This window comes from Kitasatospora sp. NPDC056076, assembly GCF_042266305.1.
In the GTDB taxonomy this organism is placed as follows: domain Bacteria; phylum Actinomycetota; class Actinomycetes; order Streptomycetales; family Streptomycetaceae; genus Kitasatospora.
This window is the reverse complement of sequence record NZ_JBHJWG010000031.1, coordinates 1-57,058: the sequence shown is the minus strand read 5'-3', so window position 1 is coordinate 57,058 and position 57,058 is coordinate 1. Positions and strand designations below refer to the sequence as shown.

At 72.9% G+C, this 57,058-nt stretch carries 49 protein-coding genes and 4 tRNA genes; 15 read left to right on the top strand and 38 right to left on the bottom strand.

The features are described from left to right. Window positions 1-79: 79 nt before the first annotated feature. From ACFC1T_RS24430 to ACFC1T_RS24405, 6 genes are all read right to left on the bottom strand, one after another. Complete coding sequence (locus ACFC1T_RS24430; RefSeq protein WP_375891764.1) at window positions 80-622, bottom strand: GNAT family N-acetyltransferase; 543 nt, start codon at window positions 620-622, stop codon at window positions 80-82. Window positions 623-758: 136 nt separating this feature from the next. Further along, entirely contained in the window at window positions 759-2,327 is a 1,569-nt protein-coding gene (gene ffh, locus ACFC1T_RS24425) for a signal recognition particle protein (RefSeq protein ID WP_375891826.1), read from the bottom strand. Between the two features lie 145 nt (window positions 2,328-2,472). After that, on the bottom strand, window positions 2,473-4,908 hold the full coding sequence (locus tag ACFC1T_RS24420) for a [protein-PII] uridylyltransferase (protein ID WP_375891762.1): 2,436 nt from the start codon (window positions 4,906-4,908) through the stop codon (window positions 2,473-2,475). A gap of 175 nt (window positions 4,909-5,083) precedes the next feature. Then, window positions 5,084-5,422, bottom strand: coding sequence for a P-II family nitrogen regulator (locus ACFC1T_RS24415; RefSeq protein ID WP_350508264.1), 339 nt, complete (start codon window positions 5,420-5,422; stop codon window positions 5,084-5,086). After that, on the bottom strand, window positions 5,422-6,819 hold the full coding sequence (locus ACFC1T_RS24410; protein ID WP_375891760.1) for an ammonium transporter: 1,398 nt from the start codon (window positions 6,817-6,819) through the stop codon (window positions 5,422-5,424). The genes ACFC1T_RS24415 and ACFC1T_RS24410 overlap by 1 nt, the downstream gene beginning before the upstream one ends. A 313-nt stretch (window positions 6,820-7,132) precedes the next feature. Further along, on the bottom strand, window positions 7,133-8,629 hold the full coding sequence (locus ACFC1T_RS24405) for a hypothetical protein (protein WP_375891824.1): 1,497 nt from the start codon (window positions 8,627-8,629) through the stop codon (window positions 7,133-7,135). A 595-nt stretch (window positions 8,630-9,224) separates the two neighbouring features. Here ACFC1T_RS24405 and ACFC1T_RS24400 point away from each other — a divergent pair. After that, window positions 9,225-9,902 (top strand): bifunctional DNA primase/polymerase, encoded by a 678-nt coding sequence (locus ACFC1T_RS24400; protein ID WP_375891758.1) that lies wholly within the window; start codon window positions 9,225-9,227, stop codon window positions 9,900-9,902. Window positions 9,903-10,028: 126 nt separating this feature from the next. Here ACFC1T_RS24400 and ftsY read toward each other — a convergent pair whose 3' ends face one another. The 5 genes from ftsY to ACFC1T_RS24375 all read right to left on the bottom strand — a co-directional run bounded on the left by ftsY (window position 10,029) and on the right by ACFC1T_RS24375 (window position 17,451). Then, a complete protein-coding gene (gene ftsY / locus ACFC1T_RS24395) occupies window positions 10,029-11,249 on the bottom strand; it encodes a signal recognition particle-docking protein FtsY (RefSeq protein WP_375891757.1) in 1,221 nt (406 codons plus the stop codon). A 47-nt stretch (window positions 11,250-11,296) separates the two neighbouring features. After that, the gene (smc, locus tag ACFC1T_RS24390; protein ID WP_375891755.1) at window positions 11,297-14,896 is read right to left on the bottom strand and encodes a chromosome segregation protein SMC; all 3,600 of its coding nucleotides are present in this window, start codon (window positions 14,894-14,896) and stop codon (window positions 11,297-11,299) included. A gap of 157 nt (window positions 14,897-15,053) precedes the next feature. Next, entirely contained in the window at window positions 15,054-15,257 is a 204-nt protein-coding gene (locus ACFC1T_RS24385; RefSeq protein WP_030243474.1) for a hypothetical protein, read from the bottom strand. Window positions 15,258-15,668: 411 nt separating this feature from the next. Then, window positions 15,669-15,968: an acylphosphatase gene (locus ACFC1T_RS24380; protein WP_375891753.1), complete on the bottom strand. Its 300-nt coding sequence runs from the start codon at window positions 15,966-15,968 to the stop codon at window positions 15,669-15,671. Between the two features lie 124 nt (window positions 15,969-16,092). Further along, window positions 16,093-17,451, bottom strand: coding sequence for a transmembrane domain-containing protein (locus ACFC1T_RS24375; RefSeq protein WP_375891751.1), 1,359 nt, complete (start codon window positions 17,449-17,451; stop codon window positions 16,093-16,095). Window positions 17,452-17,769: 318 nt separating this feature from the next. On the opposite strand from ACFC1T_RS24375, the gene ACFC1T_RS24370 reads away from it, so the two are divergent. Next, complete coding sequence (locus ACFC1T_RS24370; protein ID WP_375891749.1) at window positions 17,770-18,690, top strand: hypothetical protein; 921 nt, start codon at window positions 17,770-17,772, stop codon at window positions 18,688-18,690. A 36-nt stretch (window positions 18,691-18,726) separates the two neighbouring features. Here the strand turns inward: ACFC1T_RS24370 and mutM are convergent, their stop codons facing one another. From mutM to ACFC1T_RS24320, 10 genes are all read right to left on the bottom strand, one after another. Beyond that, entirely contained in the window at window positions 18,727-19,602 is an 876-nt protein-coding gene (gene mutM, locus ACFC1T_RS24365) for a bifunctional DNA-formamidopyrimidine glycosylase/DNA-(apurinic or apyrimidinic site) lyase (RefSeq protein ID WP_375891747.1), read from the bottom strand. Window positions 19,603-19,656: 54 nt separating this feature from the next. Then, a complete protein-coding gene (rnc, locus tag ACFC1T_RS24360; RefSeq protein ID WP_350508254.1) occupies window positions 19,657-20,445 on the bottom strand; it encodes a ribonuclease III in 789 nt (262 codons plus the stop codon). Window positions 20,446-20,465: 20 nt separating this feature from the next. Beyond that, window positions 20,466-20,639, bottom strand: coding sequence for a 50S ribosomal protein L32 (rpmF, locus tag ACFC1T_RS24355; protein WP_030056747.1), 174 nt, complete (start codon window positions 20,637-20,639; stop codon window positions 20,466-20,468). Window positions 20,640-20,641: 2 nt separating this feature from the next. Further along, window positions 20,642-21,286, bottom strand: a complete 645-nt coding sequence (locus ACFC1T_RS24350) for a DUF177 domain-containing protein (RefSeq protein WP_375891745.1) — start codon at window positions 21,284-21,286, stop codon at window positions 20,642-20,644. A 162-nt stretch (window positions 21,287-21,448) separates the two neighbouring features. Beyond that, window positions 21,449-22,699 carry an ATP synthase F0 subunit B gene (locus ACFC1T_RS24345; RefSeq protein ID WP_375891743.1) on the bottom strand — a complete coding sequence of 417 codons (1,251 nt, stop codon included), beginning with the start codon at window positions 22,697-22,699 and terminating at the stop codon, window positions 21,449-21,451. 195 nt (window positions 22,700-22,894) lie between these two features. Beyond that, window positions 22,895-23,386, bottom strand: coding sequence for a pantetheine-phosphate adenylyltransferase (gene coaD, locus ACFC1T_RS24340; protein ID WP_375891741.1), 492 nt, complete (start codon window positions 23,384-23,386; stop codon window positions 22,895-22,897). 49 nt (window positions 23,387-23,435) lie between these two features. Further along, a complete protein-coding gene (gene rsmD, locus ACFC1T_RS24335) occupies window positions 23,436-24,020 on the bottom strand; it encodes a 16S rRNA (guanine(966)-N(2))-methyltransferase RsmD (protein WP_375891739.1) in 585 nt (194 codons plus the stop codon). A 132-nt stretch (window positions 24,021-24,152) separates the two neighbouring features. Continuing rightward, entirely contained in the window at window positions 24,153-24,686 is a 534-nt protein-coding gene (locus ACFC1T_RS24330) for a hypothetical protein (protein WP_350508249.1), read from the bottom strand. A gap of 104 nt (window positions 24,687-24,790) precedes the next feature. Continuing rightward, window positions 24,791-27,022, bottom strand: coding sequence for an ATP-dependent DNA helicase RecG (gene recG / locus ACFC1T_RS24325; RefSeq protein WP_375891738.1), 2,232 nt, complete (start codon window positions 27,020-27,022; stop codon window positions 24,791-24,793). A gap of 49 nt (window positions 27,023-27,071) precedes the next feature. After that, entirely contained in the window at window positions 27,072-28,703 is a 1,632-nt protein-coding gene (locus ACFC1T_RS24320) for a DAK2 domain-containing protein (protein WP_375891736.1), read from the bottom strand. 281 nt (window positions 28,704-28,984) lie between these two features. Here ACFC1T_RS24320 and rpmB point away from each other — a divergent pair, with 281 nt between their 5' ends. Continuing rightward, a complete protein-coding gene (rpmB, locus tag ACFC1T_RS24315) occupies window positions 28,985-29,170 on the top strand; it encodes a 50S ribosomal protein L28 (RefSeq protein WP_014138233.1) in 186 nt (61 codons plus the stop codon). Between the two features lie 157 nt (window positions 29,171-29,327). Here rpmB and thiD read toward each other — a convergent pair whose 3' ends face one another. The 3 genes from thiD to ACFC1T_RS24300 form a co-directional block, all read right to left on the bottom strand. After that, window positions 29,328-30,125, bottom strand: a complete 798-nt coding sequence (thiD, locus tag ACFC1T_RS24310; protein WP_375891735.1) for a bifunctional hydroxymethylpyrimidine kinase/phosphomethylpyrimidine kinase — start codon at window positions 30,123-30,125, stop codon at window positions 29,328-29,330. Between the two features lie 38 nt (window positions 30,126-30,163). Continuing rightward, window positions 30,164-31,189: an ATP-dependent 6-phosphofructokinase gene (locus tag ACFC1T_RS24305; RefSeq protein ID WP_375891734.1), complete on the bottom strand. Its 1,026-nt coding sequence runs from the start codon at window positions 31,187-31,189 to the stop codon at window positions 30,164-30,166. Window positions 31,190-31,356: 167 nt separating this feature from the next. Then, window positions 31,357-32,322 (bottom strand): thiamine-phosphate kinase, encoded by a 966-nt coding sequence (locus tag ACFC1T_RS24300; protein WP_375891732.1) that lies wholly within the window; start codon window positions 32,320-32,322, stop codon window positions 31,357-31,359. Window positions 32,323-32,550: 228 nt separating this feature from the next. Between ACFC1T_RS24300 and ACFC1T_RS24295 the strand changes: the two genes are divergently transcribed. Then, window positions 32,551-32,784 carry an Lrp/AsnC family transcriptional regulator gene (locus tag ACFC1T_RS24295; RefSeq protein WP_375891731.1) on the top strand — a complete coding sequence of 78 codons (234 nt, stop codon included), beginning with the start codon at window positions 32,551-32,553 and terminating at the stop codon, window positions 32,782-32,784. 19 nt (window positions 32,785-32,803) lie between these two features. Next, window positions 32,804-33,325 carry a DUF3515 domain-containing protein gene (locus ACFC1T_RS24290; RefSeq protein WP_375891729.1) on the top strand — a complete coding sequence of 174 codons (522 nt, stop codon included), beginning with the start codon at window positions 32,804-32,806 and terminating at the stop codon, window positions 33,323-33,325. Window positions 33,326-33,397: 72 nt separating this feature from the next. Here the strand turns inward: ACFC1T_RS24290 and ACFC1T_RS24285 are convergent, their stop codons facing one another. The 3 genes from ACFC1T_RS24285 to ACFC1T_RS24275 all read right to left on the bottom strand — a co-directional run bounded on the left by ACFC1T_RS24285 (window position 33,398) and on the right by ACFC1T_RS24275 (window position 36,474). After that, the gene (locus tag ACFC1T_RS24285) at window positions 33,398-34,543 is read right to left on the bottom strand and encodes a D-alanine--D-alanine ligase family protein (protein WP_375891727.1); all 1,146 of its coding nucleotides are present in this window, start codon (window positions 34,541-34,543) and stop codon (window positions 33,398-33,400) included. A 99-nt stretch (window positions 34,544-34,642) separates the two neighbouring features. Then, window positions 34,643-35,626, bottom strand: coding sequence for an NAD(P)H-dependent glycerol-3-phosphate dehydrogenase (locus tag ACFC1T_RS24280; protein ID WP_375891822.1), 984 nt, complete (start codon window positions 35,624-35,626; stop codon window positions 34,643-34,645). Window positions 35,627-35,640: 14 nt separating this feature from the next. Next, the gene (locus ACFC1T_RS24275) at window positions 35,641-36,474 is read right to left on the bottom strand and encodes a lysophospholipid acyltransferase family protein (RefSeq protein WP_375891726.1); all 834 of its coding nucleotides are present in this window, start codon (window positions 36,472-36,474) and stop codon (window positions 35,641-35,643) included. Between the two features lie 230 nt (window positions 36,475-36,704). Between ACFC1T_RS24275 and cofC the strand changes: the two genes are divergently transcribed. Together cofC and ACFC1T_RS24265 are read left to right on the top strand one after the other, a co-directional pair. Continuing rightward, window positions 36,705-37,388, top strand: a complete 684-nt coding sequence (gene cofC, locus ACFC1T_RS24270; RefSeq protein ID WP_375891724.1) for a 2-phospho-L-lactate guanylyltransferase — start codon at window positions 36,705-36,707, stop codon at window positions 37,386-37,388. A gap of 38 nt (window positions 37,389-37,426) precedes the next feature. Continuing rightward, the gene (locus ACFC1T_RS24265; protein WP_375891722.1) at window positions 37,427-37,651 is read left to right on the top strand and encodes a hypothetical protein; all 225 of its coding nucleotides are present in this window, start codon (window positions 37,427-37,429) and stop codon (window positions 37,649-37,651) included. A gap of 242 nt (window positions 37,652-37,893) precedes the next feature. Here the strand turns inward: ACFC1T_RS24265 and ACFC1T_RS24260 are convergent, their stop codons facing one another. The 4 genes from ACFC1T_RS24260 to leuC all read right to left on the bottom strand — a co-directional run bounded on the left by ACFC1T_RS24260 (window position 37,894) and on the right by leuC (window position 41,334). Then, complete coding sequence (locus ACFC1T_RS24260) at window positions 37,894-38,637, bottom strand: HU family DNA-binding protein (RefSeq protein WP_375891720.1); 744 nt, start codon at window positions 38,635-38,637, stop codon at window positions 37,894-37,896. A gap of 133 nt (window positions 38,638-38,770) precedes the next feature. Next, complete coding sequence (locus ACFC1T_RS24255) at window positions 38,771-39,121, bottom strand: hypothetical protein (protein ID WP_375891718.1); 351 nt, start codon at window positions 39,119-39,121, stop codon at window positions 38,771-38,773. A 182-nt stretch (window positions 39,122-39,303) separates the two neighbouring features. Beyond that, complete coding sequence (gene leuD, locus ACFC1T_RS24250; protein ID WP_375891717.1) at window positions 39,304-39,900, bottom strand: 3-isopropylmalate dehydratase small subunit; 597 nt, start codon at window positions 39,898-39,900, stop codon at window positions 39,304-39,306. Window positions 39,901-39,903: 3 nt separating this feature from the next. Continuing rightward, on the bottom strand, window positions 39,904-41,334 hold the full coding sequence (gene leuC, locus ACFC1T_RS24245; protein WP_375891715.1) for a 3-isopropylmalate dehydratase large subunit: 1,431 nt from the start codon (window positions 41,332-41,334) through the stop codon (window positions 39,904-39,906). A gap of 230 nt (window positions 41,335-41,564) precedes the next feature. On the opposite strand from leuC, the gene ACFC1T_RS24240 reads away from it, so the two are divergent. Next, window positions 41,565-42,278: an IclR family transcriptional regulator gene (locus ACFC1T_RS24240; protein ID WP_030306825.1), complete on the top strand. Its 714-nt coding sequence runs from the start codon at window positions 41,565-41,567 to the stop codon at window positions 42,276-42,278. Between the two features lie 160 nt (window positions 42,279-42,438). Here ACFC1T_RS24240 and ACFC1T_RS24235 read toward each other — a convergent pair. The 7 genes from ACFC1T_RS24235 to ACFC1T_RS24205 form a co-directional block, all read right to left on the bottom strand. Further along, window positions 42,439-42,513: transfer RNA gene (locus ACFC1T_RS24235), tRNA-Gln, on the bottom strand. Window positions 42,514-42,579: 66 nt separating this feature from the next. Then, window positions 42,580-42,652: transfer RNA gene (locus tag ACFC1T_RS24230), tRNA-Glu, on the bottom strand. Between the two features lie 26 nt (window positions 42,653-42,678). After that, window positions 42,679-42,751: transfer RNA gene (locus ACFC1T_RS24225), tRNA-Glu, on the bottom strand. A gap of 48 nt (window positions 42,752-42,799) precedes the next feature. Then, window positions 42,800-42,871: transfer RNA gene (locus ACFC1T_RS24220), tRNA-Gln, on the bottom strand. A 251-nt stretch (window positions 42,872-43,122) separates the two neighbouring features. Then, window positions 43,123-44,622, bottom strand: a complete 1,500-nt coding sequence (gene gltX, locus ACFC1T_RS24215) for a glutamate--tRNA ligase (protein WP_375891712.1) — start codon at window positions 44,620-44,622, stop codon at window positions 43,123-43,125. Further along, window positions 44,615-45,415 carry a fumarylacetoacetate hydrolase family protein gene (locus ACFC1T_RS24210; RefSeq protein WP_375891711.1) on the bottom strand — a complete coding sequence of 267 codons (801 nt, stop codon included), beginning with the start codon at window positions 45,413-45,415 and terminating at the stop codon, window positions 44,615-44,617. Before ACFC1T_RS24210 ends, gltX begins: the two co-directional genes overlap by 8 nt. Window positions 45,416-45,651: 236 nt before the next feature. Next, entirely contained in the window at window positions 45,652-45,870 is a 219-nt protein-coding gene (locus ACFC1T_RS24205; RefSeq protein WP_375891710.1) for a hypothetical protein, read from the bottom strand. A 639-nt stretch (window positions 45,871-46,509) separates the two neighbouring features. On the opposite strand from ACFC1T_RS24205, the gene ACFC1T_RS24200 reads away from it, so the two are divergent. From ACFC1T_RS24200 to ACFC1T_RS24170, 7 genes are all read left to right on the top strand, one after another. Then, window positions 46,510-50,400, top strand: a complete 3,891-nt coding sequence (locus ACFC1T_RS24200; RefSeq protein ID WP_375891709.1) for a nitrate- and nitrite sensing domain-containing protein — start codon at window positions 46,510-46,512, stop codon at window positions 50,398-50,400. 10 nt (window positions 50,401-50,410) lie between these two features. After that, the gene (locus tag ACFC1T_RS24195) at window positions 50,411-50,824 is read left to right on the top strand and encodes a roadblock/LC7 domain-containing protein (protein WP_030248297.1); all 414 of its coding nucleotides are present in this window, start codon (window positions 50,411-50,413) and stop codon (window positions 50,822-50,824) included. A gap of 161 nt (window positions 50,825-50,985) precedes the next feature. Then, on the top strand, window positions 50,986-51,411 hold the full coding sequence (locus ACFC1T_RS24190) for a DUF742 domain-containing protein (protein WP_375891707.1): 426 nt from the start codon (window positions 50,986-50,988) through the stop codon (window positions 51,409-51,411). Further along, window positions 51,392-51,976: an ATP/GTP-binding protein gene (locus ACFC1T_RS24185; protein ID WP_375891705.1), complete on the top strand. Its 585-nt coding sequence runs from the start codon at window positions 51,392-51,394 to the stop codon at window positions 51,974-51,976. The genes ACFC1T_RS24190 and ACFC1T_RS24185 overlap by 20 nt, the downstream gene beginning before the upstream one ends. A gap of 436 nt (window positions 51,977-52,412) precedes the next feature. Next, window positions 52,413-55,766: a nitrate- and nitrite sensing domain-containing protein gene (locus ACFC1T_RS24180; RefSeq protein WP_375891703.1), complete on the top strand. Its 3,354-nt coding sequence runs from the start codon at window positions 52,413-52,415 to the stop codon at window positions 55,764-55,766. A gap of 10 nt (window positions 55,767-55,776) precedes the next feature. Further along, on the top strand, window positions 55,777-56,190 hold the full coding sequence (locus ACFC1T_RS24175; RefSeq protein WP_097236138.1) for a roadblock/LC7 domain-containing protein: 414 nt from the start codon (window positions 55,777-55,779) through the stop codon (window positions 56,188-56,190). 161 nt (window positions 56,191-56,351) lie between these two features. Next, window positions 56,352-57,008, top strand: coding sequence for a DUF742 domain-containing protein (locus ACFC1T_RS24170; protein ID WP_375891702.1), 657 nt, complete (start codon window positions 56,352-56,354; stop codon window positions 57,006-57,008). Window positions 57,009-57,058: the final 50 nt, after the last annotated feature.

Below are 57,058 nucleotides of genomic sequence, written 5' to 3'. Positions count from 1 at the left end.
CAACCGCAACGCCGCGCCGGACCGCCCGTACGGCCGCACCGACGCCTCCGACCAGCGGATATGACCTCCCGTCGGCGGGCTAGGCCGCGCCGCCCGGCCACTCCTCCGCGGTCAGCGCGAACCGCTCGTGGTCGCGCCAGTCCCCCTGGAGGAACAGCATCCGCGGGGTGTAGCCCTCGTGCCGGAAGCCCAGCCGCTTGGCCAGCGCGATCGAGCGCTCGTTCTCCGGCTGCACGTTGATCTCCAGCCGGTGCAGGCCCAGCCCGTCGGCCGACTGCGGGGCGAAGCAGCGGTCCAGGATCAGCCGCAGGCCCTCGGTCATCCGCCCGGTGCCGGCGTACGGCAGGTACGAGTCGTAGCCCAGCGAGGCGTTGCAGAACCGGCCCATCACGATGTTGGCGACGTTCACCTTGCCGACCAGCCCGCCGCTCTCCCGGTCGAGGATCAGGAACGTGCGCAGGCCGGCGCCCTGGCGTCCCAGCAGCTCGGGCAGCCCGTCCGGCTCGACCGGGTTCCACCGTCCGATGTGCTCGGCGGACCGTCGGACCGCCTCCGCGTACACAACCTCGTCCTCGGCCCTCGGGGCCCTGATCATCACTCGCACGGCGACATCATCTGACATGCCGACATCATCCGGCACCGCGAAGCCCGTGGGACACGACGGCACCCACCGCCCCACCGGCGTCGCCCCGGACACGCGTGCGGCCCGCCGCCCGGAGGATTCCGGACGACGGGCCGCAACAGCGGGAAACCGAGGACTACAGCAGGTCCTTGAACTCCTTGGGCAGTTCGAAGTCGGCCGGGCCCTTGCCCGCGCCGAGACCGAACGCGCCGCCGCCGTCGGCCGGGCCCTGCTCGGCGCCCGGGCCGAGCGCGCGGCGCTCGGCGGCCGCGGCCTCCTCCTGCGCCCGCTTCAACGGGTTGCCGCTCTTGCGCTTGCCCTTGGCCTGCGGGGCCTTCTTGCCGGACTTCTTGGCGCCGCCGCCCATGCCCGGGATCCCCGGCATGCCGGGCATGCCCTTGCCGGAGGCCATCGCGGACATCATCTTGCGGGCGTCGAAGAACCGCTCGACCAGGTTCTTGACCTCGCCGACCTGGACGCCCGCGCCCTTGGCGATGCGGGCCCGGCGGGAGCCGTTGATCAGCTCCGGCTCGGCGCGCTCGGTCGGGGTCATCGACTTGATGATCGCGCCGACCCGGTTGACGTCCTTGTCGTCGATGTTGTTGATCTGCTCGCGGATCTGGCCCATGCCGGGCAGCATGCCGAGCAGCTTGGAGATCGAGCCCATCTTCTGGACCTGCTCCAGCTGGGACAGGAAGTCGTCCAGCGTGAAGGCCTTCGGGCCGCCGCGCAGCTTGGCGGCGATCTTCTCGGCCTCGGCCTGCGAGAAGGTCTGCTCGGCCTTCTCGATCAGCGAGAGGACGTCGCCCATGCCCAGGATGCGCGAGGCCATCCGGTCCGGGTGGAAGGCGTCGAAGTCGTCGACCTTCTCGCCGTTGGAGGCGAACATGATCTGGCGGCCGGTGACGTGCGCGACCGACAGGGCGGCGCCACCGCGGGCGTCGCCGTCGAGCTTGGAGAGCACGACACCGGTGAAGTCGACGCCTTCGAGGAAGGCCTGCGCGGTGGTGACCGCGTCCTGGCCGATCATCGCGTCGACGACGAACAGGACCTCGTCCGGGTTCACCGCGGCGCGGATGTCGGCGGCCTGCTGCATCAGCTCGGCGTCGATGCCCAGGCGGCCGGCGGTGTCGACGACGACGACGTCGTACTGCTTCTGCTTGGCGTACTCGATCGAGTCCCGGGCGACCTGCACCGGGTCACCGACGCCGTTGCCCGGCTGCGGACCGTAGAAGGCCACGCCGGCGCGGTCGGCGACCACCTGGAGCTGGTTGACCGCGTTGGGGCGCTGGAGGTCGCAGGCGACCAGCAGCGGGGTGTGCTTCTGCTGCTTCAGCCAGTGGCCGAGCTTGCCCGCCAGGGTGGTCTTACCGGCACCCTGCAGACCGGCGAGCATGATGACCGTCGGGCCGTTCTTGGCGAACCGCACCCGGCGGGTCTCGCCACCGAGGATGGCGATGAGCTCCTCGTTGACGATCTTGATGATCTGCTGCGCCGGGTTCAGCGCACCGGAGACCTCGACGCCGGCCGCACGCTCCTTGACCTGCTTGATGAAGGCCCGGACGACCGGCAGCGCGACGTCCGCCTCCAGCAGCGCGATGCGGATCTCGCGGGCGGTGGCGTCGATGTCCGCCTCGCTCAGGCGGCCCTTGCCCCGGAGGTTCTTGAACGTCGCTGCGAGGCGATCGGAAAGGGTGTCGAACACGTCGTCGCGGGTCCTCTGCGGCATCGGTATCGGTACGGTCGTCGTCCCCAGGGTATCCGGCCGCCCCGGGTACGGTCTCCACCCCCGTGCGAGCGGCCCTCCACCTCCCGTGCGAGCAGCCCTCGGCCACCCGTGCGGGAGGCCCTCAGCCCAGCGCCGACCGGACCGCCGCCGCCACCTCCCGGGCCCGCTCGGCGGCCAGCGGCAGGCCGGCCGGATCGGTCAGGTAGAAGGAGTCGACGGCCTCCGCCCCCAGCGTGGAGACGTGCGCGGTGCGCACCCGTACCCCCGCCCCGTCCAGCGCCCGGCCGATCCGGTGCAGCAGCCCGGGGGCGTCGTGCGCCCGGACCTCCAGCACGGTCGCGGTCGCCGAGGCCACCGCGGGCGCCACCGTGACCAGCGGCGGCGGGGTCGGGATGCCCTTGCGGCGCGGGGCGGCGGCGTCCCGCTCGGCGAGCCGGCGGGAGACGTCCAGCGAGCCGTCCAGCGCCCGGCGCAGGTCCGCGCGCAGCCGGGCCGCCTCCGGCAGCTCGCCGAACTCGGCCGCCACCCGCCAGGACAGCAGCAGCACCGGACCGGCGCCGATCGGGTCCAGCTCGCGCAGGCCCGCCGAGCGGACGGTCAGCCGGTGCAGCGCCAGCACCCCGGCGACCGTGCCGAGCAGCCCGGGCCGGTCCGGGACGGCCAGGTTCAGCTCGACGCCCATCGGCTCGGTGCCCGGGTCCGCCCCCTCGGCCTGGGCCAGCAGCGACAGCGCGGGGGCGCCGGTGCGGGCGGCCTCGACCGCCAGCCGCTCCTGCTCCGCGCCGGGCTCCGCCTCCACCGGGGCGGCCCCGCCGCCGGCCAGCTGCGCGGCGACCCGGGTCACCAGGCCGTCCACCAGGGAGGCCCGCCAACTGCTCCACGCGGCCGGGCCGGTGGCCAGCGCGTCGGCCTCGGTGAGGGCGTGCAGCAGTTCCAGCTCCGGCAGGGTGCCGACCGCCTTGGTGATCGTCTCGACGGTGGCCGGGTCGTCCGGGTCGCGCCGGGTGGCGGTGTCCACCAGCGTCAGGTGGTGGCGGACCAGCACCGCCAGGGTCTCGGTGTCCTCGGCGGGGAAGCCCATCCGCACGGCCAGGTCGCGGACGATCACCTCGCCGGCCTCGCTGTGGTCGCCGGGCCAGCCCTTGCCGAGGTCGTGCAGCAGGGCGGCCACCAGCAGCAGGTCCGGCCGGGCCACCCGGCGGGTCATCGCGGCGGCCCGGACCGCCGTCTCGACCAGGTGCCGGTCCACCGTCCAGCGGTGCACCGCGTTGCGCTGCGGACGGCAGCGGACCCGCTCCCAGTCCGGCAGCAGCCTGGTCACCAGCCCCTCCGCCTCCAGCGCCTCCCACACCGGGACGGCCGCCTCCCCCGCCCCCAGCAGGGTCACCAGCTGCTCGCGCGCCTCGTCCGGCCAGGGCACCGGCAGCGGGCGGCACTCGGCGGCCAGCCGGCGCACCGTCGCGTACGAGACGGTCAGCCCGTTCTGCGCGGCGGCGGCCGCGGCGCGCAGCGGCAGCACCGGGTCGGCGGCCGGGCGGGCGGCCTGGGCGAGCACCGCCTCGCCGTCCTGCTCGACCACGCCCTCGGCGAGCGGGCGGCGGTCGACGGCGCCCCGGGCCACCGCGCCGGCGCCCCGCCCGGCGCCGGTGAACGGGAAGCCCAGCCGGACCGCCCGGCGGCCGCGGCCGGACCGGGCGGCGAGCACCCGGTCCACCGCCCGCCAGGTGACGTCGCTCGCGTAGGCGATGGTCCGGGCGGCCTCGTAGACCTGGCGCAGCAGGGTGTCGGCGTCCAGCACGCCGAGCCGCTCGGCGACCTGGTCCTGGTCCTGGAGGCCGAGCCGCTCGGTGGCCCGGCCGGTGGCCAGGTGCAGCGCGTCGCGGACGTCGGCGAGGCGCAGGGCGGCGGTGTCCAGGCCGTCCCGGGGCGCGTCGGCCAGCCAGGTGGCGGCGACGGCGTCCAGCGCGACCAGGTCGCGCAGACCGCCCCGGGCCTCCTTGAGGTCGGGCTCCAGCAGGAAGGACAGTTCGCCGTGCCGCTCGGCCCGCTCCCGGCCCAGCTCGCGCAGTTCGGGCAGCCGCACGGGGGCGCTCGCGCGCCAGTCGGTGAACACCGCGGACCGCAGCGCGGCGGTGAGTTCCCGGTCCCCGGCGAGGTGCCGGGCGTCCAGCAGGCCGAGCTGGGCCTTGAGGTCGGAAGCGGCCACCGCCCGGGCCTCGGCGACGGTGCGCACCGAGTGGTCGAGCTTGGCGCCCGTGTCCCAGACCGGGTACCAGATCCGCTCCGGCAGCTCGCGCGGGACGGGGCCGGAGTGCAGCAGCAGGACGTCCAGGTCGCTGCGCGGGGACAGCTCGCCCCGGCCGTAGCCGCCGACGGCGACCAGCGCGACGCCGGACGCCGGGGCCCCGGCGTCGGCGAGCAGCGCGGCCAGCCAGTCGTCGGTGAGCCGGGCGAGCGCGGCCCGGCGCGGGCGGCCGGTCAGCCCGGGCCGCTCCAGCAGCGCGGTCCTGGCCGCCGCGTGGCCGAGGGGGTCGGAGGGGCTGGTCTCGGTGGTCATGCGCGTGGGTCCCGTCCGTGGTGCGGATGAGCCGTCGTGGGGGCCGGCCGGTGGGGCTGGGCCGTCGCGGGGCCGGGCGTCGCGGGGCCGAGCCGTCGTACGGCTGAGCGGGGATGCGCCGACGGGCGGACCCGCGCCCCGGGCAGGGGGCGGATCCGCCGGATCGGTCAGTGCCTCACAGGGCGTCCGGGCCGCGTTCGCCGGTGCGGACCCGGACGGCGGTGTCGACCGGGACGCTCCACACCTTCCCGTCGCCGATCTTGCCGGTGCGGGCGGCCTTCACCAGGACGTCGATCAGGTCGTCGGCGTCCTCGTCCTCGACCAGGACCTCGATCCTGACCTTCGGTACCAGGTCGACGGTGTACTCGGCGCCCCGGTAGACCTCGGTGTGGCCGCGCTGGCGGCCGTAGCCGCTGGCCTCGGTGACGGTCAGGCCGTGGACCCCGAAGGCCTGCAGCGCGGCCTTCACCTCGTCCAGGCGGTAGGGCTTGATCACGGCGGTGATGAGCTTCATCAGGCGTCGACCTCGGTCTTCTCAACGGACGTCCCGACGGACGTGTCGGCGGACTTTCCGGCGGGCGGGTCGGCGGGCTTCCCGGCGGGCTTCCCACCGGACGCGGCACCGGCGCCCACGGTCGGGAGCGCCCGGGCCAGCCCCGCGCCGACGGCGCTGAAATCGTAGGCGGACTCGGCGTGTTCGGCCTGGTCGATGCCGGCCACCTCGACCTCCTCGGGGACCCGGAAGCCGACCAGCTTGTCGACCGCCTTGGCCAGCAGCCAGGACAGCACGAAGGAGTACGCGGCGACCACCGCCACGCCCATCGCCTGCTTGCCGAGCTGGCCGAGCCCGCCGCCGTAGAACAGGCCCTTGGCGGTCTGGCCGACCCCGCCGGTGGCGAACAGGCCGATCAGCAGCGAGCCGATCGCCCCGCCCACCGCGTGCACGCCGACCACGTCGAGCGAGTCGTCGAAGCCCCAGCGGTACTTGAGCGAGACGGCGGCGGCGCAGACGGCGCCCGCGACCAGGCCGATCGCCACCGCGCCGAGCGGGCTGACCGAGCCGCAGGCCGGGGTGATCGCGACCAGCCCGGCCACCGCGCCGGAGGCGGCGCCCAGCGTGGTGAACGCGCCGTGCTTGAGCTTCTCGAAGACCAGCCAGCCGACCAGCGCCGCACCGGTGGCGACCTGGGTGTTCACCATCGCCATCGCGGCCACGCCGTTGGCGGCCAGCGCCGAGCCCGCGTTGAAGCCGAACCAGCCGAACCAGAGCAGCCCGGAGCCGAGCATCACCAGCGGCAGGCTGTGCGGGCGCATCGGGTCCTTCTTGAAGCCGACCCGCTTGCCCAGCACCAGGCAGAGCGCGAGGCCCGCGACACCGGCGTTGATGTGCACGGCCGTGCCGCCGGCGAAGTCGATCACGCCGTTGCGGTCGCCCAGCCAGCCGCCGTTGCCGTTGTCGAAGAAGAACACCCAGTGCGCGACCGGGAAGTAGACCACCGTCACCCAGAGCGCGATGAACAGGCCCCAGGCGGAGAACTTGGCCCGGTCCGCGATCGCACCGCTGATCAGCGCCGGGGTGATGATCGCGAACATCAGCTGGAAGACCGCGAACGCCGTGACCGGGATCGATCCGGTGAGTTCGTTCAGCCCGATGTTGCGCATCCCGAGGAAGTCCAGGTTGCCGATCAGACCGGCGAAGGAGTCGGGCCCGAAGCTGAGCGAGTAGCCGTAGAGCACCCAGAGCACGCTGACGATGCCGAGCGAGAGGAAGCTCATCGCCAGCATGTTCAGTGTGCTCTTGGCCCTGACCATGCCCCCGTAGAAGAAGGCCAGGCCCGGGGTCATCACCATGACCAGGGCCGCACTGATGAGTACGAAGGCGGTGTCGCCCGCGCTGAAGCCGTCCGGCATCGGCGTCTCCTCTGCGTGAGTGCCGCTCCACCCCCGGGTACCTGTCCCGTGCCACCCGGGGTGGCGGCGATGAAGAGGAGAGTGCCGAAGGCTGGTTTCGGCCAGTGCGACCGGTTGTTTCGCGGCCGTGACGCGTGCGTCGCGCGGGTTACGGGCACGTGAACCGCGGCCCGGACGCGGGGCCGGATGGGTTACCGTGCCGCCTCACCGCACCGTCCGGTACCGCCTCATCGCACCGCCCGGGCCGCCCCGGACGTGCCACCGACCGTGACGGCGGCGGCCGTCACGGTCGGTGGAGCCCCGCCGGAGTCGCTCAGACCACCGAGACGAACTCCGGGATGTCCTGGACCACCCGCTCCTTGAGCCGGCTCACCGCGTCCACGCCCTGGAACCGGGCCGCCGCGGCCTCCGTGGTCTTGCGCACCCGGGAGTTCAGCCGCTCCGAGCGCACCTTGGTCGCGATGTCGACCGCCTGCTCGGCGTACCTCGCCGCCTCCTCGGCCTCCCGCTGCAGCAGGTGCACGCTGGCCATGCCGATCAGGTTGAAGGCGTACGACCGCACGTGGTCGTCGTCCTGCCGGAACAGGTCGACCGCGCGCTCCATCACCGGCGCCGACAGCGAGGCGTACAGCTGGGCGTTGTCCGAGTGGTACGCGAGGTCCCGGTAGGAGTGGGCGTTCTCGGCGTTCAGCTCGGCCGGCGAGAAGAACTTCAGCCAGTCCGGGTCGCCGTCACCGTCACGGATGTCGGTGAAGGTGTCCTCGGACAGCCGGATCGCCCGGGCGCAGCGGTTGATCTCGCCGATGGTGGCGTAGGCGCGCGCCTCCATCGCGTACAGCAGGGACTGCTGGCGCGGGGTGGCGGTGTCCCGGCTGCCGTACTGCGCCAGGTGGATCAGCTCCAGGGCGTCCTCGCCCCGGTTGAGGTGGATCATCTGGCGGCTCATGTCGGTGAGGATCAGCGCGCCGAAGGGGCGGTCGCCGGCCTCCTTGGCCGCGTGCAGCGCCAGCACGTAGTACTTCTGCGCGCTCGGGTGCATCCCGACGTCGTACGACATCCACCCGGCCAGGTGGGCGAGTTCGGCGGTGAGCCGGAACAGCCGCTTGGTGGTGTCCTCGCTGTACGTCTCCTGCAGCAGGTCGGTGACCTCGTGGAGCTGGCCGACCACGGCCTTGCGGCGCAGCCCGCCGCCGTTCTGGGCGTCCCACTGACGGAACATGACCGTGGTCTGCTCCAGCAGTTCCAGCTCCGGCTCGGAGAGCCGGCCGGTGAACGCCTCGCCGCCGTTGGCCGCGGTGAGGATCGGGGTGGGGACGCCGGTCGGGCCGGGCGTGAGCCAGCGCTGCATCGGCTCGATCAGCGCGGCGCCGGCGGTCAGCGCGAGGGAGGTGCCGAGGAAGCCCCGGCGGTTGAGCATCAGGTCGCTGCGGGAGTAGTCGCTGATCAGCTGGACGGTCTGCGGGGCGCTCCACGGCAGGTCGACGCCGCCGCCGACGGTGGAGACCGGGACGGCGGCGCGCAGGCCGAGGTCCTCGACCGAGACCACCGAGCCGAAGCGCTCCGAGAACAGCTCGGACATGATCTTGGGGATCGGCTCGCGCGGCTGTTCCCCGTCGAGCCAGCGGCGCACCCGGGAGGTGTCGGTGGACACGTGGTGGGCGCCGATCTGCCGGGCCCGGCGGTTGACCTGGCGGGCCAACTCACCCTTGGACCAGCCGCTGCGGGCGAACCACGTGGTCAGCTTCTCGTTGGGTTGCTTCTCTGCCATGGGAACGTCCCCATCCCGCCCGGCCCCTGCGGGGCCCCCGATCGTGACCGCCCGACGGTTGCGGGCTCTTGCCAGACGTGCCGTGCCTGAGGTGTCGCGGTGCCGCCCGTCCTGCCCTCGCGGTACCGCTCGTCGTACTGGTGTGCCATCGTCCCGGACGGTCCGTCAGGTCCCCAACTCCCGTTCCCCGACGGCTCGGAGCAGGCGCTTCGACGACGTCCGTGTGCTGAACGTAGTGCCCCGTGAGGCACCCGTGGGAGCGCCCCTGGCGAAACGCCACCTTTCGCCACCCCCAGGAGTGAACCGAACCCCGGGGGCACACGCTTGACTGGGTAGTCGCGACGGTCCGGCATATGCGGGCCGCCAAGTCCCCCGGCCAACCCCGGCAGACCCGGCAGACCCCGCAATCCATCGCAGTCCCAGGCGAGTTCGGCGCCCACTCGGGACGGCAACCGTCCCGCGCACACGACGATCCGGCATCGGCGCCGCCCCCACAAGGCGGCGCCCGAGGCACACCGCCACAACAGGCGCACGCCAAGCGCTGCGCGCCGCCACCGCACCACGCACCACACACCGGACAATCAACACACAGTCACCGTCCCGTAACCATCGGCAACGAGAACCTGTTGGGGGAGGCATGGACAACCTGTTCGGCGAACTTCGACTGGGGCACCTGCGGCTGGCACCGCTGGGCGCGCGCCGCCGCACCAAGGTCACCGCGTCCCGGGCCGCCGCGGAGTACACCGGCCGCTGGGGCTGGACCGTCGCCACCGGCGAACCGGCCGCCGGCGCCACCGCCCCGACCCGCTGTCCCTGCGGCTCCCGCCGCTGCGCCGCCCCCGGCCTGCACCCCGTGCCCGGCACCACCGGGCCGGCCGACGCCGCCGACGCCGAGGGCTCGGTGCTGTTCCCCACCGGCCGCGCCTTCGACGTGCTGGACGTCCCCGAGCCGGCCGGCCTCCAGGCCCTGGTCCGGCTGGAGCGGATGGGCACCCAGGTCGGCCCGGTACTGGCCCCGCCCACCGGCCGACTGCAGTTCCTGGTCTCCGCCGGCACCGCCCGCCGACTGCCCGACCTGCTGTACCGGATGGGCTGGGACGACGCCGCGCTCGACCTCACCTGCCACGGCGAGGGCAGCTACGTCGCCGCCCCGCCCACCGTGCTCGGCGAGCTCGGCCCGGTCCGCTGGCTGCGCCGCCCCACCCGCGACAACGCCGGCTGCCCGCCCGAGGCCCGGCTGCTGCTCGGCACCCTCGCGTACGCCTGCCACCGCAGCCGCGAGCGCACCGCCGAGCCCGCCTGGATCGCCTCGTAGGACTCCTCCCGGACGCCGAACGTCGAACGTCGGACACCGGCACCCGCCCCCCGGCCTCCCCGGACCCCGGACAGGCGAAAGGGCCCGCCCCCGAAGGAGCGGACCCCGACCGACGGGAAGTCCCGGTCAGTCCCCGATCAGCGCGTCCACGAACGCACCCGGCTCGAACGGCGCCAGATCGTCCGCGCCCTCGCCAAGACCGATCAGCTTGACCGGCACGCCCAGCTCGCGCTGGACCGCGACCACGATGCCGCCCTTGGCGGTGCCGTCCAGCTTGGTCAGCACGATGCCGGTGATGTCCACCACCTCGGCGAACACCCGGGCCTGGATCAGGCCGTTCTGACCGGTGGTGGCGTCCAGCACCAGCAGCACCTCGTCCACCGGGCCGTGCTTCTCGACGACCCGCTTGACCTTGCCCAGCTCGTCCATCAGGCCGGTCTTGGTGTGCAGCCGGCCGGCGGTGTCGATCAGCACGGTGTCGACGCCCTCGGCGATGCCCTCCTTGACCGCGTCGAACGCGATGGAGGCCGGGTCGCCGCCCTCCGGGCCGCGCACGGTGCGCGCACCGACCCGCTCGCCCCAGGTCTGCAGCTGGTCCGCGGCGGCGGCGCGGAAGGTGTCGGCCGCGCCGAGCACCACGGTGCGGCCGTCGGCGACCAGCACGCGCGCCAGCTTGCCGGTGGTGGTGGTCTTGCCGACGCCGTTGACGCCGACGACCAGGACCACGGCCGGGCCCTCCTCGTGCTTGGTGGAGCGGACGGTGCGGTCGGCGTCCTTGCCGACCAGCTCGACCAGCTCCTCGCGCAGCAGGGCGCGCAGCTCGTCGGGGGTACGGGTGCCGAGCACCTTCACCCGGGTGCGCAGCCGCTCGACCAGCTCCTGGGTCGGGGCGACGCCGACGTCCGCGGTGAGCAGGGTCTCCTCGATCTCCTCCCAGGTGTCCTCGTCCAGGTGCTCGCGGGAGAGCAGCGAGAGCAGGCCCTTGCCCAGCGAGTTCTGCGAGCGGGAGAGCCGGGAGCGCAGCCGGACCAGCCGGCCGGCGGTGGGCTCGGGGACCTCGACCGCGGGCGCCGCCTCGGCCTCGGCCGGGGCCTCGACCACCACCTCCTCGGCGGGCTCGACGGCCTCGGGGAGCGGCACCTCCTCGACGGTACGGCGGGGCTCCTCGGTCGGCGGCGCGGCCTCCTCGCCGACCTGGGGCTCCTGCGGGGTGGTCTTCGGCGCCGTGATGACCGGCGCCTGCGACTTCGGGGGCAGCTGCTGGCGTCGTCTGCCGGAAACGACGAGGCCCGCGATCGCGCCGACGGCGACCACGGCGATGACTACGGCAAGGATCACGTATTCCATAACCCGACCAGTATCCGTGACCGGAGCCGTTCCGGACCGCAGCGCGGCTAGACCGTCACCGTACGGAGGCCTGCCGGCCGCCGCTCCCGGTGCTCCCGGTGCTCCTCGCGCAGTCGCTGGCTGATCACCTGGGAGATCCCGTCGCCCTTCATGGTCACGCCGTACAGGGCGTCGGCGGACTCCATGGTCAGCTTCTGGTGGGTGATCACGATCAGCTGGGAGCTCTCCCGGAGCTCCTCCATGATCCCGACCAGCCGGCGCAGGTTGGTCTCGTCCAGCGCCGCCTCCACCTCGTCCATCACGTAGAACGGGCTGGGCCGGGCCTTGAAGATCGCCACCAGCAGGGCCACCGCGGTCAGCGAGCGCTCGCCCCCGGACAGCAGCGACAGCCGCTTGACCTTCTTGCCGGGCGGACGGGCCTCCACCTCGACCCCGGTGGTGAGCATGTCGTCCGGGTCGGTCAGCACCAGCCGCCCCTCGCCGCCGGGGAAGAGCCGGGCGAAGACGCCCTCGAACTGGGCGGCGGTGTCGTGGTAGGCGGCGCTGAACAGCTGCTCGACCCGCTGGTCCACGTCCCGGACGATGTCCAGCAGGTCGCGCCGACCGCGCTTGAGGTCGTCCAGCTGCTCGCCGAGGAAGGTGTGGCGCTCCTCCAGCGCGGCGAACTCCTCCAGCGCCAGCGGGTTGACCTTGCCCAGCTGCTGGTACGCCTTCTCGGCGGCCCGCAGCCGCTTCTCCTGCTCGGCCCGGACGTACGGGTACGGCTCCCCCGGCTCCTGCCCGTCCTCCGCCGCCGAGGGCGGGACGGGCCGGTCCGGCCCGTACGAGGCCAGCAGCTCGCCGCCGTCGATGCCGAACTCCTCCAGCGCGCGGGCCTCCAACTGCTCGATCCGCAGCCGCTTCTCGGCCCGCAGCACCTCGTCCCGGTGCCCGGCGTCGACCAGCTTGTCCAGCTCCTCCTTGAGTCCGCGCCCGTGTTCGCGGTGCTCCCGGAGCTCGCGCTCCCGCTCGGTGAGCGCCTGTTCGACGGCCGCCCGCCCGGCGTCCGCGCGGGCCAGCGAGACCTCCAGGCAGGCGAGCAGCTGCCGGGCGCCCGCCGCGACGGCGTTCGCCACCCGGGCCTCGTGCTCGGCGCGCCGGCGGCGCTCGGCGGCCCGGGCGCGCGCCTCGCGCTCGGCGCGGGCGGCCCGGTCCAGCTGGTCGGCCCGGCCGGTCAGGGCGCGGACCCGCTCCTCGTGGGTGCGCACCGAGAGCCGGGCCTCCAGTTCGGCCTGCCGGGCGGCCGAGGCGGCCTCGGTGAGCCGCTGCTGCTCGGCCCGGTCCGGCTCGTCCTCCCCCGCGTCCGCCGACTCCTCGGCGACGGCCAGCCGTTCGGCCAGTTCCTCGGCGGCGGTGAGCAGTTCGGCCAGGCCCTGTTCGGCCCGCGCGGCGGCGGCCGAGAGCCGTTCGGCCTCCCCGGCGGCGGCCCGGGCCTGCCCGCCGAGCCGGCCGAGCGAGCCCGCCACCCGGGCCCGTTCCTGCTCGGCCTGCCGTCGCTGTTCGCCGAGCCGCTCCAGTTCGGCGGCCGACTCCCCGCGCAGTGCGGTGAGTTCGGCCAGCCGCCCGGCCGACTCGGCGCAGCGCAGGTCGACCTCCGTGATCGCCCGGGCGGCCCGGTCCACCGCCGCCCGGGTCTCCAGCTCGCTGGGCGCGCCGGCGGAGCCGCCCTCGGCGAAGCCGGCGCCCAGCCGGTCGCCCTCGGCGGTGACGGCGGACAGTCCGGGGCGTTCGGCGACCAGGCGCAGCGCCTGGTCCAGGTCGGCGACCACGGCCACCCCGGCCAGCCGGTTGCGTACGGCGGCGAGCAACTCGGGCGGCCCGTCGACCAGTTCGGCGGCCCAGCGGACTCCTTCGGGCAACTCGCCCTCGGTCCGGGGCAGTTCGGCGGCCCCGGCGACCAACAGTGCGGCCCGCCCGGCGTCCTGGGCGCGCAGCAGTCGCAGCGCCCCGGCGGCGGCGCCGGGCGAGTCGACCGCCACCGCGTCGGCGGCCGCGCCGAGCGCGGCGGCGAGCGGCACCTCGTGGCCGGGTTCGATCCGCAGCAGCGCGGCGGCCGGGCCGAGCACGCCGGCCAGTCGCTCCCCCGCGTCCAGCAGCGTGCCGGTGCCGTCCTTGCGGCGCAGTCCGAGCGAGAGCGCCTCGTGCCGCGCGGTCAGCGCGGCCCGCTCGCGTTCGGCGGCTCCGGCCGCCTCCCGGGCCGCCGCCAGCTCCCGTTCGACGTCGGCCAGCCGGGCCCGGGCCCGCCGGTAGCCGTCCTCGGCCCGTCCGTCCTCGACGGCCGAGCCGTCCACCTGCTGCTGGAGCTCGTCCAGTTCGCCCTGGGCGGCCCCGGCGCGCAGCAGGGCCTCGTCCCTGGCCTCGGTGAGCCGGCCGAGTTCGGCCTGCGCCGAACCGGCCCGGGAGCGGGCGGCGGCGGCCTGCCCCTGGAGCCGGGCCAGGCCCTCCCGGCGGTCGGCGATGGCCCGGGTGGCGTCCCGCAGCCGGCGTTCCTCGGCGGCCAGCGCGGATTCGAGTCCGCTCTTGTGCTCGACCGCCTCGGCCAGCGCGTACTGGGCCTCCTCCAGCGCCTCGGCGAGTGCGGCCTCCTCCTCGCGGACCCGTTCGGCCTCCCGCTCCAGCTCCTCCGGGTCCCGACCGCGGCGTTCCTCGACCGTGCCCCCGGCGACGGCGTGCCGGACCCGGGCCTCGGCCAGTCCGATCGTGCCGCGGGTGCGTTCGGCGAGCGCGGAGAGCCGGTACCAGGTCTGCCGGGCGGCCTCCAGGCCCGGCCCGAGCTGCTGGACCTGCGCCTCCAGCACGCGTTCGCGCTGCACCGCCCGGGCCAGTTCCTGTTCGACGGTGGTCCGGCGCAGCCGCAGGGCCAACTCGTCGGCGACCTCGGCCTCGACGGCCCGGCGCAGGGCCAGCAGGTCGTCGGCGAGCAGCCGCAGCCGGGCGTCGCGCAGGTCCGCCTGGATGCCGGCGGCCCGGCGGGCGACCCTGGCCTGCTTGCCGAGCGGGCCGAGCTGGCGGCGCAGTTCGGCGACCAGGTCCTGGACCCGGTTGAGGTTGGCCTGCATCGCGTCCAGCTTCCGCAGCGCCTTCTCCTTGCGCTTGCGGTGCTTGAGGACGCCGGCCGCCTCCTCGATGAAGGCACGCCGGCCCATCGGGTCGGCGTGCAGGACGGAGTCGAGCCGGCCCTGCCCGACGATGACGTGCATCTCGCGGCCGATGCCGGAGTCGGAGAGCAGTTCCTGGATGTCCAGCAGGCGGCAGGTCTCGCCGTTGAGCGCGTACTCGCTGCCGCCGTTGCGGAACATGGTCCGGGTGATCGTCACCTCGGCGTAGTCGATCGGCAGGGCGCCGTCGGCGTTGTCGATGGTGAGGCTGACCTCGGCGCGGCCCAGCGGGGCGCGCCCGCTGGTCCCGGCGAAGATGACGTCCTCCATCTTGCCGCCGCGCAGCGACTTGGCGCCCTGCTCGCCCATCACCCAGGACAGCGCGTCCACCACGTTGGACTTGCCGGAGCCGTTCGGGCCGACCACGCAGGTGATGCCCGGTTCGAAGCGCAGGGTGGTGCTGGAGGCGAAGGACTTGAACCCGCGCAGCGTCAGACTCTTCAGGTGCACGCGGCCGGTCCCCTCATTCGCTCACGACGGGAACCGACTGTATCCGCAGTCCGACACGACGAAGGGACGCCACATCCGGGCGTCCCTTGCAAAGCTGCGTCCCTTTCGGGGCGGCTCAGTGCACAGCGGCGTCGATCTGGGAGGACCGGGGCGGGGCTCAGGTGAGCGCCGGCTCCCGCTGGTCCAGATCGATGCTGTTGAGCAGCGAGTGCTCGTCAGCGACAGCGGTGAGCGCGTCGTTCTCAGCCTGCATCCGAAGGAGCTCGGACTCAAGATCCTGGACGCGCTGCTGAAGCCGTCGCATCTCGGAGAGCATTCGCGGGTCGGGGCCGCCGACGTACCCGAGAAGCGCCTTTGCCATGATGAATGGTCCTCCACGCTGAGTGACCGAACCGGAACGGTACAGGTCTAGGGGGAAGGGGGACGCACGCGCGGCGCGCACCGGAAGTGCTGGCTGGGCACTACGGCACAACCGCCGTGAGCTGGGCTCACGAGAGCATGCGCCTGCCGGGGAACGCGATCGTGTGCGCGGGCTTCAAGCGTCTCACCAAAGACGGAAAGGGTCAACACGATCACCGCACGCTACCGCGCCCCTGTCACCTGCCCGGCGGTGTCGTCACGCCTGGGGGTCTCGGGCCCGGGTCCACCACGTGCTCGTGGATCATCGTTCGATGCGGAGTCAACCACGAGTCTGCCCGAATGGCAACCGTATGACACCGACGGTTGCCGATCATTTCCGGGGCGCGACGCCGACGCCCTGCGGGGAGACGGCTCAGCGGATCTCGAAACCCTCGTAACCTGCGCCGACGGCGGTCCAGATCTCCGTCACGCCGCTCACCGCGCCGGGCGTGTCGGGGCCGCGCAGCTGGGCCAGCAGCTGCTCGCAGTCGGCGGCCAGGCCCTCGGCCACCACCTGCACCCGGCCGTCGCCGAGGTTGCTCGCGTAGCCGGTCAGGCCGATCTCCAGCGCCCGCGCCCTGGTCCACCAGCGGAACCCGACCTGCTGGACCTTCCCCCGGACCCAGGCGGTCACCCGGACCGGTTCCTCACTGTGGGCATCGCGACCGTGCATGCCCCCGACCCTAACGGGCCCCGGGGCAGGTCACCGCTCCAGGCCTGCCGGGGACGGCGAACGGCCCCGCCGGTCGGAACCGGCGGGGCCGTGGGGATCGCGGACGGATCAGCGGATCAGCGGGTCACCAGTCCCCGCCACCGCCGCCGAAGTCGCCGCCGCCACCGAAGTCGGAGCTGCTGAACCCGCCGAAGTCCGAGGAGTTGAAGTCGGCGCCGGTGAAGTCGCCGCCCTCGTACTGGTCCTGGTAGCCGCCGTGGCCGCCCTCCATCATCGGGGCCGCCGCGTAGGCCGGGGAGCTCATCATCGAGCCGAGCATGGTGCCGACCAGCAGGCCGCCCAGCAGGCTGCCGCCGCCGAAGCCGCTGTAGTACCCGCCGGCGTACGGCGCGTAGGCCGGGCCCGCGTTCCAGTACGGCTGCGGGCCGTGCTCGGTGTCGACGGTGCGCACCGCCGGGTCGAGGCCGGCCGCGACGCGGTCCGCGTCGGCCTGGCAGACCGGGACGGGGCGGGCGGAGCCGCCGGCCGGGGCCCAGTCGACGTCCTTGACGGACGGGCCGTGCCGCGGGTCCATGAAGCACGGGGGGCGCCGCTCGGGCAGCGGGCGCTTCTCGCGCCGGGCGGCCAGGGTGGCCAGCTGGAACCGGCCCTCCTCGATCGCCTCGGTGACCTGCTTGACGTCCTCGGGCTTCTTCGCCTCCTCCATCAGCCGCTTGGACTTCTCGTACGAGTCCAGGGCGTGGCTGTAGTCGGTGCGCTGGGCATCGTCGGCGTCGGCGGCACGCGGGTTGAAGTCGAGCCGCTCCAGCTCGACGCCGAAGGCGGTGATGTCCTCGTCGACGACGCGGCGCAGCTGCTCCAGCTCGGCCCGGGCCTGCTCCTCCTTGCGCTGCTTGGCGCGGCGGAAGAGGAAGAAGACACCGGCGCCGGCCAGGGCCAGCAGCAGGACCGGGATGATCACCCAGGCGATCGAGGTCGAGGAGCTGTGGTTGACCCCGGTGCCCTTGGTCTGCGGGGCGGCCTGGTCGACGAAGTCGTTCAGGGTGGCGTTGATGTCGCCGCCGTGGGCGCGGGAGACGGCTCCGTAGAGGTTCTTCACCACGTTCGGCTTCATGGCGCCGCCGTCCGCGTCCGCCCTGAACCCGTCGGCACCGAGCCAGACGGCGTAGACGCCGTCGATGCCCACCAGGGTGCGCAGGTCCTTGAAGATGGTGTCCTTGTTGGCACTGTCGGGGACGACCGCGACGAAGATCGGCTTGTCGGCCTTCTCGATCTTCTTGGTCAGGGCGTCCGCCTGGGCCTGACTGAATCGGTCCTGCATCGCCGGGGCGACGTAGACCTGGCCCTTCTTGAGGGTGGCTGCGGCGTCGCTCAGACCGCCGGCGGCCGAGGCCGCCGGGGCGAACATGAGCAGCGCCCCGAGCAGCGCCGCCACCAGGGCAAGTGGCCCGGCGCCCCGGGAACGTCGTGCAAGGGTTCTCATAACCCCCGACGCTACCGTGACCAGCGGCGGAGCACGCCATACCCTTCGCATACTGGTGATGACAAGATTCCCCGCCGTCCGGCCGGACGGCTCCCCTTCTCGCGGATGACATTTCCCCGAGTCGACCCCGATACGGGTGGGGCGCGGGAACCACATGAGGCGGCCGGACGTACGTCCCGGCGGGCCCGGGGGCACCGCGTGGGCCGCTCCGGCCCGGTGCGAGGGGGCGTCCCGACCGTACCGCGCGACGGGGCAGACTGTTCCCGGACCGCCGGTCCCATTACTTCTTCTTGACCCAACTCCCGATCGGAGCGCTCGGTGATCATCGGCCTCGTCACGGCTGTGGCGGCATCCGCCTGCTACGGCACCGGCTCGGTCCTCCAGGCCGTCGGATCCCGCCGCTCGGCGCGGGAGGAGGCGGCCAAGGGCGCCGCCGGCTCGACCACCGAGCACGGTGGCCCGAGTCTGTCCTCCACCGCCAAGGCCGCCGTGACCTGGGAGTTCATCACCGGCACGGTGCTCGACCTGATCGGCTTCGGGCTCGGCGCGCTGGCCGCGCGGCTACTGCCGCTGTTCCTCTCCCAGACCATCATCAGCGCCAACCTGGTGATCACCGCGGTGCTCAGCATCAAGCTGCTGGGCATCCGGCTCAAGCAGTTGGAGTGGGCCTCGATCGGCGTGCTCTGCTCGGCCCTGGTGCTGCTGGCGGTCTCGGCCGGCCCGGAGGGCGGCCACCACGCGTCGATGGCCTTCCACTGGGGGCTGCTGATCGTCACCACCGTGCTGCTGGCCGGCGGCAGTCTGCTGGTGCGCCGGATGGGCTCCAAGGGGGCGATCGTCGCCGGTCTGCTCTCCGGCCTCGGCTTCGGCGCGCTGGGCGTCGGGGTGCGCATCCTGAACGGCGTGGAGCCCTTCGACCTGGTCCGGCTGATCTCCGACCCGGCGCTCTACGCGATCCTGGTCGGCGGCCTCGGCGGCATGTACGTGCACACCGTGGCGCTGCAGATCGGCTCGGTGAACGGCGCCACCGCCGCCCTGGTGGTCGGCGAGACGGTGCTGCCCGGCGCGATCGGCGTGCTCTGGCTCGGCGACTCGTCGAAGGCGGGCCTGGGCTGGCTCGGGGTGGCCGGCTTCCTGCTCGCGGTGGTCTCCGCGGTCGGTGTCGCCTACTTCGGCCAGGACACCCACGGCAACCCCGGCGGGACGCCCGCCGACCGTCCCGAACTCGCCCACAAGTAGCGGCGATCGGCCCCCGCTGCCTCGGTCCCCGCTGTGTCAGTCCCCGCTGCGGTTCCGCGGCACGCGCTGGCAGCGGGGGCAGAAGTAGCTGGACCGGTTCATCCAGGCGGCCCGCCGGATCGCGGTGCCGCAGCGGCGGCAGGGCTCGTCCTCGCGGCCGTATGCGTCGAGGTCCCGGGAGAAGTAGCCGCTCTCGCCGTTCACGTTGACGTAGAGGCTGTCGAAGCTGGTGCCGCCCACGGCCAGCGCGGCCGTCATCACGGCCCGGGCGTTGGCCAGCAGCAGTTCGGACTGCGGGCGGGTGAGGGTCGCGGTCGGCCGGTCGTAGTGCAGCTTCGAGCGCCACAGCGCCTCGTCGGCGTAGATGTTGCCGACGCCGCTGATCAGGGTCTGGTCGAGCAGGGCGCGCTTGACGGTGGTGCGCTTGGCGCGCAGCGCGGCGACGAAGGCCGCGTCGTCGAAGCGGGGGTCGAGCGGGTCGCGGGCGATGTGCGCGATGGAGAGCGGGGTGCCCTCGGCGTCCTCCTCGGCCTCCTCGACGGCCAGGCCGCCGAAGGTGCGCTGGTCGACGAAGCGCAGCTCGCGCCCGCCGTCGGCGAAGCGCAGCCGGACCCGCAGGTGGGTCTCGTCCGGCACCGCCGGGTCCTGGACGAGGAGTTGGCCGCTCATCCCGAGGTGGCCGATCAGCGAGGAGCCGGCGCCGGGGCCGCCCAGCGGCACCCAGAGGTACTTGCCGCGGCGCTGCGCGGCGCCGAGGACGGTGCCGGTCAGCCGGTCCGCGAAGTCGGCCGCGCCGCCGGGCTGGCGGCGGACCGCGCGCGGGTGCAGCACCTGGACGTCGGCGACGGTGCGCCCGGCGACCCAGTTCGCCAGACCTCGGCGGACGACCTCGACCTCGGGGAGTTCGGGCACGGGAACAGGCCTCCTGCGTACGACGATCCGGCAGGAGGCCAGGCTACTCGCCGGTCAGGCCCCGGCGGGCAGCCGGTCGGCGTACTTCTCCTTGATCGCGCGCCAGGCGCTCTCGGCGGCCTTCTGCTCGGCTTCCTTCTTCGAGCGGCCGACGCCGCTGCCGAAGTCCTCGCCGGCCACCCGGGCCGCCGCGGTGAAGGTCTTCTCGTGGTCCGGACCGGACTCCATGACCACGTACTCGGGCACGCCGATGCCCACCGAGGCGGTGAGCTCCTGGAGGCTGGTCTTCCAGTCCAGTCCGGCACCCAGCTGAGAGGACTCCTCGATCAGCGGGTCGAACAGTCGGTGGACGAACTCGGTCGCCGCGTCCAGGCCCTGGTCCAGGTAGACGGCCCCGATCACGGCCTCGACGGTGTCGGCGAGGATCGACGACTTGTCGCGGCCGCCGGTTCCCTCCTCACCCTTGCCGAGGCGGATGAAGGTGCCGAGCTCGAGGCCCCGGCCGACGTCCGCGAGCGCGCGGGAGTTGACCACCGCGGCGCGCAGCTTGGCGAGCGTGCCCTCCGGGACGTCCGGGTGGACGCGGTAGAGGGTGTCCGTCACCACCAGGCCCAGCACCGAGTCGCCGAGGAATTCCAGGCGTTCGTTGGTGGGCAGACCCCCGTTCTCGTACGCGTACGAGCGGTGGGTCAGGGCACGTACCAGAAGGGCGCGCTCGAGCGTGTACCCGAGGCGCCCTTCCAGGACGTCGTATTCGGTCGAAGCCGGCCCACCGGCCTTGCCGCTGCCCGAAGAACCCTTCGAGGCAGAGGACGCCTTGCGGGTGGAGTTACCGTCCGACATCGATCCGTGCACCCCGCCGATCAGACCGAGAGGACCTGGCGGCGGTTGTACGTGCCGCAGCTGGGGCACGCGATGTGGCCGAGCTTCGGCTCGTGGCAGCGGTCGCACGCCACGAGAGCCGGAACAACGGCCTTCCAGTTGGACCGACGGTGGCGCGTGTTGCTGCGCGACATCTTCCGCTTCGGAACAGCCACGGCTACTTCTCCTGGTTCTCGGCGGCACCCTCACGGGTGTCGCTGTTCTTGATCCCGTCACCCTCGTCGCCGGGGGCGGCGGAGAGTCCCTGCAGAGCCGCCCACCGGGGGTCGGCGGCGTCGTGGTGGTGCGCCGGGTCGTCGCTCAGGCGTGCTCCGCACTCGGAGCACAGGCCCAGGCAGTCTTCCTGGCACACCGGCTGCAGCGGCAGTGCGAGCACCACCGCGTCACGCAGCACCGGCTGGAGGTCGAACAGGTCGCCCTCCAGGCGGTAAGTCTCTTCTTCCGAGTCCTCGTCGAGGTCCTCGGTCCCGGTGGTCCGGGCGCGGTGACGCTCGTCGGACTCCGGGTAGTAGTACAGCTCCTGGAAGTCCACGTCGATGTCGAAGTCGACGGGCTCCAGGCACCGGACGCACTCGCCCTCGACGTGGGCGTCGGCGGTGCCGGTGACCAGCACGCCCTCGACCACGGACTCCAGGCGGAGCTCCAGCTCGATCGGGCTCTTCTCCGGGACGCCGATCACGTCGATGATCCCGAAGCCCTCGGGGGCCTCCAGGGTCCGGCTCACCTTACGCATCGAGCCCGGGCGACGGCCGAGCTCGTGCGTGTCGAACACGAGGGGGTCGCGGTGGTCGAGGCGGTTCAAGGTGTCCTGACTTCCATAGGGATCAACGCCGTGCCCCCCGTCACGCGCCGGCGTTGCGAGGGCAAGCCGACAGCCGGACATGGGGATGCCGGAGTGGTCAGACTACCGGAGTCTCCCGCCAGGCCCAACTTCGGTCCCGTCGGGAGGCTCCGGGGCGGCCGCTCAGCGGCCGCCGAGCTCCCTCAGCCTGGTCATGTCGATCATGCTGGTGTCGAAGAAGCTGGTCTCGTCCAGGTTCTGCTGCTGCTGGTGCGGCACGGCCGGGGGCAGGGCGGGCTGCTGCGGGTAGGCGTAGCCGTCGTACGGCTGGGCCGCGTAGCCGTCCTGCTGCTGGGGATAGCCGTAGGCGTCCTGGTGCTGGCCCTGGTGCTGGACCTGGTGCTGCTGGCCGTCGTAGTGGGGCTGCTGCTGGGGGTAGCCGCCCTGCTGCTGGCCCCACTGGGTGTTGTACGGGTCGCCCTGGCCGGCCGGGTCGAAGCCGCCCCCGTACACCTCGGCGTACTGCCCGGCCTGGTGCTGGCCGGTCTGGTGCTGCTGGTGCTGGTGCTGGTCGCCCTGGTGCTGGCCGGTCTGGTGCTGGGCGGTGGCCGCGTACTGGTCCGCGCCGGGGGCCTGCCAGCCCGCCGCGGCCGGGGTCTGCTCCGGCCAGGTCTGCTGCTGCGGGACGTCCTCGCGGTACCAGGCGAGGTCGGCGCCGTCGGCGTCCTCGGCGAAGCCGGCGGCCACCGCCTCGGCGCGCTCCTTGGCCTGCTGGGCCTCGTCGGCGGCGGCCAGGTAGGCGCCCAGGTCGTCGATCGGCTTCTTGCCGAGCAGCTTGTCCCGGCCCTTGCCGACCGCCTCCAGGGTCGCGCTGAGCACGTTCTCCAGCGTGGCGAGCTTCACGTCGACGTACTCGTCGACCTCGGGGCTCGGGCTGTGCCGCTGCGGCTGGAACTCCTCGCCGTCGCTCTCGGCCTCGACCTCGAAGCCGGCGTCGCCGCGCAGCTTGGTCCGGCCGCGGCCGACCGCGCCGAGCGTCTTGGTCAGCACCACCTCGAAGTTGGCGAGCTTGCTGTCCACGTAGTCGTCGGCCTCGGCACGCTGGGTGTCGACGTCGGCCCGGGCCTCGGCCAGGATCCGGTCGGCCTCGTTCTGGGCCCGGCGGACCACCTCGGTGTCGGAGATCAGCGAACCGCGCTCGGAGTGCGCGCCCTGGATGATCCGGTCCGCCTCGGCCTGGGCGTCGGCCACCACCTGCTCGTGGTCGGCCATCACCGACTGGGCCTGGGCGAGTTCGGCGGGCATGGCCGCCTTGAGGTCGTTGAGCAGGCCGATCAGCTCGGCCCGGTTCACCACGCAGGAGGCCGACATCGGCATCGAGCGGGCGTTCTCGACCGCCGCCACGATCTCGTCGACCTTGTTCTGCACGTCCACGGGGCTTCGTCTTTCCGTGTGCCGCCGACGGTCCGGCGGAGGCAGGCCCGGCGCGGTGGACCTCACCGCAGGGCAGGACTACAGACTGTACGGCCCCCGCGCGGCGAGCTCACAACGCCTGCGCCGAACCGGCCTCCACCGCCCCGGACAAGCCATGACGAACCGGCAGGAATGAGCCCGGCCCGCCGTCCGGCCCTACTGCTCGGCCTTACGCTCCGCGATCCGCTCCACCAGCCGGCGGTGCACCGTCTCCGGCAGCAGGTGCGAGACGTCGCCGCCGTACGAGGCGACCTCCTTGACCAGCGTCGAGGAGAGGAAGCTGTACGTCGGCGAGGTCGGCACGAAGAGCGTCTCGACGCCGGTCAGGCCGTGGTTCATCTGGGCCATCTGCAGCTCGTAGTCGAAGTCGCTGACCGCCCGCAGGCCCTTGATGATCGCCGGGATGTCGCGCTGCCGGCAGTAGTCCACCAGCAGGCCGTGGTGCGACTCGACCACCACGTTCCCGAACGGGACGGTGACCTCCTCGATCAGGCCGATCCGCTCCTCGACGGTGAACATGCCCTGCTTGTTGCGGTTGATCAGGACCGCGACATGCACCACGTCGTACAGCTTGGAGGCCCGCTCGATGATCTCCAGGTGGCCCTTGTGGATCGGGTCGAACGAACCGGGGCAGACGGCTCGGCGCATGGCGTGTGTGCTCCCTCGTGGGGTGACGGCTGCTGCGGGCCGCGGCCCGCTACTCCTGATCGCTGGCCTCGGCGGCGGCGCGACCGTACCAGAGCGTGCCCTCGCCGTAGCGGCGGGAGCGCAGCACCTCGAAGCCCTCGGGCCAGCCGAACTCGCCGCCGCGGGTGCTGCGCTCCACGGTGACGAGTGCGTCCTCCGCGAGCCAGCCCCCAGCCGACAGTGTGATCAGCATCTCGCGCACCTCGTCGTCCGTCACCACGTAGGGCGGGTCGAGGAACACCAGGTCGTACGGGGTCTGCGGGGGCGGCCCGGCGATCACCTTCTCCGCCCTGGCCGCCCGGACCTCCGTGCCCGGCAGGCCGATCGTGCGGACGTTCTCCCGGATCACCCGGGCCGCCTGGGCATCCGCCTCGACCAGCAGGACGTGCTCGGCGCCGCGCGAGAGCGCCTCCAGGCCGACCGCGCCCGATCCGCCGAACAGGTCCAGCATCCGAGCCCCGTGCAGGGTGCCGCGGAACGCCTCCAGGGTGGAGAACATCGCCTCACGGGCCTTGTCGGAGGTCGGGCGGGTGCCCCGGCCGGGCGGTACGGCCAGTCGGCGGCCGCCGGCCGCCCCGGCGATCACGCGGGTCATGGTGGTGGGAGGTCCTTTCGTCGCTGCCCGACCACGCTATCCCGCCCCGGCGGCGAGCGGGCAAACGCCGGCGAGCGGTGGATAACGGCCGGGGCCCCGCCGACGGGTCGGCGGGGCCCCGGCGGACACTCGCTAGCTCGCCTCGGAGCCGGCCCCCTGGCTCGGGACCGCCGCGCCGAGCAGTGCCGGCGAGGCGTAGCGGGACCAGGACAGGCAGCCGTCGGGCGGGCAGAACTCGGGGCGGCGCGGGTCGTGCCCGAGCTCGCGCAGCTTGGTCCGGACGGAGTCGGGCGTGCGGCCGAAGCGGGCGGCGATCCGGGCGACGGTCTCGCCGTCGTGGAAGCGCCGGACCAGCTCCTCCTCGTGCTGCGGCACCCACGGGGCGCCGTGTCCGGGGTAGAGCTCGCGCAGCACGTCGCGGTCGGGGATGGGTTCGGCGACGTCCGCGACGATCGCCAGCGCCCGCAGCGCGCGGTTGAGCGCGATCCGCAGCGAGGCGACGTCCTCGACCGGCAGGCGGAGCTTGCCCGAGGCCAGCGGCGCGGCGGCTGCCCCCTCACGCCAGCCGGTGAGGGTGAGGGTGACCTCGCGGTCGTCGTCGCTGGCGAGTTCGATCCGGAAGACCTTGTCGCCCAGCGGGAGCTCGTTGAGATGACGGAATGCCATGGCAGGACCCCCAAGTGTCGTGCCAGGAACGCACCTTGGGGGTGCGCCCTGAACAACTACATTCTCTCCCGGGGGTCTGACAGTCGGGCGGTGCCGGAGCCCGCTCAGCCCTTCTCCATGTAGGCGGCGCGGTCCTCGTCGAGCAGGCTCTCCAGCGCGGTGCGCAGCTCCGGGTGGGCGGCCAGTTCCGGGTCCTCGGCGACCAGCCGGGTGGCTTCCGTCCGGGCGGTCAGGATGACCTCCTCGTCCTCCAGCACCGACAGCACCTTGAGCGAGGACTTCACCCCGGACTGGGCCTGGCCCAGCACGTCGCCCTCGCGGCGCTGTTCGAGGTCGATCCGGGAGAGCTCGAAGCCGTCCAGGGTGCCGGCCACCGCGTCCAGCCGGGCCCGGGCGGGGCTGGCCGCCGGCATGTCGCTGACCAGCAGGCACAGTCCGGCCGCGCTGCCCCGGCCGACCCGGCCGCGCAGCTGGTGGAGCTGGGAGACGCCGAAGCGGTCGGCGTCCATGATGACCATCACGGTGGAGTTGGGGACGTTCACGCCGACCTCGATGACGGTGGTGGCGACCAGCACGTCCACCTCCCCGGCGGCGAACCGGCGCATCACGTCGTCCTTGGCGTCGGGGGCGAGCCGGCCGTGCAGGATCTCCACCCGCAGTCCGGCCAGCGGGCCCTTCACCAGCTTCTCGGCGGTCTCCACCACCGAGAGCGGGGGCCGCCGTTCGTCGCTCCCGGCGCCCGCGTCGGTGTCGCCGACCTCCTCGAAGTCCTCCTCGGCCGCCTTCCGCCTCTTCTTGGCGGCCTTCGGGTCGGCGGCCGGCTCCTCGTCGCCGATCCGGGGGCAGACCACGTACGCCTGGTGGCCCTTGCCGACCTCCTCGCGGACCCGCTCCCAGGCCCGGGTGAGGAAGTTGGGCTTCTCCAGCGCGGGGACGACGTGGGTGGAGATCGGCGAGCGGCCGGCCGGGAGCTGGTCCAGGACGGAGGTCTCCAAGTCCCCGAAGACGGTCATCGCGACGGTGCGCGGGATCGGGGTGGCGGTCATCACCAGCAGGTGCGGCGGCTGCTGCCCCTTGGCGCGCAGCGCGTCCCGCTGCTCGACGCCGAAGCGGTGCTGCTCGTCCACCACGACCAGGCCGAGGTCCTGGAACCCGACCTTGTCCTCGATCAGCGCGTGGGTGCCGATGGCGAGCCCCGCGTCCCCGCAGACCATGTCCAGCAGCGCCTGGCGGCGGGCGGCGGTGCCCATCGAGCCGGTCAGCAGCACCACCCGGGTGGCGTGCTCGGAGCCTCCGAGCATCCCGCCCTGGGCGAGGTCGCCCATCATCTCGACGATCGAGCGGTGGTGCTGCTGGGCCAGCACCTCGGTGGGCGCCAGCAGCACGGCCTGGCCGCCGGCGTCCACCACCGCGAGCATCGCCCGCAGCGCCACCAAGGTCTTGCCGGAGCCGACCTCGCCCTGGAGCAGCCGGTGCATCGGGTGCTCGGTGGCCAGGTCGGCGGCGATCTCGGCGGAGACCTTCCGCTGGCCCTCGGTGAGGGTGAACGGCAGCCGGGCGTCGAAGGCGTCCAGCAGGCCGCCGGCCCGGGCCACCCGGGGCTTGGCCGGCAGCGCGGAGTCGGCGGCCCGGCGCTGGGCGAGGGCGACCTGGAGGACGAAGGCCTCGTCCCAGCGCAGCCGGCCCTGGGCGCGCTCGCGGTCGGCCTGGCTGCCCGGGCGGTGGATCAGCTCCAGCGCCTCCGGCAGCGGGATCAGGTCGTGGCGCTCACGCAGTTCGGCGGGCAGCGGTTCGCCGACGTCGCCGAGGTGCTTGGTGAGCGCGGTCTCGATGCAGATGGACAGCTTCCAGCTGGGCATCTGGGCGCTGGCGCCGTACACCGGGATGAGCCGGCCGGCGAACTGCTTCGCCGCATCGGAGCCCGCTTCCTCGTCGAGCAGCTGGTAGTCGGGCGAGACCAGCTGGCGGCTGCGGTTGAAGACCCCGACCTTGCCCGCGAACAGGCCCTGGGCACCGGCCCTGAGCTCCTTCTGCCGCCAGCCCTGGTTGAAGAACACCAGCGAGAGCCGGCTGCGGCCGTCGGTGACGACCACCTCCAGCCGGTCCCCCTTGCGGCCGCGGAACGGGATCAGGGTGACCTTCTCGATCCGGGCCAGCACGGTGACGTGCTCGTCGACCTCCAGCTCGTCCAGGCTGGTGAGCTGGCCGCGCTCGACGTAGCGGCGGGGGTAGTGGTGCAGCAGGTCCCCGACCGTGCGCAGCTTGAGACTGTCGGCGAGCACCTTCGCGGTGCGGTCGCCGACGAGCTTGGTCAGTGGTTCATCGAGAGCGCCCATCAGGCCCTTGTTTACACCAAGGCACCGACGAACACCGACGGACGGACCGCTACTCCACGCCGATGAGCAGCGGCGTGAACTCCTGGCCGCCGTGGAAGACCACCGAGTCCACCTCCGGCCGCTGCTGGCGGACGTGCGCCACCAGCCGGTCGGCGAGCGCCCGGTCGGCGCCCTCCCCGAGGATCAGGGTGACGAGTTCGCCGCCCGCGCCGAGCATCCGGTCGAGCACGCTCTGGCCGACCTCGGCCAGTCCGGCGCCGATCACCGCGACGTCCCCGTCGATCAGGCCGAGCACGTCGCCGGCCTGGCAGACCCCGGCCATGGTCCAGGACTCCCCCTCGGCGACGGCGAGTTCGGCGTACCGGGTGGCCCCGGCGGCCGAGGTCATGGCGACCACGTCCTCGTCGAAGCGGCGACCGCCCTCGTGCACGGCGAGCGCGGCCAGGCCCTGCACCGGCGAGCGGGTGGGCAGGACGGCGATCCGCACGCCCTCCTCGCGCAGCTGGTCGGCGGCGGCCCCGGCGGCGGCGCGCAGTTCGGGGTCGTTGAGCAGCAGCACCACCTCGCGGGCGGCCGCGCCGCGGACGGCGTCGGCGAGTTCGGCGCTGGCCGGGCGGCGGTCCGGGTCGGCGTGCAGGACGACGGCGCCGGCCTGCTCGCACAGGTCGGCCAGCCCGTCGCCGGACACCACCGAGAGCACCGCGCGGGTCCGGTGCTCGCGCTCGCCGCGCTCGGCCGCGGTGCCGGCCCGGGCGGCGGCCTCGGCGAAGTGGGTGATCCGGATCTGGTGCGGGCGCCCGGCCCGGACCCCGGCCTCGACGGCGGCGCCCGCGTCGTCCACGTGGACGTGCACGTTCCACAGGCCGTCGCCGCCGCCGATCACCAGCGAGTCGCCGAGCCCGCCGAGCCGCTCGCGCAGCGCGGGCAGCGCCTCGTCCTCGGCGTCCAGCAGGTAGATGACCTCGAAGGCGGGGTGGCCCGGGCCGGGCGGCCGCCGGTGCGGTTCGCAGCTCTCCACCGCCCGGACGTCCCCGCGCAGCGCGACCGGCCCCATCGGCTGCTGCCCGGCGACGGCGTCGGCGAGCGCGCCGAGGACCGCCACCAGGCCGCGCCCGCCGGCGTCCACCACCCCGTTCTCGGCCAGCACGGCGAGCTGCTCGGGGGTGTGCCGCAGGGCGTCCCGGGCGGCCCGGTGGGCGGTGTCGGCGACCTGGGCGAGCCCGTCCCCGGCCCGCACCGCCTCGCGGGCGGCGACCCGGGCGACGGTGAGCAGGGTGCCCTCGACGGGTTCCGCGACGGCCTGGTAGGCGGAGTCGGCGGCGCGCAGCAGGGCGGCCCGCAGCTGGTCGGCGCCGCCGCCCTCGGCCAGCGTCTCGGCGGTGCCGCGCAGCCACTGGGCGAGGATCACCCCGGAGTTGCCGCGGGCGCCGATCAGCGCGCCGCGGGCCATCGCGCGGACGGCGTCGGCCAGCCCGGGCGCCGGCCCGGACTCGGGGTCGGCGAAGCGGCTCTCCACCTCGGCGGCGGCGGACTCGACGGTCAGGTAGAGGTTGGTGCCGGTGTCGCCGTCCGGGACGGGGTACACGTTGAGCGCGTCGATCTCCTCGCGGGCCTGGCCGAGCGCCCGCAGGGCGAGCTGGCACCAGGTGCGCACGGCCGGGGCGTCGAGCGTGTGCAGCACCAGGTCTCCTCCGGGACGGGCCGCCGGACCGGCCCGGGGGCCGCGGCGAGGGGTGATACCGGCAGGTTATCGGGGCTCGGGGAGGGCCGCCGGGGCCCCTGACCGGAGCGATCACCCGGCCGGTCATGGTAGTTTCGTGGGACGGAAGCAAGCGTTGTATGCTCTTCCGGTTGCCTGGAACCGTCCAGGCTCACCCCCTTGTCCGGTCCGGTGCACGCGAGTGTTCTGGTGGGTGAGTGGGTTTTCGAAAGTATCTGATCTGAAGTCTTGGAGTGACTCCTGTGGCTGCCAACTGCGACGTCTGCGGCAAGGGGCCGGGCTTCGGCAACAGCATCTCCCACTCTCACCGCCGTACCCCCCGTCGTTGGAACCCCAACATTCAGACGGTGCGCGCTGTGATTGGGCGTACGCCGAAGCGGCTCAACGTCTGCACCTCGTGCATCAAGGCCGGTAAGGTCTCGCGCTGACGCGCAGACCGGCATGCCGGTCCTCCAGTGAGTCGGTTCATCCCCGGATGGACCGGCTTCGCTGTTTCCGGGACCGGTCAGGCTTTCCGGACGCACACGTGACGGGCGGACCCCCGAGGGGGTCCGCCCGTCGCCGCGTTCCGGCCGGGGCCGCGGGTCAGCGCCAGCGCCAGGCGTGGTCGACCGGGCCGATCCCGGCGCCCAGGGCGAAGCCCCCGGCGATCGCGCCGGTGACGTACTCCTTGGCCGAGCCCACCGCCCCGGGCACCGACTCCCCCTTGGCCAGGCCGGCCGCGATCGAGCTGGCCAGGGTGCAGCCGGTGCCGTGGGTGTGCCGGTTGTCGTAGCGCGGCGCGCGGTACCAGTGCACCTCGCCGGGCCCGCCGTACAGCAGGTCGGCCGCCTCGCCGGCCAGGTGCCCGCCCTTGACCAGCACCCAGCGCGGCCCGAGGTCCAGCAGCGCCTCGGCGGCGGCCAGCATCTGCGACTCGTCCTCGACGGTCCGGCCGGTGAGCTGCGTCACCTCGTGCAGGTTGGGGGTGACCACGGTGGCGACCGGCAGCAGCCGCTCGCGGACGGTGGCGACCGCCTCGGCGGCCAGCAGCGCGTCCCCGTGCTTGGAGACGCCGACCGGGTCGACCACCACCGGGGCGTCCACCCCGGCGAGCAGTTCCGCGACGGTCTCGACCAGTTCGATCGAGGCGAGCATGCCGGTCTTCACCGCCTGCACCCCGATGTCGTCCACCACGCTGCGGAACTGCGCCCGGACGGCTTCGGCGGGCAGTTCCCAGTAGCCCTGGACGCCGAGCGAGTTCTGCGCGGTGACGGCGGTGATCACGCTCATGCCGTGGACGCCGAGGGCGAGCATCGCCTTGAGGTCGGCCTGGATGCCGGCGCCGCCGCCGGAGTCGGAACCGGCGACGGTGAGGACGCGGGGAGGTGCGGTCGAATCCATGGCCCCCAACCTACCCGCGCGCGTTCGGGGCGCCGCCGTCAGAGCACCGCTTCCGATTCCGCCCAGCGGTCCTCCGGCACCGTCTTCAACCTGGTCACCGCGTCGCCGATCGGCAGCAGCTCGATGCCGGTCCGGCGCAGCGCGGTGAAGTGCCCGAACGCGCCCCGGTGGACGGCCTCCACCGCGTGCCAGCCGAAGCGGGTGGCGAGCACCCGGTCCCGGGCGGTCGGGGTGCCGCCGCGCTGGGTGTGGCCCAGGATGACCGGGCGGGCCTCCTTGCCGAGCAGGTTCTCCAGCTCGTGGGCGAGCCGGTTGCCGATCCCGCCGAAGGTCCGGTGGCCGTACTGGTCGACCTCGCCGTGGTCGAAGCGCATGGTGCCGGGCGTCGGGGCGGCGCCCTCGGCGACGGCGATGATGGCGAACTTCTTGCCGCGGGCGAAGCGGTCCTCGACCATCCGGGCCACCGCCTCGATGTCGAAGGGCTTCTCCGGGATGAGGATGCCGTGGGCGCCGCCGGCCATGCCCGCGGTGAGGGTGATCCAGCCGGTGTGCCGGCCCATCAACTCCACCACCATGACGCGCTGGTGGGACTCGGCGGTGGTCTTGAGCCGGTCGATCGCCTCGGTCGCCACGTGCACCGCGGTGTCGAAGCCGAAGGTGACGTCGGTGGCGTCGATGTCGTTGTCGATGGTCTTGGGCACCCCGACCACCGGGAGTCCGGCGTCGCTGAACAGCTTGGCGGCGGTCAGCGTCCCCTCGCCGCCGATCGCGACCAGCGCGTCGATGCCGATGTCCCGGGCCAGCGTCTTGGCGTTCTCCACCGCCCAGGCGATCCGCTCGCGCTGCACCCGGGCCGAGCCCAGGATGGTGCCGCCGAGGGTGAGCAGACCGGTGACGTCGTCGTGCGAGACCGGCCGGGTTCTGCCCTCGATCAGCCCGAGGAAGCCGTCCTCGATGCCCACGATCTCGTCGCCGTGCACGTCCGTGCCCCGGTGCACCACCGAGCGGATCACCGCGTTGAGGCCGGGGCAGTCGCCGCCGCTGGTCAGGACACCGATGCGCATGTGTGGTGTGCTCCCGCTCGCCGTGGTTCGGCCCGGCCGCAGCCGACGGCGGGCGGGCTCGGATGGCGCAAGCCTACGCAAAACGCACCCTCGAAGCCCGTCCGCCGCACGTCCGGAGCGTTACGCGCCGTACCGGCGTCCACGCCCCGTCAGCCGTCCTCCGTACGTCACTCGGCGAAGTGGTCCCAGCCGCCGACCCGGTCCCAGGGCGCGCCGTCGACCGTCACCCGTCCGCTGCGCGAACCCCGCGGGCGGCCGGTCACCTCGCCCACCACCCGCCAGCGGGAGGGGAGTTGGACCCCGCGCGGGAAGGTCGCCACGATCGCGTGGTCCTCGCCGCCGGACAGCACCCAGACCAGCGGGTCCACCCCGACCGCCTGGCCGATGTCGGCCATCTGCGCCGGGACGTCGAAGTCGGCGGCCCTGAGGTCGATGTCCACCTCGCTGGCCCGGGCCACGTGGCCGAGGTCGGCGACCAGCCCGTCGCTCACGTCGATCATCGAGGTGGCGCCCAACTCGGCGGCGGCCGGGCCCGCGTGGTACGGCGGCTCGGGCCGGCGGTGCGCCTCGACGAAGGCGCGCGGGGAGCGGAAGCCGCGTTGCAGCACCGTCAGTCCGGCCGCCGACCAGCCGAGCCAGCCGCACACCGCGATCACGTCGCCGACCTGGGCGCCGGAGCGCGTCACCGCCGGGCGCCCCTGGAGGTCGCCGAGCGCCGTGATCGCCAGCATGACGGTGTCGCCGCGCACCACGTCGCCGCCGACCACCGTCGCCCCGGCGACCTGGCACTCGTCGCGCAGCCCGTCCATCAGCTCGGTGGCCCAGGTGGTCGGCAGGTCGGCGGGGGCGACCAGCCCGAGCAGTATCGCGGTCGGCACCGCGCCCATCGCGGCCACGTCGGCGAGGTTCTGGGCGGCGGCCTTGCGGCCCACGTCGTAGGCGGTGGACCAGTCCCGGCGGAAGTGCCGGTTCTCGATCAGGACGTCCGTGGTGGCCACCACCCGGCCGTCCGGGGCCTTCACCACCGCGGCGTCGTCCCCGGGGCCGAGGTCGACCGCGTCGGTGAGCGGTACCCGGGCGGTCAGCTCCCTGATGAGACCGAACTCGCCGAGCTCGCCCACGGTCCCCTGCATCTGCCGTCCTCTCGCCTTTCCTCCCCGGACGGCACCGCCGCCCGGGATACGGTCCCCGTCGCTCCCCCCGCGCGCAGCGTACGCCCTCCGGGGGCACCGAAGTCTCCCCTCCCCGGCCCGCTGCGCGGTAGCGTGGTGATCAGCCTGCCGGTGCGCCCGCACCCACCCCTGCACCAGCCCGGGCGGTCCCGGCGGCGATCCCCCCAACCGGCCGCCGGGAGGTCACCCGTGGTACAGGCATACATCCTGATCCAGACCGAAGTAGGAAAGGCCACCGCGGTGGCCGAGACCATCGCGAAGATCCCCGGTGTGATCACCGCCGAGGACGTCACCGGCCCGTACGACGTCATCGTCAAGGCCGAGGCCGACACCGTCGACGACCTGGGCCGCCTGGTGGTCGCCAAGGTCCAGAAGGTGGAGGGCATCACCCGCACCCTCACCTGTCCGGTGGTGCACCTCTGACCCCGGCTACCATCGGCGGGTGGCCAGAGAACTCCGCATCCCCAGGGCGCTGACCGCGCTTCCCGCGCCGGTCCGCTGGCTGGCCGCGCCGGTCGCGCTGACCTGCACCGTGGTGGTGCTCATCGGCAGTTGGAGTTCCGCCGACGACCCCGCGGTGGAGGTCCCGCGGCCGAGCGGGAAGGCCGCGGACCACTGCCGGGCGCTGGGCGCCGCCCTGCCCCAGGAGTTGCTCGGCCGCGCCCGCCGGGACCCGTCCCCGGCCTCCCCGTACGTGGCGGCCTGGGGCGACTCGCCCCGGGTGGTGCTGCGGTGCGGCATCGACCGCCCGGAGGAGCTGGACGGCCCGCACGCCAAGGACCTGTCGCCGACCGTCGACGACGTCACCTGGTGGTCGCAGCAGCTCGCCGACGGCGGCTACCGCTTCGTGGCGACCATGCGGGCCGCCTACGTCGAGGTGACCGTCCCGGCCGGGGCCGCGCAGAACCCCTTCGACCCGGCGGCCGCCCTGACCCCCGCGGTGAAGGCGAACATCCCGGGCTGAGCCCGTACCCGCCCCGAGCCGAAGGGGCGGGCCGGCAGCTCCCGGCCCGCCCCTGTCACGCGTACGGGCCCGCTAGCGCAGCCCGGTCGAGCGGCGCAGCGCGGTCTGCAGCAGCCGGTCGATCAGCTCCGCGTACGAGACCCCGCTGGCCTCCCACATCTTCGGGTAGGCGGAGATCGGGGTGAAGCCCGGCATGGTGTTGATCTCGTTGATCATCCAGCTGCCGTCGTCCAGCAGGAAGAAGTCGACCCGGGCCAGGCCCTCGCAGCCGAAGGCCTCGAACGCGGCCACCGCCTGGCGCCGGATCTCCGCGACCTCCTCGGCGGTCAGCTCGGCCGGGATCCGCACCTCGGAGGAGTCGATGTACTTGGCCTCGAAGTCGTAGAAGTCGAAGCCCTCGCCGACCAGCACCTCGGCCGGGACGCTGGCCCGCGGGCCGTCCTCGAACTCCAGCACCCCGCACTCGATCTCGCGACCGGAGACCCCCGCCTCGATGATCAGCTTGGGGTCGTGCCGGCGGGCCTCCTCGATCGCGGCGTCGAGCTCGGCCAGGTCCTTGACCTTGGTGATGCCGATGCTGGAGCCGGCCCGGCAGGGCTTCACGAACACCGGCAGGCCCAGCTCGGCGACCCGCTCGCGCACCGCGGCGCGGCCCTGCTCGGTCTCCCAGTCGCGCGGCCGCACGATCGTGTAGTGGCCGACGCCCAGGCCGTGCGAGGCCAGGATCCGCTTGGCGAACTCCTTGTCCATGCCGGCCGCGCTGGCCAGCACGCCGTTGCCGACGTACGGGACGCCGGAGAGTTCCAGCAGGCCCTGGAGGGTGCCGTCCTCGCCCCACGGGCCGTGCAGCAGCGGGAACACCACGTCGACCTCGCCGAGGGCCTTGGGGGCGCTCCCCGGCTCGCTCAGCAGCACCTCCCGGCTGCCCGGCGAGACCGGCAGCGCGACCTGCCCGTCGACGGCCTCGGCGACGTGGGCCACGTCCGGCAGCCGGCCGTCGGTGATGGCCATCCGGGACGGCTCGTCGCTGGTCAGCGCCCAGCGGCCCTCGTGGGTGATGCCGATCGGCAGCACGTCGTACTTGTCACGGTCGATCGCCCGGAGGACGCTGCCCGCGGTGGAGACCGAGATCGCGTGCTCGGAGCTGCGCCCGCCGAAGACCAGCGCGACGCGCGGCTTGGGGGCGGACGGGTCCGGGGTGGTCTGTTCGATGCTCATATCGGGTTTGAGACTACCGTGCGAGGTGTTTCCGGGAAGTCAACGCCGGCCCGGAGAGTCCGCGCCCACCACCGGGTGCGGGGCCCGACGAGCCGGGCCTCAGCGCCGCTCCGCCTTGGCCGAGCGGGACATCAGCACCTGCAGCGCCTCCCGGGTGGGCCGCCCGTTGTGCACCACGTCCACCACCGCCTCGACGATCGGCATGTCGACCCCGCTGCGCCGGGCCAGGTCCAGCACCGACTCGCAGGACTTGACGCCCTCCGCGGTCTGCCGGGTGGCCGCGATGGTCTCGGCCAGCGACATGCCCCGGCCCAGGTTCATCCCGAAGGTGTTGTTGCGCGACAGCGGCGAGGAGCAGGTGGCGACCAGGTCGCCCATCCCCGCCAGCCCCGCGAAGGTGTGCGGGTCGGCGCCCAGCACCTCGCCGAGCCGGGTGGTCTCGGCCAGTCCGCGGGTGATCAGGGTGGCCTTGGTGTTGTCGCCGAGCCCCATGCCGGCCGCCATGCCGACGGCCAGGCCGATCACGTTCTTGACCGCGCCGCCGAGCTCGCAGCCGATCACGTCGGTGTTGGTGTACGGCCGGAAGTACGGCGTGTGGCAGGCCGCCTGGAGCCGCCTGGCGACCGCCTCGTCGGTGCAGGCGACCACGCTCGCGGCGGGCTGCCGGTTGGCGATCTCCTTGGCCAGGTTGGGCCCGCTGACCACCGCGACCCGCTCCGGGCCGACCTTGGTGACCTCGTCGATCACCTCGCTCATCCGCTTGGCGGTGCCGAGTTCGATGCCCTTCATCAGGCTGACCAGCACGGTCTGCGGCTCGATCAGCGGCGCCCAGGCGGCCAGGTTGTCGCGCAGCGTCTGGGAGGGCACCACCAGCACCGCGAAGTCGGCGCCGGCCAGCGCCTCGGCGGCGTCGGTGGTGGCCCGGACGGTGTCGGGCAGCCGGACGCCCGGCAGGTAGTCCGGGTTCTCGTGGGTGGAGTTGACGGCGTCCACCAGCTCCTGGCGGCGGGCCCACAGCACGACCTCGCAGCCCGCGTCGGCCAGCACCATCGCGAACGCGGTGCCCCAGGAGCCCGTCCCCATCACGGCGCAGCGGGTCACCGGCCCGTCCCCTCTTCGTCGTTGTCGTTCCGGCCGCCCTTGGCGCGGCGGCGTTCGGCCAGCGCGGCGGCGGCCCGCTCGCGGGCGGCCTTGCGCATGTCGTAGCGCTCGGCCGGCGGCTCCTCGCCGCGGACCCCGGCCAGCACCTCGGTGATCGCCGCCATGATGTCCTCGGTGGCGTCGTTGAGCACCTGGCCGGTGAGCTCCATGCCCGCGTACTTGCTCAGGTCCACCGCGGGCCCGGCGGCCACGGTCACCCGGTGCCGCGGGAACAGGTTGAACCTGCCCTTGCCGAAACCGGCCCGGCCGTACGGCGGGATGATCTCGTGGGCGCCCCAGTGCGCGACCGGGATGACCGGCGCGCCGGTCATCAGCGCGACCCGGGCGACCCCGTTCTTGCCGGTCATCGGCCACAGGTCCGGGTCCCGGGTGAGCGTTCCCTCCGGGTAGAACTGCACGCACTGGCCGTTGTTGACGGCGTCGATCGCGGCCCGGAAGGCCTGCGCCGCGTCGGTGGACTCGCGGAACACCGGGATCTGGCCGGTCTTGCGCAGCATGAACCCGATGAAGGGGATCGAGAACAGCGAGGACTTGCCGAGGATCCGCGGCGGACGGCCGCTGTTGTACTGCCAGTGCGCGTAGATCACCGGGTCGATGATCGAGTTGTGGTTCACGGCGGCGATGAAGCCGCCCTTCTCCGGAATGTGCTCCCAGCCCCGCCAGTCGGGCTTCACCAACGCGGTCGTCACCGGCTTCACCAGCACGGCCGCGAAGCGGTACCAGATGCCGTAGTCGGCGTTGCCGAACTTGGCGTACGAGCGGCGGGCCACCCCAAGCTCCTTCTCATCGCATGCGGCACGTGGGGTGCCGCGGTCATGGCCTCCCGTGCCGCGCACCGGCGCGACCGGTGCCCGGGGCACGGGCGCGGAACAGTGTCGCCCGCCTGCTCACCGGCTGTCGAGCGGCCGCGCCAACCCGCCGGGCGGGCGTGATCAAACGCACGTCCGCACAGCTCGGACGGCCTGGCGAGGGTTCCGGGACCGGCGTCACAATGACGCCGATGACCCAGGACACCGTACGCCCCAGCGAGCCCGTCGCGCCCGCCGCACCCGCCGCCGACTGGTCGCTGGTGCTACCGCTCAAGCCGCTCGCCCTCGCGAAGAGCCGACTGGCCCCGTACGCGGGCCCGCACCGGGCCGAGCTGGCCCTCTCCTTCGCCCTCGACACGGTCACCGCCGCGCTGGCCACCCCGGGCGTCTCGCGCGTCCTGGTGGTCACCCCGGACGCCACCGCCGGCGCCCGGCTGGCCGGGCTGGGCGCCCTGGTGGTCGCCGACGAGCCCGGCGGCGGCCTCAACCGGGCGCTGGCGCACGGCGCCTCGGCCGCCCGGGCGCTCGCCCCGCGGGCGCCGCTGGCCGCCCTCTCGGCAGACCTGCCGGCCCTGCGCCCGGCCGAACTCGCCCGGGTGCTGGGCGCGGTGCCGTCGGACGGCCGGGCCTTCCTGCCGGACTCCCCCGGCCTGGGCACCACCCTGCTCGCCTGCGGCCCCGGCCGTCCGCTCGCCCCCGCGTTCGGGGACGGCTCGCGGGCCCGGCACGCGGCCGGCGGGGCGCTCGAACTGCGCCTGGCGGACGTGGAGTCGGTGCGCCGGGACGTCGACACCGGCGCCGACCTCGGCGAGGCCGCCGGGCTCGGCCTCGGCCCGTACACCAGTGCGCTGTTCGCCCGTCTGGGCGGCTCCTGACCAGCGGGCCCGTGGGACCCGCTCGCTATGCTGCTGGCATGCAGGCCACCGCGTTCACCTTCGACCCCGCCACCCGAGCCGGCTCGGTGCTGCTCGACGACGGGACCCCGGTGCCGTTCGACGCGGCCGCCTTCGACGCCGGCGGCCTGCTGCTGCTGCGGCCCGGCCAGCGGGTGCGGATCCGCACCGAGGGCGCGGGCGAGACCCGCCGGGTGGTCTTCGTGACCCTGCAGACCTTCCCCGACCCGGCCGACGGCCGCTGACGGCGTCAACGACCGCTGACGGCGCCGTCCCCCCTCCGGCCGTTCCCGCCCTTCCCGCAGTTCCCGCAGTTCCCGCAGTTCCCGCAGTTCCCGCGGATTTCCGCGCCCGGACGGCGGCTGCCGGTGAATCCTGACTAAGCGCCCGGAAATCGAAAGAGCCGCGGCCACCCGGTCTCCGCAATTCGCGGAAGGGGGTGCCGCGGCTCTGTGCCGAAGGCCGTCCGAGGACAGTCGCGCGGGACTTACTTGGCCGAGGCCTTGCGCGCGGTGGTCTTGCGGGTGGCGGTCTTCTTCGCCGGCGCCGTCTTCTTGGCCGTGGCGGTCGCCTTCTTGGCGGTGGCCGTGGTCTTCTTGGCGGCAGCCGTGGTGGTCGCCTTCTTGGCGGCGGCCGTCTTCTTGGTCGCCGCGGCCTTGGTCGCAGCCGCCTTGGTGGCGGTGGCCGTGGTCTTCTTGGCGGCGGCGGTGGTGGTCGCCTTCTTGGCCGTGGCGGTCGCCTTCTTCGCGGCGGTGGCCGTGGTCTTCTTGGCGGCAGCCGTGGTGGTCGCCTTCTTGGCCGCGGCCTTCTTGGCGGCCGGAGCGGCGGCGGCAGCGGTGGCGGCGCGCTTGGTGGCGGCACGCTTGGCGGCCGGGGTCGCGGCGACACCGGTCTTGCCCGGGGTGAGCGAGCCCTTGGGGGCCTTCTTCACCGAGGGGCCTTCCTTCGGCAGCTTCTTGCTGCCGCTGACCAGGTCCTTGAAACCCTGACCCGGACGGAAGCGGGGGACCGAGGTCTTCTTGACCTTGACCCGCTCGCCGGTCTGCGGGTTGCGGGCGAAGCGCGCGGAGCGCTCCACCTTCTCGAAGGTGCCGAAACCGGTGACCGAAACCCGGTCACCGGCCACAACGGCACGGACCATGGTGTCGAGCACTGCGTCGACGGCCTCTGCGGCAGCCTTGCGACCGCCCAGCTGCTCGGCCACCGCTTCGACAAGCTGAGCCTTGTTCACGTCTTCCCCTTCGGAAACGGGCGCCGGATGATTCCATCCGTTCTTTTCGCACGTTAGGTATGTATCTGCGGACTTTCAATTACCAAACGCGCGAATCACCCTAGTGTCGCAATGGATTTGCGCGTCCGCGACCTCAGGCGCGGGGCGGGTGCCCCTCGTCGAGGTCATGTACAAAGCGACTCAACCGCCTTGCCGCCTCCGGAAGATCGCGCTTGGCGGTCTCCGTGACGATGAGCAGTTGACGGGTGAGAGCGGTCTTTGCATCGACAGACACGTTCAGCGCATGCACGCGGGCGTGAGCTTGCTTCAACCGCTCGGCCACAAGCGCGTAGAGCGCTGCGACTTCCTGGTCGTCCGGCGCCTCAGCTGGTGTTGCGGAGGTGACGTCCGGCCGATCGTCAATTCGGCGTTCGGATCCCCGGCCCGTGGACTCCTCGGACGCGGGTTCGCCGCCCGCGTACGGAGGTTCATGGTGCCGGTGCATGTACTGATTGTGCCATCTACCCGCAGTTGTACTTGCGCGGGGCCCTCTTCCGCAAAGCCGAATGGGCAATCCGGGGAGCCCCCGGTGCTAACTCGTGCTCCGGAACGACGGATGGCCCGGCCCCCCCGAGGGGGAGCGCGGGCCATCCGGTGGATCGTCAGAATGCTTGTTCTGAGGGGAACTCAGGACACCGGCAGAGTACGGGGCTTGAACGCCGGACGGGTCGCCTCGTAGGCGGCGATGTCCCCCTCGTTCTGCAGCGTGATGCTGATGTCGTCCAGGCCGTTGAGCAGCCGCCACCGGAGGTTGTCGTCCAGTTCGAAGGTCGCGGTGATGCCTTCGGCCCGGACTTCCCGTGCTTCCAGATCAACGGTGATCTCGGCCGAAGGGTCACTCTCGGTGAGCGACCAGAGGCGCTCCACGGTCTCCTGCGGCAGCACGACGGTCAGCAGACCGTTCTTCAGCGAGTTGCCCCGGAAGATGTCGGCGAAGCGCGAGGAGATGACCGCGTGGAAGCCGTAGTTCTGCAGCGCCCAGACCGCGTGCTCCCGGGAGGAGCCGGTGCCGAACTCGGGGCCGGCCACCAGGACGGTGGCGCCCTCGCGCTCGGGCCGGTTGAGGACGAACGACTCGTCCTTGCGCCAGGCCTCGAACAGGCCGTCCTCGAAACCGGATCGGGTGACCTTCTTGAGCCAATGGGCCGGGATGATCTGGTCCGTGTCCACGTTGCTGCGGCGCAGCGGGACGGCCCGGCCGGTGTGGGTGGTGAACTTCTCCATGGCTCAGGCCTCCACGGCGACGTTGGCGGAGTTGGCGGACAGGTCCGACGGGGCGGCCAGCCGGCCCAGGACGGCGGTCGCGGCGGCGACCTGCGGGGAGACCAGGTGGGTGCGGCCGCCCTTGCCCTGGCGGCCCTCGAAGTTGCGGTTCGAGGTGGAGGCGCAGCGCTCCCCCGGGGCGAGCTGGTCGGGGTTCATGCCCAGGCACATCGAGCAGCCGGCGTGCCGCCATTCGGCCCCGGCGGCGGTGAACACCTTGTCCAGGCCCTCCTCGACGGCCTGGAGCGCGACCCGGACGGAGCCGGGGACGACCAGCATCCGCACCCGGTCGGCGACCTTGCGGCCCTCCAGCACGGCGGCGGCGGCGCGCAGGTCCTCGATCCGGCCGTTGGTGCAGGAGCCGACGAAGACCGCGTCGACGGCGACCTCGCGCAGCGGGGTGCCCGCCTCCAGGCCCATGTACGCGAGGGCGTTCTCGGCGGCCGCGCGCTCCTGCGGGTCGGCGAAGTCCGCGGGGTTCGGGACGTCCGCGCCGAGCGGGGCGCCCTGGCCGGGGTTGGTGCCCCAGGTGACGAAGGGGGTGAGCTCGCTCGCGTCGATGAACACCTCGTGGTCGAAGACGGCGTCCTCGTCGGTGGCCAGGGTCCGCCAGTACGCGACGGCGGCGTCCCAGTCCTCGCCCTGCGGGGCGTGCGGGCGGCCCTGGAGGTAGTCGAAGGTGGTGTCGTCCGGGGCGATCATGCCGGCCCGGGCGCCCGCCTCGATCGACATGTTGCAGACGGTCATCCGGGCCTCCATCGACAGGCTCCGGATCGCCGAACCGCGGTACTCCAGGACGTAGCCCTGGCCGCCGCCGGTGCCGATCTTCGCGATCACGGCGAGGATCAGGTCCTTGGCCGTGACGCCCTCGGGCAGGTCGCCCTCGACGGTGACCGCCATGGTGCGGAACGGCGCCAGCGGCAGGGTCTGGGTGGCCAGCACGTGCTCGACCTGGCTGGTGCCGATGCCGAACGCCAGCGCGCCGAAGGCGCCGTGGGTGGAGGTGTGGGAGTCGCCGCAGACCACGGTGGTGCCGGGCTGGGTCAGGCCGAGCTGGGGGCCGACCACGTGCACCACGCCCTGCTCGACGTCGCCGAGCGAGTGGATCCGTACGCCGAACTCGGCCGCGTTGCGGCGCAGGGTCTCCAGCTGCACCCGGGAGACCGGGTCCGCGATCGGCTTGTCGATGTCCAGGGTCGGGGTGTTGTGGTCCTCGGTGGCGATCGTCAGATCGGTGCGGCGGACCGTACGGCCGGCCAGCCGCAGCCCGTCGAAGGCCTGCGGGCTGGTCACCTCGTGGAGCAGGTGCAGGTCGATGAACAGGAGGTCGGGCTCGCCCTCCGCGCGCCGCACGACGTGGTCGTCCCAGACCTTCTCTGCGAGTGTCCGTCCCATCGGATTCCCTCCAGCCGGCCGCGTTGCCGGCCTTCTCGTGTCGTCGAGGTCATTGCGCGCCCGCCCGTGGGGAGCGTGTTCGCGAGACCTGCACGCCGGATCGCTGTCCACGATGCGGACACTCTGACGAGGCCCCATCCTGGATGTCTCCCGGGCTGCTGCATCCAGAGTGGCGCTTTTCCCGGAAGATTGAACTTGCGTCTCGCGGAATGAGACTGCAGTCTTAGGGCATGGACAACTCTAGCGGCGTCGGCGTTCTCGACAAGGCCGCTCTGGTGCTCAGCGCACTGGAGTCGGGCCCCGCCACGTTGGCGGGGCTGGTCGCCGCCACCGGTCTGGCGCGCCCCACGGCCCACCGACTCGCCGTCGCACTCGAACACCACCGTCTGGTCACCAGGGACATGCAGGGGCGGTTCATCCTCGGCCCCCGCCTGTCCGAACTCTCCGCCGCGGCGGGCGAGGACCGGCTGCTCGCCACCGCGGGCCCGGTCCTGACCCACCTGCGCGACGTCACCGGCGAGAGCGCACAGCTCTACCGCCGGCAGGGCGAGATGCGGATCTGCGTAGCCGCCGCCGAGCGGCTCTCCGGTCTGCGGGACACCGTCCCGGTCGGCAGCACCCTGCCGATGAAGGCCGGCTCGGCCGCCCAGGTCCTGCTGGCCTGGGAGGAGCCCGAGCGGCTCCACCGCGGCCTCCAGGGCGCCCGCTTCACCGCCACCGCGCTCAGCGGCGTCCGGCGGCGCGGCTGGGCCCAGTCGATCGGCGAGCGGGAGCCGGGCGTCGCGTCCGTCTCCGCTCCCGTGCGCGGCCCCTCCAACCGCGTGGTGGCCGCCGTCTCCGTCTCCGGCCCGATCGAGCGCCTGACCCGCCACCCGGGCCGGCTGCACGCCCAGGCCATCATCGAGGCCGCGAACCGGCTCACCGAGGCCCTGCGGCGCAGCTGATCCGGCGGACTCCCCCACCCACCCCGCCGACTCCCCCGAACCCGAATCCCCCACTCCCCCACCGCACGCGAAAGGGCCCCGCTCGGATCGAGCGGGGCCCTTCGCACACCTGCGCGGCGGAAAAGCAAAAAGACCCCGCGGACGGGGTCTTCCATATTTCTGGCTGGGGTACCAGGACTCGAACCTAGACTAAATGAACCAGAATCACTCGTGCTGCCAATTACACCATACCCCAACGCAAAGCAAGGGCCGATGGGCATGTCCTCGAAAAGAACACAGCCACCGGCTTCGTGCTTTGAAGTACCCCCGACCGGATTCGAACCGGCGCTACTGCCGTGAGAGGGCAGCGTGCTAGGCCGCTACACAACGGGGGCATCCTGGCGATCCCTTGCGGGATCAGTACCCCCGACCGGATTCGAACCGGCGCTACTGCCGTGAGAGGGCAGCGTGCTAGGCCGCTACACAACGGGGGCTTGGATCTTCATTTGTACTGCTGGGTGACCGTTGCCGATCGTACTGCGCTGGGGTACCAGGACTCGAACCTAGACTAAATGAACCAGAATCACTCGTGCTGCCAATTACACCATACCCCACCAGAGTTGAACCCCTGCGGGCCCTTCTCAGGCGTTGCGCCTCTCGGTCGGTCCCGTTCCGAGGGGCTTTCGCTCCCTCGTCCGTTCCCTCCCGGGCGGCGCAGAAAGAACATTACCCGACGTCTGCCCTGGCTCCAAAATCGATAACCGCAGGCAGCGGTGGGGAGGCCGTCCGATGACCTCCGGGTGCGCCGCGGGCCCGGCACGGAGCCGGGCCCGCGGGCTGCTCAGGAGGCGCTTGCGCGGGCCGTTCAGGCCGTCGGCAGCGCGTCCAGGGCGGAACGGAGCCGGCGCAGCGTCTCGGGGCGGCCGAGCAGCTCCATCGACTCGAACAGCGGCGGCGAGACCCGACGGCCCGTGACGGCCACCCGCAGCGGCGTGAAGGCGAACTTGGGCTTGATGCCCAGGCCCTCCACCAGGGCCCCGCGCAGCGCGGTCTGGATCGGCTCCGGGGTGAAGTCCGCGAGCTCCTCCAGCGCCTTGACGCTGGCCTCCAGCACCGGACCGGCGTCCGCGGTCAGCACCTTGGCGGCGTCGTCCGGGTCCACCGCGAAGTCGGCCGGGTCGACGAACAGGAAGCCGGCCATGTTGACGATCTCGCTCAGCACGACCATCCGCTCCTGGGTGAGCGGCGCGATCCGGGCGAGCAGGTCCAGCTGCTCGGCGGTCGGCTCGGCTGGCAGCAGGCCGGGGCCCTGGAGGAACGGCACGAGGCGGCGGACGAAGTCCTCCGGGGCCAGCCGGCGGACGTGCTCGGCGTTGATCGCCTCGCACTTCTTGAGGTCGAAGCGCGCCGGGTTGGAGTTCACCTTGGCCACGTCGAAGGCGGCGACCATCTCGTCCATGTCGAACAGGTCGCGGTCCTCGGCCAGCGACCAGCCCAGCAGGGACAGGTAGTTGAGCAGGCCCTCGCGGATGAAGCCGCGCTCGCGGTACAGGTTGAGCGAGGACTGCGGGTCGCGCTTGGAGAGCTTCTTGTTGCCCTCGCCCATCACGTACGGCAGGTGGCCGAAGCGCGGGGTGGCGCCCTCGCCGACGCCGATCTCGGCGAGCGCCGCGTACAGCGCGATCTGCCGCGGGGTGGAGGACAGCAGGTCCTCGCCGCGCAGCACGTGGGTGATGCCCATCAGGGCGTCGTCCACCGGGTTGACCAGGGTGTACAGCGGGGCGCCGTTGGCGCGGACGATGCCGTAGTCCGGGACGTTCTCCGGCTCGAAGGTGAGCGTGCCGCGCACCAGGTCGTCGAAGGAGATGGTCCGGTCGGGCATCCGGAAGCGCAGGATCGGCTCGCGCTTCTCCAGCTTGTAGACGGCTACCTGCTCCTCGGTCAGCTCGCGGCAGTGGCCGTCGTAGCCGGAGGGCTTGCCGGCCGCGCGGGCGGCCTCGCGCCGGGCGTCCAGTTCCTCGGTGCTGCAGTAGCAGTGGTACGCGTGGCCGGCCTCCTGGAGGCGGCGGGCGACGTCGGCGTAGATGTCCATCCGCTGCGACTGGCGGTACGGCGCGTGCGGGCCGCCGACCTCCGGGCCCTCGTCCCAGTCCAGGCCGAGCCAGCTCATGGCCTCCAGCAGCTGGGTGTACGACTCCTCCGAGTCGCGGGCGGAGTCGGTGTCCTCGATCCGGAAGACCAGCTTGCCGCCGGTGTGGCGGGCGTAGGCCCAGTTGAACAGGGCCGTGCGGACCATGCCCACGTGGGGGTTGCCGGTCGGGGACGGACAGAAGCGAACCCGGACGGCCGGGTCAGTGTTAGCCACGCTTGATCACCTTGTTGGCGAGAGTGCCGATGCCTTCGATGGAGACGGCGACCTCGTCGCCGACGTTGAGCGGGCCCACCCCTGCGGGCGTGCCGGTGAGGATGACGTCGCCGGGCAGCAGCGTCATGGCCTCGGAGATGTGGACGACCAATTCGGCGACCGAGCGGATCATCAGGGAGGTGCGGCCGGTCTGGCGGAGCTCGCCGTTGACCGTGCAGGTGATCGCCAGGTCGGACGGGTCGAGGTCGGTCTCGATCCACGGGCCCAGCGGGCAGGCGGTGTCGAAGCCCTTGGCCCGGGCCCACTGGCCCTCGCGCTGCTGGACGTCCCGGGCGGTGACGTCGTTGGCGCAGGTGTAGCCGAGGATCACCTCGGGCACCCGGTCCAGCGGCACCTCGCGGCACATCCGGCCGATCACCACGGCGAGTTCGGCCTCGTGGTGGACGTCCGAGGAGAACGGCGGGTACGCGATGTTCTCGGTCGGGCCGATGACCGAGGTGGACGGCTTGAAGAAGGTGAGCGGGACGTCCGGGACGTCGTTGCCCAGCTCCGCCGCGTGCGCCGCGTAGTTGCGGCCGACCGCCACGATCTTGTTGGGGAGCATCGGGCTGAGCAGCCGGACGTCCTGGAAGCGGTAGCTCTCACCGGTGGGCTGGGGTTGGCCGAACGGGTGACCGGCCAGCTCGTGCACGACCAGCGAGTCGGGCCGGGACGGATCCCCCTCGACCACGCCGAAGGAAACACTGCCGGCGGCAGGGCTCCCCTCCCGGACGGAAAACCTGGCAATGCGCACGGCTGGGCTACCCCTCGCTTCGTCGGCCGCCCGGGGCGCCCCCGGGCGCTGCTGGGCGCCCCGCCCGCCACGGGCGCGGCCCCGTCAATCGCGCCCAGGCTATCGCGTGGGGCCTCCCGCGACCCCTTCGGCCCTGTTCAGCGCGGTCGGGGCGGAGGGCCCCGACCCGGGACGCACGAGGGCGCCGCCACCGCTGTTCGCGGTGACGGCGCCCTCGGGTCGCGCCAGGGGCGGGATCAGTCCCGGGGGGTGATGACGGGGGCGACCATCAGCTGGACGCGGCGCGGGTTGGCGGTGACGGCCGGCAGCTCGGTGCCGTAGGTGACGACGTCCTCGGGCTTGCGGGCACCCGGGATCCTGCTGAAGTCCTCGACCGAGGCCAGCGTGGTCCGGCGCGGGTTCGCCGTGGAGCGGCAGGACAGCGTGGACTTGGTGGCCTTCTTCGCCAGGGACATCGAGAGCACCTCGTGGTCGTGGCCGGGCGGTCCGCCAGGGATCCGCACCGGCCTGCGTGATTCCGATTGATTCGGAGGGGTTCTGGGCAGGCTGATCGGGGCCGTGCTCAGGAGACAGCCAAGGTTACGAGATCTCTTTCCATACGGGCCGTGACCAAAGCTACACATTCACCTGTGATTTTGCTCACAAATTGACGCACAAATCACGAATATCCGACATATCGCCGGATCGGAATTTCCCGACAATTCGCCCGGAACGGTCATTCCGGCAGGTCTGCGACTCTTGTCGATCTCCGGCCACGTTGGCATGTATCCGGCGAGTGTCCGAAAAAGGCGGTATTCCGGTCCGGTTACCGCACAGTCAGTGAGATCACGCATGCGGTCGGTAGTACCCGACCGTCGGTTCCGGCGGCCCTTGTTGGGATTCCCTCGCTGTGCTGGAATGCCACGGACCGTGGGTAGGGAGCAGTCCACCCCGGCGACCCGCTCTCCCGGACCGGCCGGGGTGCGGAAGGAAACTCGACACCGTCCAGGCCGTGGCGACGCGGCGGGACGCCCGGTCCAGAGGTTGCGACGCCAGTGCAGGGACGTTTCAAAAGGGGTAGCGGCGCCGCGGGTAACCCGGAGTCGCGCGAGCCCGTGGCAGCCCCTCAACAGGCGGCGGCCCCCGGCGGCCCGACCGACCCCGTGACGCCCGAGGCCCTCGCCCGGCCGGACGACGACGGCCAGGAACGGAAGTCCGCCCGGGACAAGCTCCGGACCACCCTGACCAGGCGCCGCGCCACCGGTCTGAGCCGGCTCGCGATGCGCAACTGGCGCATCCGCACCCGACTGATCGCCCTGCTCGCGCTGCCGGTCATGGTCTCGCTGGTCCTCGGCGGCCTGCGCATCCAGACCTCGATGCAGAACTCGCAGCAGCTCGCCCAGATGGCCAACCTGTCGGACCTGGCCAAGAAGGCGACCAACCTCGCGGACGCCCTGCAGACCGAACGCGACATCAGCGCCGGCTACATCACCAACCGGCCGAACGACCCGCTGGACGACGAGATCGTCGCCGCCCGCAAGAGCACCGACGACCTCAGCCGCACCTTCACCGCCTCCTCCGACAAGTTCGAGAACCTCCAGCTCTCCGGCGGGAAGGCGCTGCTGTTCCAGATCCGCAAGGACCTGAACTCGATCGCGGACGCCCGCAACACGCCGTACCAGAACAACCAGAACATCCAGGCGACGATCACCGCGTACGACGTGATCATCCGCGACCTCCTGGGCATCACCCAGGACATCGCGCTCGCCTCGAACAACCAGGACCTGCTCATCGCCACCCGCGCGCTGCAGCAGTTCTCGCTCGCCAAGGACGCCACCTCGCAGCAGCGCGCGCTGATCAGCGCCGGTCTGGGCAACCCCAAGGCCCCCGACCTGAGCGCGAGCGACGAGTCCTTCGGCATCCGCCTGCGCACCACGTACGACAACGCGCTGACCAGTTTCAACAACATCTACACCTCGCACGACCTGGACAACCTGCGCGGCCAGCTGAGCTACAACAACGTCATCGCCGAGGCGGACCGCTACTCGCGCTCGATCCTCCAGCCGGGCGGCATCCACCAGACCGAGGCGGTCTCGTACAAGGACTGGTACGAGAAGGCCACCACCAAGATCACGGCCGAGCGCCGGATCGAGGCCAAGCTGATCGAGGACCTCGACGGAAAGGCCCAGGACCTCCAGTCCCAGGCCGACACCGAGGCCCTGATCATCGGTGCCGCCGTCGCCCTGACCCTGATCATCGCCCTCGGCGGCGCCGGTCTGATCGCCCGCTCGATGGTGCGCTCGCTGACCCGCCTGCAGACCGCGGCCGAGGACGTCGCCGAGCGCCGCCTGCCCGAGCTGGTCAAGACGCTCTCCGAGAGCGACCCGCACGACGTCGACACCACGGTCGAGCCGGTCGCCGTCGACTCGACCGACGAGATCGGCCACGTGGCCCACGCGTTCGACATGGTGCACAGCGAGGCCGTCCGCCTCGCCGCCGAGCAGGCCCTCCTGCGCGGCAACATCAACGCGATGTTCACCAACCTCTCGCGCCGCAGCCAGGGCCTCATCCAGCGCCAGCTGTCGCTCATCTCCGAACTGGAGAGCCGCGAGGCCGACCCGGACCAGCTGGCCAACCTCTTCAAGCTCGACCACCTCGCGACCCGCATGCGCCGCAACGGCGAGAACCTCCTCGTCCTCGCCGGTGAGGACCCGGGCCGCCGCTGGACCCGCCCCGTCCCGCTGGTCGACGTGCTCCGCGCCGCCGCCTCCGAGGTGGAGCAGTACGAGCGCATCGAACTCGCCGCCGTGCCGTCGGCCGAGGTCGCCGGCCGCGTCGTCAACGACCTCGTCCACCTGCTCGCCGAGCTGCTGGAGAACGCCACCTCGTTCTCCAGCCCGCAGACCCGCGTGCGGGTCACCGGCCACGCCCTGCCGGACGGCCGGGTGCTGGTCGAGATCCACGACACCGGCATCGGCCTCAGCCCGGACGACCTGGCCGAGATCAACGAGCGCCTGGCCAACCCGCCGACGGTGGACGTCTCGGTCTCCCGCCGCATGGGCCTCTTCGTGGTCGGCCGCCTGTCCCTGCGACACGGCATCCGGATCCAGCTGCGTCCGAGCGACTCCGGCGGCACCACCGCGCTGGTCATGCTCCCGGTCGACGTCACCAACTCCGCCGACCGGCGCGGCCCCGGCGGCCGTCCCGGCCCCGGCGCAGCGGGCAAGCAGCAGCGCGGGGCCGCCCCGACGCCGCGCCAGCAGCGCCAGGTGCCGCCCGCCCGCCAGGGCGGTCCGGCCGCGCTCGGCCAGGGCCCGGCGGGCGGTGCCCCGCAGGGCGGCCGTCCGCAGCTCGGCCAGGGCGGTCCGTCCGCCCCCGCCGCGCCGACCGGCCCGGGTGCGCCCGGCGGCCGGACCGGCGGGCCGGCCGGACTGCCGACCCGTCAGGTCGGCCAGTCGCTGCGCGAGACCCCCCCGGCCCCGCAGGGCCAGCAGGCTCCGGGCCGGTCCGGTCAGGACGGCCTGCCGCAGCGCACCCCCGGCCAGCAGGGCCCGCAGGGCCCGGGTCAGCCGGGTCGGCGCGGCCAGGGCCGACCGGCCACGGCGCCGCAGGGTCCGGGCCCGCAGGGACCCGGCCAGCAGGCCCCCGGCCAGCCCGGCCAGCAGGGACCGGGTCAGCCCGGTCCGCAGGGCCCCGGCCAGCCGCAGCAGGCGCCGCAGGGCGCGCTGCCGCAGCGCGCCCCCGGCCGTCAGGGCCCGCCGCAGGGCGGCCCGAACGGCCTGCCGCGCCGCGGCCAGGGCCGCCCCGGCCAGGAACGTCCGCGTCCCGGCGGCGAGTTCGACGGTGCTCCGGGCGCTCCCGCGCCGCGGACCGGCGAGCAGCCGCAGCACGGCCGCCCCGGCGGTCCCGGTGCCCCGCAGCAGGGTGCCCGTCCGGGCAACCGTCCGCAGGACGGCCTACCGCAGCGCACCCCCGGTCAGCAGGGCCCGCAGGGCCCGGGTCAGCCGGGCCGGCCCGGTCCGCAGGGTCCCCAAGGGCCGCAGGGTCCGCAGGGCCAGCGCCGCCCGCAGCGTCCCGGCCCGGAGGCGCCCCAGCAGGGCCGCCAGCCCCAGCTGCCCCCGCAGCAGCAGCCCCAGCCGCTGCCGTCGGCCGAGCCGGCGTCGGTGGAGAGCACCCAGCAGTTCGCCCGGCCGCGCTTCGAGGCCAGCCAGATCGACCCGCGGGACCCGCTGGGCCTCGGCCTGGTGGAGCCGGTGCTGCCGAACGTGCCGGGCCCGGCCCAGCCGCAGCCCCAGCAGCCGCAGCCGGCCCCGCAGCAGCAGGCGCCGCAGCAGCCGCAGCGCCAGGAGCCGATGGCCCTGCCGACCGGCCCGTCCGAGGCCACCGGCGAGCAGCCCTGGTACCCGCAGCAGGCCGACGGCCAGCCGCAGGGCCGGCCCCGTTCGTACCAGCCGCGCCGGCCCGGCACCTCCGCGCCGGACCTCCAGCAGCCGGGCCGGCCGCAGCGGGCCCCGCAGCAGCAGCCCCGGCAGGAGCGCCCCCAGGCCCCCCAGGGCCAGGCGCCCCGGCAGCAGGCCCCACAGGCCCAGCAGCAGGCGCCCCAGCAGCAGGCCCCGCAGGGCCAGCCGCAGCCGCCGCAGCCGGGCGTCGGTGACGCGCCCTGGCGCCCGTCCGCGAACGACGAGCGCTGGCGCCGTGCCGAACAGGTCCGCGAGCCCTCGACCAGCGGGGTCACCATGTCCGGCCTCCCCCGGCGGACCCCTCAGGCCAACCTGGTCTCCGGCACCGCCGAGGCCTCGCCGCTGACCGGTCCCCAGGTCTCCCGGGCCCCCGAGGAGGTCCGCGGCCGCCTGACCAACCTGCGCCGCGGCATCCAGCAGGGCCGGCGGGCCGGGGCCGAGCAGGCCGCCAACCAGCCGGGCTCCCAGCATGGTGCCCAGCAGCCCGGATTCGATAGTTTCGGTGGCCGGAGCGACGGCAACGGCGCAGATCACCAGGAGCGTTGAGTTGAACCAGATGAGCCAGGCCGCACAGAACCTGAACTGGCTGATCACCAACTTCGTGGACAACACCCCCGGGGTGTCCCACACCGTGGTGGTCTCCGCCGACGGCCTCCTGCTGTGCATGTCCGAGGGGTTCCCGCGCGACCGCGCCGACCAGCTCGCCGCCGTCGCCTCCGGCCTCACCTCCCTCACCTCCGGCGCCAGCCGGATCTTCGAGGGCGGCGAGGTCAACCAGACCGTCGTCGAGATGGAGCGCGGCTTCCTGTTCCTGATGGCCGTCAGCGACGGCTCCGCCCTCGCCGTCCTGGCCGCACCCGACTCCGACATCGGTCTGGTCGGGTACGAGATGGCCCTGCTCGTCGACCGGGCCGGCGCCGTCCTCACCCCCGCACTCCGCGCGGAACTCCAGGGCAGTCTCCTGCACTGACCGGAACCCACGCGGACCATCCACCGTTCCACCCCGCACCGGGTCCGACCCGACCGGACCCGGCGCCTCACCCTCAGCTACCCTCAGGCAGCTGATCCCGCCTCAGCTGGCACCGCCCCAGCTGGAACCGGCTGCCCAAGGCCGCAGCACAAGGAGGACCCATGACCCCGCCCTCGACACCCGCCGGCTCGTACGGCAACGGGTACGGCAGCGGCTACGGCGGGCAGCAGTCCGACGGCTACGAGCAGCAGCCGCTGGTCCGCCCCTACGCGATGACCGGCGGCCGGACCCGCCCCCGCTACCAGCTCGCGATCGAGGCCCTGATCTCGACCACGGGCTCGGCCGAGCGCACCACCGGGCTGCTGCCCGAGCACGCCCGGATCGTCGGTCTCTGCCGCGAGGTCAAGTCCATCGCGGAGATCTCCGCACTGGCCGGCGTTCCGCTCGGTGTGGCCCGGATCCTCGTGGCCGACCTGGCCGAGGCCGGTCTCGTCGCCATCCACCAGCCCGCCGCCGCGGGCGAGTCGGGCGGAACGCCCGATGTCACGCTGCTCGAAAGGGTCCTCAGTGGACTTCGCAAGCTCTAACGCGGCCGCCCCCACCCGCGCCACCACCTCCGCGAAGATCGTCATCGCCGGCGGCTTCGGCGTCGGCAAGACCACGCTCGTCGGCGCCGTCTCCGAGATCAACCCCCTGCGCACCGAAGCCGTCATGACCTCGGCCTCCGCCGGCATCGACGACATCAGCCACGTCTCCGGCAAGACGACCACCACCGTCGCCATGGACTTCGGCCGCATCACCCTCGACGAAGACCTCATCCTCTACCTCTTCGGCACCCCCGGACAGGACCGCTTCTGGTTCATGTGGGACGACCTCGTCCGAGGCGCCATCGGAGCCGTCGTCCTCGTCGACACCCGCCGCCTCGCCGACTGCTTCCCCGCCCTCGACTACTTCGAGAACAGCGGCCTGCCCTTCGTCGTCGCCCTCAACGGCTTCGACGGCCACCAGCCCCACACCGGCGACGAAGTCCGCGAAGCCCTCCAACTCGGCCCCGACACCCCCGTCGTCACCCTCGACGCCCGCCGACGCGACAGCGCCAAGAGCGCCCTCATCACCCTCGTCGAACACGCCCTCCTCGCCCGACTCCGCTGACGAGCCGGGCACACGGGCACCGGTGGGCGCGCGAGCACCCGCGGGAACCGAGCGGCCCCGGCGAACCGTCACACTGACGGGTCGCCGGGGCGGCGGTGCTTTACCGGCCGGTGTCCTCCCGGGGCCGCGCGCAAGACCCGTGTATAAGCAGCGGATAACAGTTCGGTAGGCATTTTGTGATCAACAATGACGCAGCGTGGCGAATCAGCGTCACTCAGCGCCAGATCACCACGGTTTTGCTCCGTCATGTCGTTGATTGTCCGTATTGTTCCGACGCGGGTGCCTTGCGACGGCTGTTTGTCCCCCATCCCTGCACGTGCTGAAATTCCAGCTACCCCTGAACATCCCGCTCCGGCCGTCCGGCGGCGGGCCAGGGCCCCGGGGGTAGCGCTGGATTGATCCATGGCCGGCAAGTCGGCCGAGAGGTAGTAGTCGAGTGAGGCGTAAGCAGCAACCCGCCCCGCAGCGGCGCTCCGAGCCCCGCCAGAGCGCGCCGAACGGCGGCGCCGCGGAACCGGCCGGATTCTCCGCGTTCACTCCCACCGAGGAGCGTCCCCAGACCACCCCGGCCCCCAAGCCCCCGACGGCCTCCACGGAGCCGCGCACGGGTGCGGCGGGTCAGTCCGGCGAAGGCGGGCCGTCCAGCCGGTACGACTTCCTCCGTCCGCGCAACTGGCGCGTGCCGACCCGACTGATCGCGATCCTGCTGATCCCCGTGATCATCAGTCTCGTCTTCGGCGGTCTGCGAGTGAACACCTCGGTCGACGGCTACATCAAGGCCTCCAAGGCCGAGAAGACCGCCGAGCTCGCCAAGGCGGCGACCGAACTCGCCGAGGCGCTCGAGAACGAGCGCGACAAGACCCTGATACCCCTGCTCACCGGGCAGGACCCGAACAACGAGGTCGCCAAGCGCCGCGCCGACACCGACGCCGCGCTCAAGGCCTACAACGCCGCGTACGACGCCTCCGACAAGTCCGGCGAGCTCCCGCGCCGCCACGAGGCCTTCCAGACCCTCGTGGTCGACCTCCCGCACCTGCGGCAGGTCGCGTACGGCAGGGAGCTGTTCGCCAGCGCCACCGCGAGCGCCTACTCGGCGATGTTCGCGCCGCTGCTGGCCTACGACAACTCGGTCGGCAACGGCTCCGCCAACGCCACCAGCAAGGGCCGCGCGATCTACGCGATGTCGCTGGCCAAGGCCTCCGCCTCGACCCAGCGCTCGCTGATGCTGAGCCTGCTGGTCGGTGCCTCGCAGGGCGTGACCACGCGCTACGAGAACCAGGACATGACCCAGCAGATCCTGGTCGCGGAGAAGCTGGAACAGGTCTCGCTCTCCGAGTTCAACACCGGTGCCGCCCCCGAGGACGCCCGCAAGTACGCGGACGCCCAGGTCGCCCTGGCCACCGCCCAGGACCGCTCGGCCTACAAGATGCCGAACGGCACCGCACCCACCATGGGGGGCCTGCTGGCGCTGGCCGCCAACTACGCCGAGGCCGCCGCCATCGGCCAGCAGAAGGGCAAGGCCGCCGCCGACGCCGCGTACGCCGAGGCCAAGAACTCCGGTCTGACCCCGGACAACTGGAACCAGGCCGCCGGAACCCACATCCAGGCCCTGCGGAACACCGAAGTCGCGCTGCTGGACGCCGTCCTCACCGACTCCCGCAACCTCAAGGACAACGCGCTCTACGACGCCATCCTCAACACGGTCATCGTCGTCGCCGCACTGATCCTGGCCGGCCTGCTCACCGGCTACGTCGCCCGCTCGATGATCCTCGGCATGCGCACCCTGCGCAGCGCCGCCCTGGAGATCGCCGACCACCGCCTGCCGGACCTGGTCGAGAAGCTCTCCAAGACCGACCCGGACCGGGTCGACACCTCGGTGAGCGCGATCCCGCTGCACGGCAAGGACGAGATCGGCGAAGTCGCCCGGGCCTTCGACCAGGTCCACCAGCAGGCCGTGGCGCTCGCCGCCGAGCAGGCCCTGCTGCGAGGGAACGTCAACGCGATCTTCACCAACCTGTCGCGCCGCAGCCAGGGCCTGATCCAGCGCCAGCTGGCACTGATCACCGACCTGGAGAACAACGAGGCCGACCCGGACCAGCTGGAGAACCTCTTCAAGCTGGACCACCTCGCGACCCGTATGCGCCGCAACGGTGAGAACCTCCTCGTCCTCGCCGGCGAGGAGGCCGGCCGCCGCTGGAACACCCCGGTCCCGCTGGTCGACGTGCTGCGCGCCGCCGCCTCCGAGGTGGAGCAGTACGAGCGCGTCGAGCTGTCCGGCATCCCCGAGGTCGAGGTCGTCGGCGCCGCCGTGACCGACCTCGTCCACCTGCTCGCCGAGCTGCTGGAGAACGCCACCTCGTTCTCCAGCCCGCAGACCCGGGTGCTGGTCAACGCGACCCGCCTGCCGGACGGCCGGGTGCTGGTCGAGATCCACGACAAGGGCATCGGCCTCACCGCCGACGACTTCGCGGAGATCAACGAGAAGCTGGCCGAGCCGCCCACGGTCGACGCCACCATCTCCCGCCGCATGGGCCTCTTCGTGGTCGGCCGGCTCTCCCAGCGGCACGACGTCCGCGTCCAGCTCCGCCCGTCCGGCGAGTCCGCCGGCACCACCTCGCTCGTCATGCTCCCGCCGTTCGTCACCAAGTCCGCGATGGCGCCGGAGCCGGAGGAGCAGTTCACCGTCTCCCGGATCTTCGCCGACCAGGAGCCGACCGCCGAGTGGGCCCCGGACAACGGCGGCCGCAGTGCCGCCGAGCTCGGCTTCGACGACCACCTCACCGGCATCGGCAACGCCGGCTCCTCCGGGTTCAGCCCGGCCCTGGAGGCCGTCCAGCGCTCGCAGCGCCTCGACCAGGTCCGCCGCGCGGCCCTGGAGGGCGGCCCGCAGGAGCAGGTGCTGGACGCCGAGGTCGAGGAGGACTACCAGCAGGGCTACGACCAGTACGCCCCGCAGCAGGGCTACCAGCAGGGCGGCTACGCCGACGAGCAGTACGGCTACGACCAGAACAGCTACCAGCAGGACGAGTACGCCCAGGACGGCTACGGCCAGTACCCGCAGCAGCAGGGCTACCAGCAGGACGGCTACGCCGACGACCGCTACGGCTACGACCAGGGCGGCTACCAGCAGGACGAGTACGCCCAGGACGGCTACGGCCACCAGGCCGTGGAGGCCCCCGCGGGCCACCCGTACACCCCGGAGCCGCCCGCCCTGCCCACCGCCGAGCCCGCGCCGGCCCCCGCCGCCACCCTGCCGTCCGGGCTGCCCCAGCGCCGCCCCGGCCAGCAGCTGGCGGGCGGCGGCCCGGGCAGCGCCCCGGTCGGTCTGACCCCGTCCGGGGACACCCCGAACTGGTTCGCCGGCGCCAAGGACACCTCGGCGCCCGTCGAGTCCCGCGGCCACGACGTGTCCGCACTGGGCGGCTACGGCCCGACCGGCCCGACCGCCTCCCCCTGGCAGTCGCCGAACGACGGTGACTGGCAGCGGGCCGAGCAGCTGCGCGAGCCCTCGTCCGCCGGCACCACCGGGGCCGGACTGCCCCGGCGCGTGCCCAAGCAGAACCTGGTGCCCGGCAACGCCAAGCCGACCCCGCAGGAAGGGCCGCAGGTCTCCCGCAGCCCCGAGGAGGTCCGTGGCCGCCTCACCAACCTGCGCCGCGGCGTCGAGCAGGGCCGCAGCGCCGGCAACACCGGAAGCTTCCGGATCGACCCCGATCAGGTAGACCAGTCCGGCAACGGACAGAACCGGAGCACCGATCTCTTCGGCGGCTCGAACCACCAGGAGCGTTGAGTTGACTCAGATGAGCCAGGCCGCACAGAACCTGAACTGGCTGATCACCAATTTCGTGGACAACACCCCCGGGGTGTCCCACACCGTGGTGGTCTCGGCGGACGGCCTCCTGCTGTGCATGTCGGAGGGCTTCCCGCGCGACCGCGCCGACCAGCTCGCCGCCGTCGCCTCCGGCCTCACCTCCCTCACCTCCGGCGCCAGCCGGATCTTCGAAGGCGGCGAGGTCAACCAGACCGTCGTCGAGATGGAGCGCGGCTTCCTGTTCCTGATGGCCATCAGCGACGGCTCCGCCCTCGCGGTGCTCGCCTCCCCCGACTCCGACATCGGTCTGGTCGGGTACGAGATGGCCCTGCTCGTCGACCGGGCCGGCGCCGTCCTCACCCCCGCGCTCCGCGCAGAACTCCAGGGCAGTCTCCTGCACTGACGGTTCGTCGGATACCGTCCAGGTATTCGAAGTACCTCCGCGTCCTTCCCGGGCCCGCTTCGGCGGGCTCGGGTTCGGACGTTGTACGGCCTTCGCACCACCGGCTCCGGACTCGTACCGAAGCCCGCACCGCACCGCCGCACCTTGTGAGGAGAGGAACCGTGACACCGCCCGACGACCGCAGCGGCCAGTACGGCGTTCCGTACCCTGGCACGGGCCACGACGCCTTCGGAGCACCCGGCGCCGGCCACGGTCAGCAGTACGGTCGGCACCAGTACGGGCAGCCCCAGCAGCACCCGTACGCCCGGCCCGAGGAGCAGTACGGGCAGTACGACCCGTACGCCCGGCCGCAGCCCGCCTTCGACACCCCGCCGCCCGGCTACCCGACGCCGCCCGGCCAGGTGCCCGCCCAGGCCCCCGGCCACCGGCCGGCCCAGGAGCCCGGGTACGTCGAGGAGTTCGAGGACGAGCAGGACTCCGGCCCGCTGATCCGACCGTTCGCCATGACCGGTGGTCGCACCCGGCCCCGCTACGAACTCGCGCTGGAGGCCCTGGTCTCCGCCGACGTCGATCCGCAGCGCCTGTCCACCCTCCTCCCCGAGCACCAGCGGATCTGCACGCTGTGCACGGAGGTCAAGTCCGTCGCCGAGGTCTCGGCGCTGCTCTCACTTCCCCTGGGAGTCGCCCGGATCCTCGTGGCCGACCTGGCCGAGGCCGGCCTCGTCGCCATCCACCAGCCCGCTTCCGGGGGCGAATCCGGAAACCAGCCCGACGTCACGCTGCTCGAAAGGGTCCTCAGTGGACTTCGCAAGCTCTAACGCGGCCGCCCCCACCCGCGCCACCACCTCCGCGAAGATCGTCATCGCCG

Bases quoted from the DNA above. Each gene is read 5' to 3' on its own strand.
- ACFC1T_RS24430 (WP_375891764.1), bottom strand. From the start codon at position 622: ATGTCAGATGATGTCGCCGTGCGAGTGATGATCAGGGCCCCGAGGGCC.
- ACFC1T_RS24420 (WP_375891762.1), bottom strand. From the start codon at position 4,908: ATGACCACCGAGACCAGCCCCTCCGACCCCCTCGGCCACGCGGCGGCC.
- ACFC1T_RS24415 (WP_350508264.1), bottom strand. From the start codon at position 5,422: ATGAAGCTCATCACCGCCGTGATCAAGCCCTACCGCCTGGACGAGGTG.
- ACFC1T_RS24410 (WP_375891760.1), bottom strand. From the start codon at position 6,819: ATGCCGGACGGCTTCAGCGCGGGCGACACCGCCTTCGTACTCATCAGT.
- ACFC1T_RS24400 (WP_375891758.1), top strand. From the start codon at position 9,225: ATGGACAACCTGTTCGGCGAACTTCGACTGGGGCACCTGCGGCTGGCA.
- ftsY (WP_375891757.1), bottom strand. From the start codon at position 11,249: ATGGAATACGTGATCCTTGCCGTAGTCATCGCCGTGGTCGCCGTCGGC.
- ACFC1T_RS24385 (WP_030243474.1), bottom strand. From the start codon at position 15,257: ATGGCAAAGGCGCTTCTCGGGTACGTCGGCGGCCCCGACCCGCGAATG.
- ACFC1T_RS24380 (WP_375891753.1), bottom strand. From the start codon at position 15,968: ATGCACGGTCGCGATGCCCACAGTGAGGAACCGGTCCGGGTGACCGCC.
- ACFC1T_RS24375 (WP_375891751.1), bottom strand. From the start codon at position 17,451: ATGAGAACCCTTGCACGACGTTCCCGGGGCGCCGGGCCACTTGCCCTG.
- rnc (WP_350508254.1), bottom strand. From the start codon at position 20,445: ATGTCGGACGGTAACTCCACCCGCAAGGCGTCCTCTGCCTCGAAGGGT.
- coaD (WP_375891741.1), bottom strand. From the start codon at position 23,386: ATGCGCCGAGCCGTCTGCCCCGGTTCGTTCGACCCGATCCACAAGGGC.
- rsmD (WP_375891739.1), bottom strand. From the start codon at position 24,020: ATGACCCGCGTGATCGCCGGGGCGGCCGGCGGCCGCCGACTGGCCGTA.
- ACFC1T_RS24330 (WP_350508249.1), bottom strand. From the start codon at position 24,686: ATGGCATTCCGTCATCTCAACGAGCTCCCGCTGGGCGACAAGGTCTTC.
- recG (WP_375891738.1), bottom strand. From the start codon at position 27,022: ATGGGCGCTCTCGATGAACCACTGACCAAGCTCGTCGGCGACCGCACC.
- thiD (WP_375891735.1), bottom strand. From the start codon at position 30,125: ATGGATTCGACCGCACCTCCCCGCGTCCTCACCGTCGCCGGTTCCGAC.
- ACFC1T_RS24305 (WP_375891734.1), bottom strand. From the start codon at position 31,189: ATGCGCATCGGTGTCCTGACCAGCGGCGGCGACTGCCCCGGCCTCAAC.
- ACFC1T_RS24300 (WP_375891732.1), bottom strand. From the start codon at position 32,322: ATGCAGGGGACCGTGGGCGAGCTCGGCGAGTTCGGTCTCATCAGGGAG.
- ACFC1T_RS24285 (WP_375891727.1), bottom strand. From the start codon at position 34,543: ATGAGCATCGAACAGACCACCCCGGACCCGTCCGCCCCCAAGCCGCGC.
- ACFC1T_RS24280 (WP_375891822.1), bottom strand. From the start codon at position 35,626: ATGGGGACGGGCTCCTGGGGCACCGCGTTCGCGATGGTGCTGGCCGAC.
- cofC (WP_375891724.1), top strand. From the start codon at position 36,705: ATGACCCAGGACACCGTACGCCCCAGCGAGCCCGTCGCGCCCGCCGCA.
- ACFC1T_RS24265 (WP_375891722.1), top strand. From the start codon at position 37,427: ATGCAGGCCACCGCGTTCACCTTCGACCCCGCCACCCGAGCCGGCTCG.
- ACFC1T_RS24255 (WP_375891718.1), bottom strand. From the start codon at position 39,121: ATGCACCGGCACCATGAACCTCCGTACGCGGGCGGCGAACCCGCGTCC.
- leuD (WP_375891717.1), bottom strand. From the start codon at position 39,900: ATGGAGAAGTTCACCACCCACACCGGCCGGGCCGTCCCGCTGCGCCGC.
- leuC (WP_375891715.1), bottom strand. From the start codon at position 41,334: ATGGGACGGACACTCGCAGAGAAGGTCTGGGACGACCACGTCGTGCGG.
- ACFC1T_RS24240 (WP_030306825.1), top strand. From the start codon at position 41,565: ATGGACAACTCTAGCGGCGTCGGCGTTCTCGACAAGGCCGCTCTGGTG.
- ACFC1T_RS24205 (WP_375891710.1), bottom strand. From the start codon at position 45,870: ATGTCCCTGGCGAAGAAGGCCACCAAGTCCACGCTGTCCTGCCGCTCC.
- ACFC1T_RS24195 (WP_030248297.1), top strand. From the start codon at position 50,411: ATGAGCCAGGCCGCACAGAACCTGAACTGGCTGATCACCAACTTCGTG.
- ACFC1T_RS24190 (WP_375891707.1), top strand. From the start codon at position 50,986: ATGACCCCGCCCTCGACACCCGCCGGCTCGTACGGCAACGGGTACGGC.
- ACFC1T_RS24175 (WP_097236138.1), top strand. From the start codon at position 55,777: ATGAGCCAGGCCGCACAGAACCTGAACTGGCTGATCACCAATTTCGTG.